This window comes from Aestuariivita sp. (assembly GCF_021404545.1).
Classification (GTDB): domain Bacteria; phylum Pseudomonadota; class Alphaproteobacteria; order Rhodobacterales; family Rhodobacteraceae; genus Aestuariivita.
Window position 1 is genome coordinate 1 of the sequence record NZ_JAAWWD010000036.1, and the last position, 56061, is coordinate 56061.

Annotated in this window: 58 protein-coding genes (1 of these 58 only partly in view); 28 read left to right on the forward strand and 30 right to left on the reverse strand. The window is 60.5% G+C overall.

Annotated elements, in window-relative coordinates:
* Nucleotides 1-298: 298 nt before the first annotated feature.
* From lpdA to mdh, 9 genes are all read right to left on the reverse strand, one after another.
* Complete coding sequence (gene lpdA / locus HEP69_RS11495) at nucleotides 299-1687, reverse strand: dihydrolipoyl dehydrogenase (protein WP_290558673.1); 1389 nt, start codon at nucleotides 1685-1687, stop codon at nucleotides 299-301.
* 78 nt (nucleotides 1688-1765) lie between these two features.
* Entirely contained in the window at nucleotides 1766-2173 is a 408-nt protein-coding gene (locus HEP69_RS11500) for an MAPEG family protein (RefSeq protein WP_290558674.1), read from the reverse strand.
* 531 nt (nucleotides 2174-2704) lie between these two features.
* Nucleotides 2705-4207, reverse strand: coding sequence for a 2-oxoglutarate dehydrogenase complex dihydrolipoyllysine-residue succinyltransferase (odhB, locus tag HEP69_RS11505; RefSeq protein WP_290558675.1), 1503 nt, complete (start codon nucleotides 4205-4207; stop codon nucleotides 2705-2707).
* Nucleotides 4208-4210: 3 nt separating this feature from the next.
* On the reverse strand, nucleotides 4211-7174 hold the full coding sequence (locus HEP69_RS11510; RefSeq protein WP_290558676.1) for a 2-oxoglutarate dehydrogenase E1 component: 2964 nt from the start codon (nucleotides 7172-7174) through the stop codon (nucleotides 4211-4213).
* Entirely contained in the window at nucleotides 7171-7671 is a 501-nt protein-coding gene (locus HEP69_RS11515) for a DUF805 domain-containing protein (protein WP_290558677.1), read from the reverse strand. The genes HEP69_RS11510 and HEP69_RS11515 overlap by 4 nt, the downstream gene beginning before the upstream one ends.
* A gap of 96 nt (nucleotides 7672-7767) precedes the next feature.
* The gene (sucD, locus tag HEP69_RS11520) at nucleotides 7768-8649 is read right to left on the reverse strand and encodes a succinate--CoA ligase subunit alpha (protein WP_290558678.1); all 882 of its coding nucleotides are present in this window, start codon (nucleotides 8647-8649) and stop codon (nucleotides 7768-7770) included.
* 82 nt (nucleotides 8650-8731) lie between these two features.
* Nucleotides 8732-9925, reverse strand: coding sequence for an ADP-forming succinate--CoA ligase subunit beta (sucC, locus tag HEP69_RS11525; RefSeq protein ID WP_290558679.1), 1194 nt, complete (start codon nucleotides 9923-9925; stop codon nucleotides 8732-8734).
* 198 nt (nucleotides 9926-10123) lie between these two features.
* Nucleotides 10124-10879, reverse strand: coding sequence for an adenylate/guanylate cyclase domain-containing protein (locus HEP69_RS11530; RefSeq protein ID WP_290558680.1), 756 nt, complete (start codon nucleotides 10877-10879; stop codon nucleotides 10124-10126).
* Nucleotides 10880-10967: 88 nt separating this feature from the next.
* The gene (gene mdh, locus HEP69_RS11535; RefSeq protein WP_290558681.1) at nucleotides 10968-11930 is read right to left on the reverse strand and encodes a malate dehydrogenase; all 963 of its coding nucleotides are present in this window, start codon (nucleotides 11928-11930) and stop codon (nucleotides 10968-10970) included.
* Between the two features lie 160 nt (nucleotides 11931-12090).
* Between mdh and HEP69_RS11540 the strand changes: the two genes are divergently transcribed.
* Nucleotides 12091-12846 carry a sulfite exporter TauE/SafE family protein gene (locus HEP69_RS11540; protein ID WP_290558682.1) on the forward strand — a complete coding sequence of 252 codons (756 nt, stop codon included), beginning with the start codon at nucleotides 12091-12093 and terminating at the stop codon, nucleotides 12844-12846.
* 354 nt (nucleotides 12847-13200) lie between these two features.
* On the opposite strand, the gene HEP69_RS11545 is transcribed toward HEP69_RS11540, so the two are convergent.
* The gene (locus HEP69_RS11545) at nucleotides 13201-13515 is read right to left on the reverse strand and encodes a hypothetical protein (RefSeq protein ID WP_290558683.1); all 315 of its coding nucleotides are present in this window, start codon (nucleotides 13513-13515) and stop codon (nucleotides 13201-13203) included.
* A gap of 283 nt (nucleotides 13516-13798) precedes the next feature.
* Between HEP69_RS11545 and HEP69_RS11550 the strand changes: the two genes are divergently transcribed.
* From HEP69_RS11550 to HEP69_RS11600, 11 genes are all read left to right on the forward strand, one after another.
* On the forward strand, nucleotides 13799-14656 hold the full coding sequence (locus tag HEP69_RS11550; RefSeq protein ID WP_290558684.1) for a CoA ester lyase: 858 nt from the start codon (nucleotides 13799-13801) through the stop codon (nucleotides 14654-14656).
* 6 nt (nucleotides 14657-14662) lie between these two features.
* The gene (locus tag HEP69_RS11555) at nucleotides 14663-15220 is read left to right on the forward strand and encodes an NnrU family protein (RefSeq protein WP_290558685.1); all 558 of its coding nucleotides are present in this window, start codon (nucleotides 14663-14665) and stop codon (nucleotides 15218-15220) included.
* Nucleotides 15217-15423, forward strand: coding sequence for a DUF1737 domain-containing protein (locus tag HEP69_RS11560; RefSeq protein ID WP_290558686.1), 207 nt, complete (start codon nucleotides 15217-15219; stop codon nucleotides 15421-15423). The genes HEP69_RS11555 and HEP69_RS11560 overlap by 4 nt, the downstream gene beginning before the upstream one ends.
* Nucleotides 15424-16455: a MaoC family dehydratase gene (locus tag HEP69_RS11565; protein WP_290558687.1), complete on the forward strand. Its 1032-nt coding sequence runs from the start codon at nucleotides 15424-15426 to the stop codon at nucleotides 16453-16455.
* 97 nt (nucleotides 16456-16552) lie between these two features.
* Nucleotides 16553-17275 carry a DUF1194 domain-containing protein gene (locus HEP69_RS11570; RefSeq protein WP_290558688.1) on the forward strand — a complete coding sequence of 241 codons (723 nt, stop codon included), beginning with the start codon at nucleotides 16553-16555 and terminating at the stop codon, nucleotides 17273-17275.
* A 150-nt stretch (nucleotides 17276-17425) separates the two neighbouring features.
* A complete protein-coding gene (sdhC, locus tag HEP69_RS11575) occupies nucleotides 17426-17809 on the forward strand; it encodes a succinate dehydrogenase, cytochrome b556 subunit (RefSeq protein WP_290558689.1) in 384 nt (127 codons plus the stop codon).
* A 10-nt stretch (nucleotides 17810-17819) separates the two neighbouring features.
* Nucleotides 17820-18191, forward strand: coding sequence for a succinate dehydrogenase, hydrophobic membrane anchor protein (gene sdhD / locus HEP69_RS11580; RefSeq protein WP_290558690.1), 372 nt, complete (start codon nucleotides 17820-17822; stop codon nucleotides 18189-18191).
* A 22-nt stretch (nucleotides 18192-18213) separates the two neighbouring features.
* The gene (gene sdhA / locus HEP69_RS11585; RefSeq protein ID WP_290558691.1) at nucleotides 18214-20019 is read left to right on the forward strand and encodes a succinate dehydrogenase flavoprotein subunit; all 1806 of its coding nucleotides are present in this window, start codon (nucleotides 18214-18216) and stop codon (nucleotides 20017-20019) included.
* Complete coding sequence (locus tag HEP69_RS11590; RefSeq protein ID WP_290558692.1) at nucleotides 20016-20360, forward strand: hypothetical protein; 345 nt, start codon at nucleotides 20016-20018, stop codon at nucleotides 20358-20360. Before sdhA ends, HEP69_RS11590 begins: the two co-directional genes overlap by 4 nt.
* Nucleotides 20361-20373: 13 nt before the next feature.
* Nucleotides 20374-21153 (forward strand): succinate dehydrogenase iron-sulfur subunit, encoded by a 780-nt coding sequence (locus HEP69_RS11595; RefSeq protein WP_290558693.1) that lies wholly within the window; start codon nucleotides 20374-20376, stop codon nucleotides 21151-21153.
* Between the two features lie 549 nt (nucleotides 21154-21702).
* Entirely contained in the window at nucleotides 21703-22545 is an 843-nt protein-coding gene (locus HEP69_RS11600) for a DUF1989 domain-containing protein (protein WP_290558694.1), read from the forward strand.
* A 69-nt stretch (nucleotides 22546-22614) separates the two neighbouring features.
* Here HEP69_RS11600 and deoD read toward each other — a convergent pair whose 3' ends face one another.
* From deoD to HEP69_RS11620, 4 genes are all read right to left on the reverse strand, one after another.
* Nucleotides 22615-23319, reverse strand: coding sequence for a purine-nucleoside phosphorylase (deoD, locus tag HEP69_RS11605; protein WP_290558695.1), 705 nt, complete (start codon nucleotides 23317-23319; stop codon nucleotides 22615-22617).
* Between the two features lie 70 nt (nucleotides 23320-23389).
* Entirely contained in the window at nucleotides 23390-23740 is a 351-nt protein-coding gene (locus HEP69_RS11610) for an H-NS histone family protein (protein WP_290558696.1), read from the reverse strand.
* A 116-nt stretch (nucleotides 23741-23856) separates the two neighbouring features.
* A complete protein-coding gene (locus HEP69_RS11615) occupies nucleotides 23857-25824 on the reverse strand; it encodes a protein meaA (RefSeq protein ID WP_290558697.1) in 1968 nt (655 codons plus the stop codon).
* Between the two features lie 95 nt (nucleotides 25825-25919).
* A complete protein-coding gene (locus HEP69_RS11620) occupies nucleotides 25920-26510 on the reverse strand; it encodes a GNAT family N-acetyltransferase (RefSeq protein ID WP_290558698.1) in 591 nt (196 codons plus the stop codon).
* A gap of 66 nt (nucleotides 26511-26576) precedes the next feature.
* On the opposite strand from HEP69_RS11620, the gene HEP69_RS11625 reads away from it, so the two are divergent.
* The 7 genes from HEP69_RS11625 (at nucleotide 26577) to HEP69_RS11655 (ending at nucleotide 33650) form a co-directional block, all read left to right on the forward strand.
* Nucleotides 26577-27989: a 1-acyl-sn-glycerol-3-phosphate acyltransferase gene (locus tag HEP69_RS11625; protein WP_290558699.1), complete on the forward strand. Its 1413-nt coding sequence runs from the start codon at nucleotides 26577-26579 to the stop codon at nucleotides 27987-27989.
* Between the two features lie 112 nt (nucleotides 27990-28101).
* Complete coding sequence (gene ccrA / locus HEP69_RS11630) at nucleotides 28102-29382, forward strand: crotonyl-CoA carboxylase/reductase (protein ID WP_290558700.1); 1281 nt, start codon at nucleotides 28102-28104, stop codon at nucleotides 29380-29382.
* Between the two features lie 222 nt (nucleotides 29383-29604).
* Nucleotides 29605-29820, forward strand: coding sequence for a hypothetical protein (locus HEP69_RS11635; RefSeq protein ID WP_290558701.1), 216 nt, complete (start codon nucleotides 29605-29607; stop codon nucleotides 29818-29820).
* Nucleotides 29759-30478, forward strand: a complete 720-nt coding sequence (locus tag HEP69_RS11640; protein WP_290558702.1) for an autoinducer binding domain-containing protein — start codon at nucleotides 29759-29761, stop codon at nucleotides 30476-30478. Before HEP69_RS11635 ends, HEP69_RS11640 begins: the two co-directional genes overlap by 62 nt.
* 232 nt (nucleotides 30479-30710) lie before the next feature.
* Nucleotides 30711-31349 carry an acyl-homoserine-lactone synthase gene (locus tag HEP69_RS11645; RefSeq protein WP_290558703.1) on the forward strand — a complete coding sequence of 213 codons (639 nt, stop codon included), beginning with the start codon at nucleotides 30711-30713 and terminating at the stop codon, nucleotides 31347-31349.
* Between the two features lie 40 nt (nucleotides 31350-31389).
* Nucleotides 31390-32919, forward strand: coding sequence for an AAA family ATPase (locus tag HEP69_RS11650; RefSeq protein WP_290558704.1), 1530 nt, complete (start codon nucleotides 31390-31392; stop codon nucleotides 32917-32919).
* Nucleotides 32913-33650 carry an SDR family oxidoreductase gene (locus HEP69_RS11655; protein WP_290558783.1) on the forward strand — a complete coding sequence of 246 codons (738 nt, stop codon included), beginning with the start codon at nucleotides 32913-32915 and terminating at the stop codon, nucleotides 33648-33650. The genes HEP69_RS11650 and HEP69_RS11655 overlap by 7 nt, the downstream gene beginning before the upstream one ends.
* Before the next feature lie 351 nt (nucleotides 33651-34001).
* Here the strand turns inward: HEP69_RS11655 and HEP69_RS11660 are convergent, their stop codons facing one another.
* The 3 genes from HEP69_RS11660 to paaI form a co-directional block, all read right to left on the reverse strand.
* On the reverse strand, nucleotides 34002-34571 hold the full coding sequence (locus HEP69_RS11660; RefSeq protein WP_290558705.1) for a TetR/AcrR family transcriptional regulator: 570 nt from the start codon (nucleotides 34569-34571) through the stop codon (nucleotides 34002-34004).
* On the reverse strand, nucleotides 34571-35881 hold the full coding sequence (paaK, locus tag HEP69_RS11665; protein WP_290558706.1) for a phenylacetate--CoA ligase PaaK: 1311 nt from the start codon (nucleotides 35879-35881) through the stop codon (nucleotides 34571-34573). The genes HEP69_RS11660 and paaK overlap by 1 nt, the downstream gene beginning before the upstream one ends.
* 73 nt (nucleotides 35882-35954) lie before the next feature.
* Nucleotides 35955-36386 carry a hydroxyphenylacetyl-CoA thioesterase PaaI gene (paaI, locus tag HEP69_RS11670; protein WP_290558707.1) on the reverse strand — a complete coding sequence of 144 codons (432 nt, stop codon included), beginning with the start codon at nucleotides 36384-36386 and terminating at the stop codon, nucleotides 35955-35957.
* Nucleotides 36387-36548: 162 nt separating this feature from the next.
* Between paaI and HEP69_RS11675 the strand changes: the two genes are divergently transcribed.
* Nucleotides 36549-36881: a DUF2794 domain-containing protein gene (locus HEP69_RS11675; protein WP_290558708.1), complete on the forward strand. Its 333-nt coding sequence runs from the start codon at nucleotides 36549-36551 to the stop codon at nucleotides 36879-36881.
* A 478-nt stretch (nucleotides 36882-37359) separates the two neighbouring features.
* Here HEP69_RS11675 and HEP69_RS11680 read toward each other — a convergent pair whose 3' ends face one another.
* The 4 genes from HEP69_RS11680 to HEP69_RS11695 all read right to left on the reverse strand — a co-directional run bounded on the left by HEP69_RS11680 (nucleotide 37360) and on the right by HEP69_RS11695 (nucleotide 40391).
* The gene (locus HEP69_RS11680; RefSeq protein ID WP_290558709.1) at nucleotides 37360-37587 is read right to left on the reverse strand and encodes a hypothetical protein; all 228 of its coding nucleotides are present in this window, start codon (nucleotides 37585-37587) and stop codon (nucleotides 37360-37362) included.
* A 135-nt stretch (nucleotides 37588-37722) separates the two neighbouring features.
* The gene (locus HEP69_RS11685; protein WP_290558710.1) at nucleotides 37723-38511 is read right to left on the reverse strand and encodes an NlpC/P60 family protein; all 789 of its coding nucleotides are present in this window, start codon (nucleotides 38509-38511) and stop codon (nucleotides 37723-37725) included.
* A 35-nt stretch (nucleotides 38512-38546) separates the two neighbouring features.
* The gene (locus tag HEP69_RS11690; RefSeq protein WP_290558711.1) at nucleotides 38547-39932 is read right to left on the reverse strand and encodes a leucyl aminopeptidase family protein; all 1386 of its coding nucleotides are present in this window, start codon (nucleotides 39930-39932) and stop codon (nucleotides 38547-38549) included.
* Between the two features lie 69 nt (nucleotides 39933-40001).
* Nucleotides 40002-40391, reverse strand: a complete 390-nt coding sequence (locus HEP69_RS11695; RefSeq protein WP_290558712.1) for a hypothetical protein — start codon at nucleotides 40389-40391, stop codon at nucleotides 40002-40004.
* Between the two features lie 142 nt (nucleotides 40392-40533).
* On the opposite strand from HEP69_RS11695, the gene HEP69_RS11700 reads away from it, so the two are divergent.
* Entirely contained in the window at nucleotides 40534-41184 is a 651-nt protein-coding gene (locus HEP69_RS11700; RefSeq protein ID WP_290558713.1) for a carbonic anhydrase, read from the forward strand.
* Nucleotides 41185-41187: 3 nt separating this feature from the next.
* Here the strand turns inward: HEP69_RS11700 and HEP69_RS11705 are convergent, their stop codons facing one another.
* On the reverse strand, nucleotides 41188-41505 hold the full coding sequence (locus HEP69_RS11705; RefSeq protein ID WP_290558714.1) for a hypothetical protein: 318 nt from the start codon (nucleotides 41503-41505) through the stop codon (nucleotides 41188-41190).
* 230 nt (nucleotides 41506-41735) lie between these two features.
* Nucleotides 41736-42758: an aspartate-semialdehyde dehydrogenase gene (locus HEP69_RS11710; RefSeq protein ID WP_290558715.1), complete on the reverse strand. Its 1023-nt coding sequence runs from the start codon at nucleotides 42756-42758 to the stop codon at nucleotides 41736-41738.
* A 270-nt stretch (nucleotides 42759-43028) separates the two neighbouring features.
* Here HEP69_RS11710 and HEP69_RS11715 point away from each other — a divergent pair, with 270 nt between their 5' ends.
* Nucleotides 43029-44183, forward strand: a complete 1155-nt coding sequence (locus HEP69_RS11715; protein WP_290558716.1) for a DUF3095 domain-containing protein — start codon at nucleotides 43029-43031, stop codon at nucleotides 44181-44183.
* Nucleotides 44184-44270: 87 nt separating this feature from the next.
* Here the strand turns inward: HEP69_RS11715 and HEP69_RS11720 are convergent, their stop codons facing one another.
* The 7 genes from HEP69_RS11720 to HEP69_RS11750 form a co-directional block, all read right to left on the reverse strand.
* Complete coding sequence (locus tag HEP69_RS11720; RefSeq protein WP_290558717.1) at nucleotides 44271-45038, reverse strand: HpcH/HpaI aldolase/citrate lyase family protein; 768 nt, start codon at nucleotides 45036-45038, stop codon at nucleotides 44271-44273.
* Nucleotides 45039-45048: 10 nt separating this feature from the next.
* Nucleotides 45049-45843, reverse strand: coding sequence for a 2-oxo-hept-4-ene-1,7-dioate hydratase (gene hpaH / locus HEP69_RS11725; RefSeq protein WP_290558718.1), 795 nt, complete (start codon nucleotides 45841-45843; stop codon nucleotides 45049-45051).
* The gene (locus tag HEP69_RS11730) at nucleotides 45840-46694 is read right to left on the reverse strand and encodes a fumarylacetoacetate hydrolase family protein (RefSeq protein WP_290558719.1); all 855 of its coding nucleotides are present in this window, start codon (nucleotides 46692-46694) and stop codon (nucleotides 45840-45842) included. The genes hpaH and HEP69_RS11730 overlap by 4 nt, the downstream gene beginning before the upstream one ends.
* Nucleotides 46691-48088, reverse strand: a complete 1398-nt coding sequence (locus tag HEP69_RS11735; RefSeq protein WP_290558720.1) for a pyridoxal-dependent decarboxylase — start codon at nucleotides 48086-48088, stop codon at nucleotides 46691-46693. The genes HEP69_RS11730 and HEP69_RS11735 overlap by 4 nt, the downstream gene beginning before the upstream one ends.
* A 65-nt stretch (nucleotides 48089-48153) precedes the next feature.
* Nucleotides 48154-49134 (reverse strand): 3,4-dihydroxyphenylacetate 2,3-dioxygenase, encoded by a 981-nt coding sequence (hpaD, locus tag HEP69_RS11740; RefSeq protein ID WP_290558721.1) that lies wholly within the window; start codon nucleotides 49132-49134, stop codon nucleotides 48154-48156.
* Between the two features lie 101 nt (nucleotides 49135-49235).
* Entirely contained in the window at nucleotides 49236-50747 is a 1512-nt protein-coding gene (gene hpaE / locus HEP69_RS11745) for a 5-carboxymethyl-2-hydroxymuconate semialdehyde dehydrogenase (RefSeq protein WP_290558722.1), read from the reverse strand.
* A gap of 1 nt (nucleotide 50748) precedes the next feature.
* Entirely contained in the window at nucleotides 50749-51138 is a 390-nt protein-coding gene (locus HEP69_RS11750; protein WP_290558723.1) for a 5-carboxymethyl-2-hydroxymuconate isomerase, read from the reverse strand.
* A 107-nt stretch (nucleotides 51139-51245) separates the two neighbouring features.
* Here HEP69_RS11750 and hpaR point away from each other — a divergent pair, with 107 nt between their 5' ends.
* The 6 genes from hpaR to HEP69_RS11780 form a co-directional block, all read left to right on the forward strand.
* Nucleotides 51246-51692 (forward strand): homoprotocatechuate degradation operon regulator HpaR, encoded by a 447-nt coding sequence (hpaR, locus tag HEP69_RS11755; RefSeq protein ID WP_290558724.1) that lies wholly within the window; start codon nucleotides 51246-51248, stop codon nucleotides 51690-51692.
* A gap of 151 nt (nucleotides 51693-51843) precedes the next feature.
* Nucleotides 51844-53271 (forward strand): circularly permuted type 2 ATP-grasp protein, encoded by a 1428-nt coding sequence (locus tag HEP69_RS11760; protein WP_290558725.1) that lies wholly within the window; start codon nucleotides 51844-51846, stop codon nucleotides 53269-53271.
* A gap of 4 nt (nucleotides 53272-53275) precedes the next feature.
* Nucleotides 53276-54217, forward strand: a complete 942-nt coding sequence (locus HEP69_RS11765; protein ID WP_290558726.1) for an alpha-E domain-containing protein — start codon at nucleotides 53276-53278, stop codon at nucleotides 54215-54217.
* 3 nt (nucleotides 54218-54220) lie between these two features.
* Nucleotides 54221-55021 carry a transglutaminase family protein gene (locus tag HEP69_RS11770; RefSeq protein WP_290558727.1) on the forward strand — a complete coding sequence of 267 codons (801 nt, stop codon included), beginning with the start codon at nucleotides 54221-54223 and terminating at the stop codon, nucleotides 55019-55021.
* A 79-nt stretch (nucleotides 55022-55100) separates the two neighbouring features.
* Entirely contained in the window at nucleotides 55101-55844 is a 744-nt protein-coding gene (locus HEP69_RS11775; protein ID WP_290558728.1) for a proteasome-type protease, read from the forward strand.
* A gap of 61 nt (nucleotides 55845-55905) precedes the next feature.
* A protein-coding gene (locus HEP69_RS11780) for a malonyl-CoA synthase (protein ID WP_290558729.1) crosses the window boundary here: on the forward strand, nucleotides 55906-56061 show its start. The gene runs 1350 nt beyond the window's last position; only the first 156 of its 1506 coding nucleotides appear in the window; its start codon is at nucleotides 55906-55908; the stop codon falls past the right edge of the window.

Below are 56061 nucleotides of genomic sequence, written 5' to 3' on the forward strand. Positions count from 1 at the left end.
CCCGCCCCCCCCCCCCGGGGCCCCGGGGTGCGCCTTCAAACCCAAGCAATGTGGCTCCATCTTTGCCCCCTGCCGATTTGTGATGATAAACCTGCCCGTGTCCATTCAATCCTCCCTTTTGGAAGTTTGAATCAGAACTCACTGGTTTTGGGAATCCTGAATCTCAACAGACCCTAGAGCGGCTGCGCCGCGCACGATGCTTGGTCTGGCGCGGGTGAGCCTTGTCGCCCGGCTCGGGTCACCGTTTGCGATTGGGTGATCCAGAGCCAAGCAGGCGGAAATGTTCGCGGGATCGGGCCTAGCTGTGGATCGGGCCGTCGCCGCAGGCCAGTGCCGCCTCGCGCACCGCTTCGGAATAGGTGGGGTGCGCGTGACAGGTCAGCGCCAGATCCTCGGCCGAGGCGCCAAACTCCATCGCGACGCAGATCTCGTGGATCAGATCTCCGGCCGCCGGGCCGATGATATGCGCCCCCAGGATACGGTCGGTGTCTTTGTCGGCGAGGATTTTGACAAACCCGTCTGCGGCGAAATTGGCCTTGGCACGACCATTGCCCATGAAGGAGAACTTTCCGACCTTGTAGGCACGCCCCTGATCTTTCAGCGATTGCTCGGTCTCGCCCACATTGGCGACCTCTGGATGTGTATAGATCACACCAGGGATGACGCCATAGTTCACATGGCCATGTTTGCCCGCGACCTGTTCGGCGACGGCCATGCCCTCATCTTCGGCCTTGTGGGCGAGCATCGGTCCGTCGATGCAATCGCCGATCGCGTAGATGCCTTTGACATTGGTTTGCCAATCGGCGCCCACATTGATCTGACCGCGCGGCGACATCTCAATCCCCAGCGCGTCGAGGCCCAGCCCGTCCGTATAGGGTTTGCGACCGGTGGCCAGCAGGACGACATCCGCATCCAGCACGTGCTCGCTGTCATCCTTGCGCAGTTTGTAAGTGACTTTCGCCTTGGTTTTGGTCGCGTCTGTTTTTTGAACCGCAGCACCCATCACAAAGGTCAGACCCTGTTTCTTGAGGATCCGCTGGAAGGTCTTTTGAATCTCGCCGTCCATGCCCGGAGTGATTGCATCGAGGTACTCGATCACCGTGACCTCGGAACCCAGGCGGCTATAGACCGATCCCAGTTCAAGGCCGATCACACCTGCGCCGATCACGACCATCTTCTTGGGTACTTTGCCCAGCTCCAGCGCCCCTGTGGAGGTCACAACTACCTTTTCATCGACCTCGACGCCCGGTAGCGAGGCGGGTTCTGACCCCGACGCGATGATGATGTTCTTGGCTGTGTGGACCTCATCACCGACCTTGACCTGGCCCGCCGCTGGAACTGCGGCCCAGCCCTTGATCCAGTCGATCTTGTTCTTTTTAAAGAGAAACTCGATGCCCTTGGTGTTCTGGCCGATGGTGTCTTCCTTATAGGCCATCATCTGTTTCCAATCGACCGACGGCGTCTTGCCCTTCAGCCCCATCGCGGCGAAGTTATGCTCGGCCTCGTGCAGCATGTGCGATGCGTGCAGGAGCGCCTTGGAGGGGATGCAGCCCACGTTCAGGCAGGTCCCGCCCAGCGTTTCGCGCCCTTCGACACAGGCGACCTTCAGGCCCAATTGCGCGCAGCGGATGGCGCAGACATAGCCGCCGGGGCCCGAGCCGATGATGATCACGTCATAATTTGCCATTGCGTTGGTCCTTTTTGTCTGCGGGAGATGGGGCTCTGCCCTCGGACCCCCGGTAAAATTTATGATCCCAAAGACGGATCAGATCAGGGCTGCGATCAGCATGAGGATCGTGGCGCCAAAGCCGACCATCCAGATCACGCTGCGCCACGGGGCGAGGCCGAAGTAATAGGCCGGAACATAGAGGATGCGCGCGATCAAATAAGCATAGGCGCACGCCACGGTGAGCGGGGTGGACTGATCGGCGAGGGTGACGACCACGCAGGCGATGGTGAAAAGGATCAGCCCTTCGAAGTGGTTGTTGAGCGCGCGGTAGAGGCGGGCGGTCTTGTCCGAGAGCAGATCCTCCATTGACCCGCCTAACTTGGAGCGGTCGCGTGCCGTCATAGTCTTGGCGCCGAGTTCGCGATTGGCCGGCACGGACATCAAGACGAACTGGACGACCTGAAGGAGGGCTGCAAGGGTGAGGGCCGTGAGTTCGGGGGTCATGTGATCAAACAAAACTCGATAGGTCATTTCGCATTGCAGCTTTCAATGCCTTTGTTGCGTTCACTCGTGCATTAGAATCGGGCTCAGTGTCTGCCCAACCATTGAGCGTCGGCAGTACTTCTGGCGGGCAGACAAGTTCGAACCTCAGGAGCCAATGCCCCAAAAGTATAGAGTTCTCGTGGTCAACTCCACATTGTTCTTGGTGCATCCACGCCTCTGCCAAACCTAGATATGCCGCCTTGCGCTCATCGTACATTCGTTGTCTCGCTGAAGACCTAGTCGACAACCAATATTGGGCTACGGCAGTCACTATTGAACCGAGACCAAATGCCGTAACAAGCGCAACCAAGTACAAAACCTATCCACCCGACGCGTTTTTGCATCTGAAAGTCCTAGGACGGGTGTCAGTTTGTCCGCCCGTGGCGCCTGCGACACGGGCAGCGCCCGACCGCCCCCCATGGGCGGGCGCTTTGCGCCCACCCTGCGGTCGGGCGCCGCCCTCTGTAAAGAACGGTACGAGCGACAGCAGCATCACAAATCCATCAACAACCGCCGCGGATCTTCCAGCGCCTCTTTCACGCGGACAAGGAAGGTCACGGCCCCTTTGCCGTCCACGATCCGGTGGTCATAGGACAGCGCCAGATACATCATCGGGCGGATCACGATCTCTCCGCCGACAACCATGGGCCGGTCCTGGATCTTGTGCATACCCAGAATGCCCGATTGCGGCGGGTTGAGGATCGGGGCGCTCATCAGCGAGCCATAGACACCGCCATTTGAGAGCGTGAACGTACCGCCCTGCATTTCGGCCATCGACAACTTGCCATCTCGGGCGCGTTTGCCCTTTTCGGCAATGGCCTTCTCGATCTCGGCAAAGCTCATCCGATCCGCGTCGCGGATCACCGGCACCACGAGGCCTTGCGGAGTGCCCGCCGCCACACCCATATGCACGAAATTCTTGTAGACGATGTCGGTGCCGTCAATCTCGGCATTGACCTCGGGCACCTCCTTCAACGCATGGCAGCAGGCCTTGGTGAAAAAGGACATAAAGCCCAGGCGCACACCGTGCTTTTTCTCGAACGCATCCTTGTAGGTTTTGCGCAGCTCCATGCAGGCGCCCATATCCACCTCGTTAAAGGTGGTCAGGATCGCGGCGGTGTTCTGCGCGTCCTTGAGCCGTTTGGCGATGGTCTGGCGCAGACGGGTCATTTTCACCCGCTCTTCGCGCGCCGCGTCCTCCGCCGCCACGGGGGCCCGTGGGGCGGCGGCAGGGGTGGCGGCCGGCACCGGGGCCGAGGCGGCGGCGATCGCTTTGGCGACATCGTCTTTCATGATGCGGCCATCGCGGCCGGTGCCTGTCACGGCATCGGCCGATAGCCCCGCCTCGGCCATGGCTTTCTGGGCAGAGGGGGCGTTTTCAACATCCTTACCGGAGGCAGCGGCCGGTTCGGGAGCGGGCGCGGCCGCAGGGGCGGTTACGGCGCCTGAGGCCGAGATTACGGCTAGCTTGGCCGACGCCTCCACCGTTGCCCCTTCGGGAGCCGTGATTTCGGCCAGCACACCGGCGGCGGGGGCCGGCACCTCGACCGAGACCTTGTCGGTTTCCAATTCACAAAGCATTTCGTCCTGCGCCACAGCATCGCCCACGGCCTTGAACCAGGTCGACACGGTGGCCTCTGTCACGCTTTCGCCCAAAGTGGGGACCATCACATCAACGCTGTCGCCGCCGGTCTCAGGTGAGGCGGTCGGAGCCGGATCGGGTTTGGCGGCGGGCGGCTCTCCCTGCGGCGCGCCCGCCCCTTCGGCGATCGTGGCCAGGAGCGCGTCGACGCCTACGGTCTCGCCTTCGGCGGCGACGATCTCGCCCATGGTCCCTGCGACGGGGCTGGGAACCTCGACGGTGACCTTGTCGGTTTCCAGCTCGCACAGCATCTCGTCCACGGCAATCGCATCGCCTGGCTTTTTGAACCAGGTCGCAACCGTTGCTTCGGTCACGGATTCGCCCAGGGTGGGCACGCGCACTTCGGTGGTCATGGTTTAGTTTCCTTCGATCGTCAGCGCTTCGTTCACGAGCGCGCTTTGTTGGGCTTTGTGTTGGCTGGCCAATCCGGTGGCGGGAGAGGCCGATGTGGCGCGTCCCACATAGAGCGGGCGTTTGTGTTTGGCGTCGATGCGACCAAGGACCCATTCGATATTGGGTTCGATAAAGCTCCATGCGCCCTGATTCTTGGGTTCCTCCTGACACCAGACCATTTCGGCCCCCTTGAAGCGCTCCAACTCCTTGACCAGCGAGATGGCCGGGAAGGGATAGAACTGTTCGATCCTGAGCAGATAGACATCGTCAATGCCGCGCGCGTCGCGTTCTTCCAGAAGATCGTAATAAACCTTGCCCGAGCACATCACGACACGCTTGATCTTGTCGTCGGATTTCAGTGTGGTGTCCGACAGACCGTGCTGCGCATCGTCCCAGAGCACGCGGTGGAACGAGGAGCCGGTCACGAAGTCTTCGGTCTTCGAGACCGCCAGCTTGTGGCGCAGCAGGGATTTGGGTGTCATCAGGATCAGCGGTTTGCGGAAATCGCGATGCAGCTGGCGGCGCAGGATATGGAAGTAGTTTGCCGGTGTCGTGCAGTTGGCCACGATCCAATTGTCCTGGCCGCATTGCTGGAGGAACCGCTCAAGCCGGGCCGAGGAGTGTTCGGGGCCTTGCCCCTCGAACCCATGCGGCAGAAGGCACACCAAACCCGACATCCGCAGCCATTTGCTTTCGCCGGAGCTGATGAACTGATCGAACATGATCTGCGCACCATTGGCGAAATCGCCGAACTGCGCTTCCCACATGGTCAGCGCGTTGGGTTCGGCCAGCGAATAGCCATATTCAAAGCCCAGCACCGCATATTCCGAGAGCATCGAATCGATAACCTCGTATTGGGCCTGTCCTTCGCGGATGTGGTTGAGGGAATAGTACCGCTCCTCCGTCTCCTGATTGATGATGCCGGAGTGGCGTTGCGAGAACGTCCCACGTGTCGAATCCTGCCCCGCAAGGCGGACCGGATACCCTTCCGTCAGAAGCGAGCCAAAGGCCAGCGCTTCTCCGGTGGCCCAGTCGAACCCTTCACCGGTCTCGAACATCTTGGCCCGTGCATCCAAGAGCCGACCGACGGTCTTGTGCAGGGGGAAGCCATCGGGCACGCGGGTCAGCGCGGCGCCGACCTGTTCCAGCGTTTCGGGCGGAATGGCCGTGTTGCCGCGCACGTAATCGTCCTTGTTGCGGTCCAGATGTGACCAGCGGCCATCCAACCAGTCCGCCTTGTTGGGCTTATAGTTCTTACCGGCCTCGAACTCATCGTTCAGATGGGCCTGAAAGGCGGCCTTCATATCCTCGATCTCGCCTTCGGGGATAAGACCGTCCTTGACCAGCCGCTCGGTATAGAGGGCCAGGGTCGTTTTGTGCGACTTGATCTTTTTGTACATGATCGGGTTGGTGAACATCGGCTCATCGCCTTCGTTATGGCCAAACCGGCGATAGCAGAAGATGTCGATCACCACGTCCTTGTGAAACTTCTGCCGGAACTCGGTGGCGACCTTGGCGGCATGCACCACCGCTTCCGGGTCGTCTCCATTGACGTGGAAAATCGGCGCCTCGACCATCAGCGCGATATCGGTCGGATAAGGCGAAGAGCGTGAGAAATGCGGCGCGGTGGTGAACCCGATCTGGTTATTGACCACGATATGCATGGTGCCACCTGTGCGATGTCCGCGCAGGCCCGAGAGGCCGAACCCTTCGGCCACCACGCCCTGACCGGCAAAAGCCGCGTCGCCGTGCAGCAAAATACCCATGACAGCGGTGCGATTGCTGTCGTTGCGCTGGTCTTGCTTGGCGCGGACCTTGCCCAGAACGACAGGATTGACGGCCTCAAGGTGGCTGGGGTTGGCGGTCAGCGACAAATGCACCGAATTGCTGTCGAACTCCCGATCCGACGACGCGCCCAGATGGTACTTCACATCGCCTGAGCCATCGACATCCTCGGGCTTGAAGCTGCCGCCCTGAAATTCATTGAAGATCGCGCGGTAGGGTTTGCGCATCACATTGGCCAGCACCGACAGACGGCCTCGATGCGGCATGCCGATCACGATCTCTTTGATGCCCAGGGCGCCGCCGCGTTTGATGATCTGTTCCATCGCGGGGATCAGGCTTTCGCCCCCATCGAGGCCGAACCGCTTGGTGCCCATGTATTTGACATGCAGAAATTTCTCGAAACCTTCGGCCTCCACCATCTTGTTGAGGATGGCTTTGCGGCCTTCGCGGGTAAAGGCGATCTCCTTGCCGAACCCTTCGATCCGTTCCTTGAGCCAAGCCGCCTCCTCGGGGTTGGAGATGTGCATGTATTGCAGGGCAAAAGTGCCGCAATAGGTCCGTTTGACGATCTCGACGATCTGGCGCATGGACGCCGTCTGAAGGCCCAGAACATTGTCGATAAAGATGGGGCGGTCGATATCCGCATCGCCAAAGCCATAGGTCTTGGGATCAAGCTCGGGATGCGGGGTCTGATCGTGCATTCCCAAAGGATCGAGATCGGCCACCAGATGGCCCCGGATCCGATAGGCGCGGATGAGCATCAGCGCGCGGATACTGTCGAGCACGGCGCGTTTGATCTGATCATCGCTGACCGGCACATTCTGTTCGGCGGCCTTGGCCTTGATCTTGTCGCCCGCGGCCTTCATCTCCACCGCCGCCTCGGCCCATTCACCGGTCAGCGCAGAAGTGAGGTCGTCCTGCGGCACTGGCGGCCAGTCGGCCCGTGCCCAGGAAGGGCCTGCGGCCTCTTTCTTCACATCGATCTCGGTGTCGCCCAGCTGACGAAAGAACTCCGCCCAGGCCGCATCGACCGCACCCGGATCATTGGCGAACCGCGCATACATCTGTTCGAGATATTCGGCGTTGTGGCCTTGCATGAAGCTGGAGGCCTTGAAGACGTCATTGGGAGACTGGTCGGTCATGTCGTTACCTCTGTTGGGGTTGGACCGTATTGATTTGTGCCCGGTTCGGTCGGCCGGGTCAGCCACCACAGGACAAGCAGCGGTGATATAAGAAAGACAAGGGCGGCAGGGATCAGGATCAGGGCGCTGATCGCACCGACTTCCGGTGCCGCGCCGACAGCGTCGCCAATGCCGAGGCTAATGTTGAGAAACACACCGATCCCGATCGTTACGATCAGCGGGTAGAGCAGATAGAGACCCGATCGTCCGGTATCGTGCATCCGGCGCCAGCCGACGGCAAGCGACGGGACCAGCGTTACGATATTGAACGCATTCGAAAGAATGCGCGGCTCGTCAGGGTCCCGGAACGCAGTGTTGAGGGTGGTTTCGGTAAAGCTCGCAACAAATCCGCCAAGCATACAGAATAAAAAGAACCACCAATACTCGGACCGGGAGGCGCGTCCAGAGAAGGTGGCGAACTTCCGGAAACAGATAATGACGGATTGCGAGAACGTCATGTCATCCACTCACTGGCCCAACAGGTAGCGCTGAGCCGCGCCCGCTCCAAGGCAGGCGCGGCACTCCGCACGTATGTCGGGCGGGAACGCATCTGGTTAACCGATGGCCTCGACCACGGCCTCACCCAGGCTCGCGGGGCTTTCGGCCACCACAATGCCAGCGGCTTTCATCGCCTCGATCTTGTCTTCGGCGCCGCCCTTGCCGCCCGCGACGATGGCACCGGCATGGCCCATACGGCGTCCCGGAGGCGCCGTGCGGCCAGCGATAAAGCCTGCGGTCGGCTTCCAACGGCCCTTTTTTTTCTCGTCGGCGAGGAACTGTGCGGCGTCCTCCTCGGCGGAACCGCCGATCTCACCGATCATGATGATCGCTTCAGTTTCGTCATCGGCCAGGAACCATTCCAGCACGTCGATATGCTCGGTGCCCTTGATCGGATCGCCACCGATGCCGACGCAAGTGGACTGGCCCAGGCCCACATCGGTGGTCTGCTTCACGGCTTCATAGGTCAGCGTTCCCGAGCGCGAGACGACGCCCACTTTACCACGCTTGTGGATATGGCCTGGCATGATGCCGATCTTGCAGGCATCGGGCGTGATCACGCCCGGGCAGTTCGGACCGATCAGGCGGCTGGCGGAGCCTTCGAGCGCCCGCTTGACCTTCATCATGTCCAGAACCGGGATACCTTCGGTGATGCAGACGATCACTTCCATCTCGGCATCAATCGCTTCGAGGATCGAGTCCGCTGCGAAAGGGGGTGGGACATAGATGACAGAGGCGTTGGCGTCAGTCACGTGCTTGGCCTCGTGGACCGAGTTGAAGACGGGCAGATCCAGATGGGTCATGCCGCCTTTGCCGGGGGTGACCCCGCCAACCATCTTGGTGCCATAGGCGATGGCCTGTTCGGAATGGAATGTGCCCTGGCTTCCGGTGAAACCCTGACAGATGACTTTGGTGTTTTCGTCGATGAGGACGGCCATATGAGGCGTCTCCTATATAGGTGTAGGGCGGGGTCCACCGCGCCCGTCTTTTCGGGGAGGCGGGACAAGTCCCGCCCTACGATTATCCTTTGACCGCTTTCACGATTTTCTCGGCGCCGTCCTTGAGGTTGTCGGCGGCGATCACGTCCAGGCCGGAGCTGTTGATGATCTCTTTGCCCTTCTCGACATTGGTGCCTTCCAGACGCACCACCAGCGGCACCTGAAGACCGACCTCTTTCACCGCGGCCACAACGCCTTCGGCGATGACGTCACAGCGCATGATGCCGCCGAAGATATTCACCAGAATGCCTTTGACCTGCGGATCGGAGGTGATGATCTTGAACGCTTCGGTCACTTTTTCCTTGGTGGCACCGCCACCCACGTCGAGGAAATTCGCAGGTTCGGCGCCATAGAGCTTGATGATGTCCATTGTGGCCATCGCCAGACCCGCGCCGTTGACCATGCAGCCGATTTCCCCATCCAGCGCGATATAGTTGAGGTCGTATTTCGAGGCCTCCAACTCCTTGGGGTCCTCCTCGGTCGTGTCGCGCAGCTCGGCGATGTCTGCATGGCGATAAATCGCGTTGCCATCGAAACTGACCTTGGCGTCGAGCACTTTCAGATCGCCGCTGTCGGTCACGATCAGCGGGTTGATCTCCAGCATTTCCATGTCTTTCTCGACGAAGGCCTTATAGAGCGTGCCCATCAACGCGACGCATTGCTTGACCTGCTTGCCTTCCAGACCCAGCGAGAACGCGATGCGGCGGCCGTGGAACGCCTGATAGCCCGAGGCGGGGTCGACGGAGAAGGACAGGATTTTCTCGGGCGTTGCCGCGGCCACCTCTTCGATATCCATGCCGCCTTCGGTCGAGCACACAAATGAGATGCGGCTGGTCTGGCGGTCTACCAGAAGGGCCAGGTACATCTCGGTCTCGATACCTGAACCATCCTCGATATAGATGCGGTTGACCTGCTTGCCCGCGGGGCCGGTCTGATGCGTCACCAGCGTGCGGCCCAGCATCTTCTTGGCTTCCTCTGCGGCTTCCTCGACCGATTTGGTCAGGCGCACGCCGCCCTTTTCGCCGGCATCGACCTCTTTGAATGACCCTTTGCCGCGCCCGCCTGCGTGGATCTGCGCCTTGACGACCCACATGGGCCCGTCAAGCGCGCCGGCCGCGGTTTTTGCATCTTCAGCCTTGAGCACGACGCGCCCGTCCGAAACCGGAGCGCCATAGCTGCGCAAAAGCGCCTTGGCCTGGTATTCATGGATGTTCATGGAAAACTGTCCCGTATTGATGTTGTTGCTTATGCGTATAAGGCCGCCATTTATGGGCCGTTAAACGATATTTTGCCGCAGGTGCAGCTTTTGAAGAAAAAAAGCGACATTTGTGATCACAGGTCAAAAAAGTGTGATCACAAATGTACTGTGCGGGCGGTGTCTCCCGCAGAATAAACGAATCTTTGGACCGGCGGCCTATGTCTCCTGCCGGTCCCAGAGGTGTGACAGTACGTAAATCGCCGCAATCGGCATGACCGGAAAGTAGAACCAGGTCAGCCCTTCGCCCGTGACCAGATCGAGCGCGGCAAAAAGAGCCACCATCACGAGCAGGACCTGCCGAAACTTTCGGCGTTTCCTTCTTGGCTTTGTCTTGGGGGGTTGGGCCGCTTTCGGCGTGATCCTTGGCAGAACGGCGTCCAGATCATCCGGTGCGTTGATACCATGGGCTTCGATGGCATAGACCGAGATGTCGTCCGGCAGGTGCTTGGCCGATGCAGGCCCCATTGGCCGAAAGCGCGCATCCAGGCGGCCTGACGCATGATCGACGATTTGCCGCGAGACAAAGATACCGCCCTCCGGCGCCATCTCCTGTAGACGGGCCGCCAGGTTCACGCCGTCCCCCAACAGATCCTCCCCCTCCACGATCACGTCGCCCAGATGCAGCCCAAGGCGAAACGGAAGACTGTCCGCACTGCCCATAAGATCGCGCTGGATATTCACTGCGGCGGCCGTCGCCTCGACCACGGATGGGAATTCGGCGATCAGCCCGTCGCCGGATGTGTTCGCGATGCGCCCGCCTCGCATGGTGATATGGGCATCGATCACCCGTCGGGCGGCCCGCAGGGCCTGCACGGTTCCGACCTCATCCAGGGCCATACGCCCCGAGTAGTTCGCCGCATCCGCGGACAGGATTGTCGTCAGTTTGCGCGTGATGGAGGGCGTTGGGGTCATGGCATGACTGTGCCGGGATTTGCCGTCTCAGGAAACAAAAAAAGCCGGGTGTGTTGGCACCCGGCTTTGGTCACGATAGCGCCGCGTGTCAGCCGAGTGAGCTGTCGATGCCTTTGCAGGCCTCTACCAGGCCTTTGACCGCACTGACCGAGTTGTCGAACATCGCCTGTTCGTCCTTGGTCATTTTGATGTTGGCGATCTTTTCGATCCCGCCTGCTCCGATCACGGTTGGCACGCCCACATACATGCCTTTGAGCCCGAATTCCCCGTCACAATAGGCTGCACAAGGCAGGAGACGCTTTTGGTCCTTGAGATAGGCTTCGGCCATCTCGATGGCCGAAGTGGCGGGCGCGTAGAACGCGCTGCCGGTCTTCAAAAGGCCCACGATCTCGGCGCCGCCATCGCGGGTGCGCTGGACGATGCTGTCGAGCTTTTCCTGACTGGTCCAGCCCATCTCCACCAGATCGGGCAGCGGAATGCCCGCCACCGTGGAATAACGCACCAGCGGCACCATCGTGTCGCCATGACCGCCCAGCACGAAGGCGGTGACGTCCTTCATCGACACGCCGAATTCCAGGCTGAGGAAATGCCGGAACCGTGCGCTGTCGAGCACACCGGCCATGCCGCAGACCATATTGTGCGGCAGACCGGAGAACTCGCGCAGCGCCCAGACCATCGCATCGAGCGGGTTGGTGATGCAGATCACGAACGCGCCAGGTGCGTTGTCGCGGATCCCTTCGCCCACCGATTTCATGACTTTGAGGTTAATGCCCAGCAAGTCGTCGCGGCTCATCCCCGGTTTGCGTGGAACTCCGGCGGTGACGATGCACACATCCGCACCCGCGATATCCTCGTAGGATTGCGTGCCGCTGAGGGCCGCATCGAACCCTTCGGAGGGGCCCGATTCCGCAATATCGAGCGCTTTGCCTTCGGGTGTGCCTTCGGCGATGTCGAAGAGCACGACATCTCCCAGTTCCTTAAGGGCAGCGAGGTGAGCGAGCGTGCCGCCGATTTGACCTGCGCCGATCAGCGCGATCTTGGGTCTGGCCATTGGATATCTCTCCGATCCGATGAAAATTGGCTGTCGGGTTAGTGCGTTATCCGCCCCCGCGCAAGGCTGGCGCAATGCGGCATGTCGCGCGCGCGCTCTGTTCGGACAGTCGCGGACGCGGTAAGGCGTTGACCGGCAAGGCGGTTGGAGAGCACAAGACATGCTGGAACTGAACGCGGAGTTTTTCGCAATTGCGGGCCCGGCGGTTCTGTTCGCGGGCATTTCCAAGGGAGGATTCGGCTCTGGCGCGGCCTTCGCTGCGGCTGCGATTCTTGCGCTGGTGATCGACCCGCGCATGGCGCTGGGCGTGATGTTACCGCTTTTGATGCTGATCGACGTGGCGACCCTGCGCCCCTATTGGCGACGTTGGAGCATGCCGGATGCGCGGGTTTTGATTCTGGGCGGTGTGCCGGGGGTCGCGCTTGGCGCCGCGCTTTACACGGTGGCGGATGCGGATCTTTTCCGGCTGTTGATCGGGGGCATCTCGGTTGGTTTTGTGATCTGGCAAGTGGCGCAGGCCCGCCGTTGGGTTAGGCCCTTCGCGGAGAGGCTGCCTGCCTGGATCGGTCTCTTGGCGGGGTCGATTGCGGGGTTTACCAGTTTTGTCAGCCATGCGGGCGGCCCCCCTGCGGCTGTATATCTATTGTCTCAAAAGCTGGACAAAACGCAGTTTCAGGCGACAACCGTGCTGCTCTTTTGGGCGATCAATATCGTAAAATTCGTGCCTTATACGTTCTTGGGGATGTTCACGGCACAAACCGCTCAGGCCAATCTGGTGCTGGCGCCCTTTGCCCTGGCCGGTGCCTGGCTGGGGGTCAAGGCGCATCATCTGGTGCCCGAATGGCTGTTCTTCCGGGTGACTTATGTCTTGTTGGTGGTCACCGGTAGCAAACTGATTTGGGATGGGTTGATGTGAAAGGATCGCTATTGGCGGAAGATTCGGGCGTTTGCGAAAAGTAGAGGGTCCGAGGTGTTTCTGCGCCGCCTGCCGCCAGACGCAGACGGTACATGCTACGCCCGCCAGACCAAACCTGCTTTAACGCGGTAGGAGGCAAATGCAGTGCCCGGCCCCTCGGAGTGTGCAGGCGCCCGGACGGTGCGTCTGCGAGGGTGGCTGGCCCTTTGGGCAGGGCCAGCCCGTTGTGACATCCGGCGCCGTCGTCACCTCATGGTGTATTCGAAGAAAACCTGAATCATCAAATGCCGCCTGAAATCAAAGACTTCAACATGCTAGATGCCAAACAACGGCTCAGGTATTCCGGGAAACCCATTAGGCGTCGTTTTCGGGTTTGATGAGCGCCTCGGCCAGCGCCTCATAGGCCTGACCAGAGGCCATCAGACACATCAGCCCGTTTGGCAAGGTCACTGTAATCGTCCAGGTCCCCGACGCGTCAGAGGCAAAAACCTCAACAACCTGGCCGGACGCGCCCAACCCCATGCTTTGCCGGGATTCACCATAAGTTTCAGCCAGCCGGTCGATCACGGCCTGTCGCGGCCCGCAATTGCTGCCCTGTGCCGAGGCCTGGCTTGCTGCCAGCGCCATCAGGCCCAGGCCCATCGTCATCTTGAGAACCATCTGTTTCATCGCAACCACCTTTCCGGGTTAACATGTCCGACGTCCGCCCCTTTTTGGTGCGCCGCAACACCTGCGTTTGAGAAATCTGTAGCCAAACCGGATCTGTCCGCGCTGGGCCATTGGTCTTTCCGATGTTGCAAATCCTGCCCCATGAACGTTGAAAACCAGGTTAACGCCGCGTCCTTAACCCGTATCAGCCCGGTTTCCTGCCGCAGTGCGGCAATTTCTTCTTGAACATTTTGGCAAAAAATGGCCCTGTCCGCGCAATTTTATGTCCCGTTTGGAGAGTCGCATGGATCATCGCGCCCGCCCGTATCGCTCTGTTCTTTATATCCCGGGTTCCAAGGAGCGGGCTCTGGAAAAAGCGCGGACCCTCCCGGTCGACGCGATCATTTTCGATCTGGAGGACGCCGTGGCCGCCGATGAAAAGTCCAATGCGCGCGCTACCTTGGCAGACGCGCTGACCGAGGATGGCTACGGTGCCCGGATGAAGATCGTGCGGATCAACGCATTGGATACCGAATGGGGCGCCGAAGATGCGCAGGCGGTTCGCAAGATGAACGCCGATGCTGTGCTCTTGCCCAAGGTGGATGGCCCCGCGGATCTGGATGCGCTGGCCGCGATCACAGGCGACCTGCCGATCTGGGCGATGATGGAGACGCCGCGCGGTATGCTGAACGCCGATGCCATCGCGGCCCATCCCAAGCTGGCCGGCCTCGTTATGGGCACCAATGATCTGGCCAAGGAACTTCAGTCGCGGTTCCGTCAGGACCGCTTGCCGATGCTGACCGCTCTGGGGCTGTGCCTGCTGGCGGCAAAGGCCAATGGGGTGGTGATCATTGACGGGGTCTATAACGCATTCAAGGATGACGAAGGCCTGCGTGCGGAATGTGAGCAGGGCCGCGATATGGGGTTTGACGGCAAGACCCTGATCCATCCCGCGCAGGTCGAGGTCACGAATGCGGCCTTTGCGCCATCGCCCAGCGAGATAGAGCTGGCACAGCGTCAAATCACCGCCTTTGAAGAGGCGGAAGCCGAAGGGCAGGGTGTGGCGGTGGTCGATGGCAAGATCGTTGAGAACCTTCACGTTGCTACCGCCCGCGAAATCCTGGCAAAAGCCAGGGCAATAGAAACCTTGGCTGCGGGGTAGGCAGATATGAGCTGGCTGTTACTGATCTTGGGGATCGCGATCTGGTGGGGCGCGCATCTCTTTAAACGGGTGGCCCCGGGGGCCCGCGCGGCAATGGGCGATCCGGGCAAGGGCGTGATTGCCGTAGCCTTGGTGGCGTCGATCGTGTTCATGGTGATCGGTTATCGCGGGACCGACTTTACCTATGTCTGGGCGCCGCCCAGCTTTCTGATCCATCTCAACAACCTCTTGATGCTGATTGCGATTTTCCTCTTCAGCCCGGCGCCGAAACGCGGACGGCTGCTTTACGGGATGCGCCATCCGATGCTGATCGGGTTCAAAACCTGGGCATTCGCGCATCTGCTGGTGAATGGCGATCTGGCATCGGTTGTGCTGTTTGGCGCGCTTTTGGCCTGGGCTGTGGTCGAAATGATTGTGATCAACCGCTCCGAGCCCGGCTGGCAGAAGCCGACCGAACCCGGAACCTATGCCAAGGACGGGATGTTCTTTGTGGGTTCGGTGATCCTGTTGGCGGTAATCGGTTACATCCATGCCTGGCTGGGCGTCTGGCCCTTCCCGTCATGACCACGCTCTATCGGCTGCTGACCGAGGAGGACACATCGGCCTTTTGTCACAAGGTCAGTGAGGCCTTGGCCAAGGGTTGGTCGCTTCATGGCGACCCGACCTATGCCTATGACGCGGATTCCGGCGTGATGCGCTGTGGTCAGGCGGTGATCAAAGAGGTGGACGCGCCCTATAGCGCCGACATGAAACTGGGAGAGCAGTGAATGGCCAAGACCAATCCGGGACGGTTCTTTGAGGATTACACCATCGGTCAACGGATCGATCATGCCGTCCCGCGCACGTTGTCAGGCGGGGAGCGGGCGCTCTATCATGCGCTTTATCCGGCGCGGCATGCGCTTTATTCCTCGGATGAGTTCGCGCGGGTCTGCGGGTTGCCACAAAGTCCGGTTGACGATTTGGTGGCGTTTCACATTGTCTTCGGCAAATCGGTGCCGGATATCTCGCTGAATGCGGTGGCCAATCTGGGCTATGCCGAGGCGCGGTGGCTGCGCCCGGTCTATGCGGGCGACACGTTGCGCGCCAGCTCCGAAGTGATCGGGCTCAAGCAGAATTCATCTGGTAAGACCGGCGTCGTATACGTCCGCACCACCGGGTATAACCAGCATGATCTGGCGGTCATGGAGTTCATCCGCTGGGTCATGGTGCGCAAGCGTGATATGGCGGCGCCCGCGCCGGAGGCGGTGGTGCCCAAGACCTTGCCGGTCGTGGCGCCAGGCGATCTGGTGGTGCCTGCGGGTCTGGATTTCAGCAATTACGATTTCACCCTCGCCGGTGAGCCGCATCGTTGGACCGATTACGCGGTTGGGGAGCGGATAGACCATGTCGATGGTGTCACTATCGAAGAAGCCGAGCATATGTTGGCCACAAGGCTGTGGCAGAACACGTCGAAAACCCATTTCGACGTCACCCCACGGGCGGATGGCAAGCGGCTGATCTATGGCGGGCACGTGATCTCAATGGCGCGCAGCCTCAGCTTTAACGGGCTGGCCAATGCGCAAATGGTGGTTGGGCTGAATGCCGGGACCCATGCCAACCCGTGTTTCGCGGGCGACACCGTGCGGGCCTGGTCGGAGGTGCTGGACAAGGCCGAGGTGGACGCGCCCGGTATGGGCGCGCTGCGTCTGCGTCTGGTGGCGACCAAAGGGGGCGATCCGTTTACGTTAAAGGGGGCAGATGACAAGTATCTGCCCGAGGTGCTGCTGGATCTGGATTACTGGGCCCTTTGCCCCAAGTGAGCGATGCGGTCTGCCGCCTGGAACCACACAGGCCCGGGCCAAGCCGCTGGCATCTAAATGATGTGCAAATCGGATTGGCGTTGATAGGCTTTGTCTTATGCGCCTGCCTGTTGCCCTTGCCGGATTCCTGATGGCTGCCGTTCCGGTGCAGGCCTGCGATCTGGCGTTGATCCTGGCCGTGGACGTGTCGGGGTCGGTGGATACGCAGGAGTTTCGCATCCAAATGGACGGGTTGGCCGAGGCGCTGCGCGATCCGGTCATTTCCGAGGCTTTGGTGCGCAGCCAGTCCCAGGTGATGCTCGTGCAATGGACCGGGGCCACCCGGCAAAGGGTGACGTTGCCCTGGACGGCGCTGCATGATTTCGGATCCGTGGACCGATTTGCCGACGCGGTGGAGACCGATCAAAGGGTCTGGCGCAACTATTCCACTGCGGTCGGTGAGGCGCTGAGCTTTTCGGCGGCTCAGTTTGCCGACGTTGTCGGCTGTTCACGGCATCTGATCGACGTGTCGGGCGATGGGCCATCGAACGAGGGCGTGCCGCCCGAGACGCAGCTGTCGCAGCTCAGGGCCGCTGGGATCACGGTGAACGCCATTGCCATCGAAGAGAGCGAGCCGGATCTGACGGCCTATTTCTTTGAGAATGTGATCGTCGGCGAAGGAGCCTTTGTCGAGACGGCCATCGATTTCGAGGATTACCCTGAGAAAATCCGCCGCAAATTGCTGCGCGAGATTACCAAGCAAACCGCGGGCGCAACCTGGCCCGATCCAGACCCTGCAATCCAGACCGCGGCGCGGCCCGCGCCAGAGCGTGAGCGTTAACGTGTGATCACAGCTCTGGATCGTGTGATCACAAGTCATCAGTTTTTAACCACCCGCGCCAAAAAACCGCGCCTTTTTAGGGTTCTCCCGCGTGACAGGCAGGTAAAAAGCGTTAGTAAGAAGCTCAGGGAACCTGAAAGGACTTTCGCCATGGCCGATGTGAATCGGGGAAACAGGCCGCTGTCGCCTCACCTGACCATTTACCGCCCTCAGCTGACCTCTATGACTTCGATTCTGACGCGGATCACCGGCAATGCGCTTTTGCTGGCGGCACTGCTGATTGTGTGGTGGTTTCTTGCCGCCTCGACCTCGGTCGAATCCTTCGCGGTGGCGAATGGTGTATTGACCAGTTGGTTTGGCGATCTGGTCATGGTCCTGTCGCTTTGGGGGTTGTGGTATCACACGCTGGCCGGCGTGCGGCACCTGATCTGGGACAACGCGATCGGACTGGACATCCCCACGGCGGAAAAGCTGGGTTGGGCTGTCATCGGCGGGTCGGTCCTGCTGACGCTGCTCACCGTGGCCGTGATCTGAGGAGCATAAGATGCGTTATCTGACAGACCGCAAACGCGCAGAAGGCATGGGATCGGCAAAAACTGGGACCGCGCATTTCTGGGCCATGAAAGTCAGCTCGGTCGCCCTTTTGGTGCTGATCCCGCTGTTTCTGCTGACATTCGGCCCGATGCTGGGCCAGGATTATGCCACTGTGACCGACTATTTCGCGCGCCCGTTTCCGGCGCTGGTTGCGGCGCTGACCATCGTGGTGGGCTTTCTCCATTTCAAGGATGGTGTGCAGGTCCTGATCGAGGACTATGTTCACGGCACCGCACAAAAAGTTCTGATTATCGCGATGATCTGCCTCAGCTATGGTGCTGCGGCGACCGGGCTTTTCGCCATCGCGCGACTGGCGCTCTGACGCGCCCGAGAGGAGAAGAGATATGGCTGCATATGATTACGAGACGCATGAATATGACGTCGTGGTCGTGGGTGCCGGAGGTGCGGGTTTGCGCGCCACGCTGGGCATGGCCGAACAGGGGCTTAGAACCGCCTGCATTTCCAAGGTGTTCCCAACCCGCTCGCACACCGTTGCCGCCCAGGGCGGCATCGCGGCATCTTTGGGCAATATGGGCCCCGACAGCTGGCAGTGGCATATGTATGACACGGTCAAGGGTTCGGACTGGCTGGGTGACACGGATGCGATGGAGTACCTCGCGCGCGAAGCACCCAAGGCGGTCTATGAGCTGGAGCATTACGGTGTCCCTTTTTCGCGCACCGAAGAAGGCAAGATCTATCAGCGCCCGTTTGGCGGCCACACCACCGAATATGGCGAAGGTCCGCCCGTGCAGCGCACCTGTGCCGCCGCCGACCGGACCGGCCACGCGATCCTGCACACGCTTTATGGTCAAAGCCTCAAGAACAACGCGGAATTCTATATCGAATACTTCGCGATCGACCTGATCATGTCGGATGACGGCGTCTGTCAGGGTGTGCTCTGCTGGAAGCTCGACGATGGCACGATGCATCTTTTCAGCGCCAAGATGGTGGTGTTGGCCACGGGTGGCTATGGCCGAGCCTATTTCAGCGCGACCTCGGCGCATACCTGCACCGGCGACGGCGGCGGGATGACCGCGCGCGCGGGTCTGCCGCTCCAGGATATGGAGTTCGTGCAGTTTCATCCTACCGGCATCTATGGTTCGGGTTGCCTGATTACCGAAGGCGCACGGGGCGAGGGCGGCTACCTCACCAATTCCGAAGGTGAGCGGTTCATGGAACGCTATGCGCCGACCTACAAGGATCTGGCGAGCCGCGACGTGGTCAGCCGCTGCATGACCATGGAGATCCGCGAAGGGCGCGGTGTGGGCGAAACCGGCGATCACATCCATCTGCATCTCAACCACCTGCCCAAGGAAACGCTGGATCTGCGCCTGCCGGGGATTTCGGAAAGCGCGCGTATCTTTGCGGGTGTGGATCTGACCAAAGAGCCGATCCCGGTTCTGCCCACCGTGCATTATAACATGGGTGGTATCCCCACGAATTACTGGGGCGAGGTTCTGGCGCCTACCAAATCGGACAGCGAAGCGGTCGCACCCGGCCTTATGGCGGTGGGCGAGGCGGGCTGCGCGTCAGTGCATGGCGCGAACCGTCTCGGTTCCAACTCGCTGATCGATCTGGTGGTGTTTGGCCGCGCGGCGGCGATCCGGGCGGCGGAAATCGTCGATCCCAAGACGGCTGTGCCCACACCCAGCCAGCGCAGCATCGAAGCGGCATTCAGCCGGTTTGACGGTCTGCGCTATGCCAAGGGCCACGTGCCCACCGCCGAGTTGCGGTTGGAGATGCAAAAGACCATGCAGCAAGACGCAGCCGTCTTCCGAACCGACAAGACGCTGGCCGAGGGTCAGAAGAAGATGGAAGAGGTCTCGGGCAAGATGTCGGATGTCAAAGTCACAGATACCTCGCTGGTGTGGAATTCGGACCTGATGGAAACGCTGGAGCTGACCAATCTGATGCCCAATGCGGTGGCCACCATCACGGCGGCGGCGGCGCGCAAGGAAAGCCGCGGTGCCCATGCGCATGAGGATTATCCCGACCGCGACGACGAGAGCTGGCGCAAGCACAGCCTTGTGTGGTTCAAGGGCAACGAGGCGTCGCTGGGTTATCGCGGTGTGATTACCAAACCGCTGACAAGCCACAACGATGGTGGGATCGACCTGAAAAAGATCGCGCCCAAGGCGCGGGTTTATTGAGCCGCATGACACGCGTGGGTCTGGGTCTTGTGTCGCTGATCTTTCTGGCGGGCTGCGCGCAAACGCAAGCGACCGCCGATGATCTGGCCCGCCGCAGCGCCAAGGCGGCGGTGAGCGAGACGCTCGTGACCCGGTTTCCCACCGTGCCAGAGGCTGCTGTGACCCCCTTCACCGATTGTATCGTCGACAATTCGACTGCGCGCGAGATCGGCGAGTTTGCCAAAGATGCGGTAATCGGTACGTCCGAGACAACCGTTTCCCTGATCCGGGGCGTTCTGTCCCGATCCGAGACCCAAACCTGTGTGGCCCGCGAAGGCCTCGCCGCGCTGACCGCGGCCTGAGAGGAGAACACCGATGGTTCAACTGACCCTGCCCAAAAATTCCCGTATCAAGACGGGCAAGACCTGGCCCAAGCCCGAAGGGGCCACCAATCTGCGGAAATTCAGCATCTATCGCTGGAACCCCGACGATGGGAAGAACCCGCAGGTCGACACCTATTTTGTGGACATGGACACCTGTGGCCCCATGGTTCTGGACGGGCTGATCAAGATCAAGAACGAGATCGATCCGACCCTGACCTTCCGCAGGTCCTGCCGCGAGGGGATTTGCGGATCTTGCGCGATGAATATCGACGGGATCAACACGCTGGCCTGCATTTATGGCATGGACGAGATCAAAGGCGATGTGAAAATCTATCCTCTGCCGCATATGCCGGTGGTCAAGGATCTGATCCCGGACCTGACGCATTTTTATGCGCAGCACGCGTCCACGATGCCGTGGCTGGAAACAAAGACAAATCGTCCTGCCAAGGAATGGCGCCAGTCGATCGAAGATCGCGAGAAACTGGATGGCCTATATGAGTGTGTGATGTGCGCCTGCTGCTCGACCTCGTGCCCATCCTATTGGTGGAATGGCGACCGGTATCTCGGCCCGGCTGCGTTGCTCCATGCCTACCGCTGGATCATCGATTCACGCGATGAGGCAACAGGGGAACGGTTGGATGATCTGGAAGATCCTTTCAAGCTCTACCGGTGCCATACGATCATGAACTGCGCCAAGACTTGCCCGAAAGGTCTGAACCCGGCCAAGGCGATCGCCGAGATCAAGAAGATGATGGTGGAACGGACCGTCTGAGCACGCCTATGCGGGCTGTGCATGGCGTGATTGTGTAAATAGCGGCTGTATCTGGCCAGGAAGGGACTAGGTTGCTCTTGAGGGAGGGTCCACCGAACCCACGAGGTCACCATGATACCGGCAAGCAAAAATACGCCTGCAAGAACCTCCGCTGAAGATGCGCTGAGGATACTTGAGGAGGCGTGGGCCTACTACACACCCGAGCCAACGCCGAGGCCCGCTGAGCAGGAGCCGAGGCTCTTTCAGTATTACGACGCTGCATGAGCGGTGTGACGGCCCATCCGGGCTGGATGTAACAGGCGCGGCACGTTAAGTTCGCGCCTGTGCATATACTCCTTGCCCTCTTGATTGCCTTTGTGATTGTCGTGATCGTTACCCGATCACGCGCAGGCACGCGGCACTGTCGCTGGCGTGAGGAAAGGTCTGGCAACCGTGGCACCCTGCGCAAATACCGGTGTATGACCTGCGGGGCAGATGCCTTTACCTCCAGCGATGGCCCGCCGGAAACCTGCCGCGATCCAAACCGGAAGACCAAGTAAGGAGACGCAGATGGTCAACGTTCCCAGCGACGCCGAGGCCCGCCGTTCCATAAAGCCGGTAATCTGCTACCCGCCCGAGACACTGCCACCGCCCGATCTAGCGCTCTATGTCGCGGCGCGGAAAACCGCGCAAAAGGTTGACGAAGTCATGGTCCCCCCGCGAGAGGCGGCGGTGTTCACTGCGCGCGCGGGCCAGTTCTTTCGCATCAGCTCCGTTGAGGGGCCGCAAGTCGGCGATTTGAACCTGCACAACCTCGATGATCTGAGCGAGAGGTTCTATTCCGGGAAATCGCGGGCCTTGCACGGCACGCACCTGACGACCGGAGAGCGGATGTGGTCCAGTTTTCCGCATTTGCGACCCATGGCGACGATCACCCAGGATACGCTTGGCTGGTACGGGATCGACGCATTTGGCGGGTCGGTGCATGATGTGATTGGCACACGGTGCGACCCATATACAAACACCCTGTTGAATGGCGGACACTATCATCATTGCTGCCATTCCAACCTGACACGGGCCCTGGCGGAATACATGGGCGTTGCGCGCAGTGAGGCCGAGCCGCTGGTGCACGATGTACTCAACGTCTTTATGTGCACGGGCTTTACCCGCGATACTGGCCAGTATTTCATGAAAGCCAGCCCGGTCAGGCCGGGAGATTATCTGGAGTTCTTTGCCGAAATTGATGTGCTGGGGAACCTGTCGGCTTGCCCGGGCGGCGATTGCTCTGCAGAGCATTCCTCGGACGCGGCCCCTTGCCATCCATTGCTTGTCGAGGTTTTTGCACCCCAAGATGGGGCTTTGGCCGGATGGGTTCCCCCAAGCGAAAACGGTTATGATCGCTCTCACGGGTGACGGGCGTAGGTTTCTAAAAGAACGTGTTTGCCTTAAGGGCCGGTATTTCTCTGAAAGTCCTCTTGGCGCTTAAGCGAACGCGGCATTCAAAGCGATCTCGACCATATCGCCAAAGCTCTGCTCGCGGTCTTGGGAGGGCAGAGCCTCACCGGTATCCAGATGGTCGGAAACCGTCAGAATGGCCAGTGCCCGTCGGCCATAGCGTGCCGCCAACGCATAAAGCTCGGCGGCCTCCATTTCCACGCCCAGAATGCCATGGCGGACCATTTCAGCATTCAAGTCCGGACGCTCATCATAAAACACGTCCGAGGAATAGATACCGCCCATATGGGGCACGATCCCCTTGTCCTCACAGGCGGAGTAGGCCGCGCGCAGCAGCCCCCAATCCGCAACGGGGGCGAAATTCAATTCGCGAAAGATACCGGACGAGGGTGTGCTGATGGTCGAAGAGGTCATCGCCAGAATGATGTCCCGCAGCGCCACATGGGGCTGCATGCCCCCGCAAGATCCGATCCGAATCAGTGTCTGGGCATCGTAATCGCGGATCAGTTCGTTCACATAGATCGACAGCGATGGCATACCCATGCCCGATCCCTGAACCGTTACCCGGTTGCCACGCCAAGTGCCGGTATATCCCAACATACCGCGGGTTTCATTCACCAGCTCTGGCGCCTCAAGAAACGTCTCCGCAGCCCATTTCGCGCGATACGGATCGCCGGGCAACAATACCGTGCCCGCGATCTGGCCTTTTTCAGCGCCGATATGAATGGTCATGACATCTCTCCGCGTTTGGAACGCGGACCTTATCCGTCATCCGGGACAGTGGCGCAATCGCCGCGCGACGTCAGATTTCCAAAGCTGCCGGGTCGATACCCTTTTCCATCGCGGATCTGAACCAATTGGGTTGGCGTCCTTTGCCGGTCCAGGTTTGATCCGCGTTCTCAGGGTTACGATATTTCGCAATACCTTTGTCTTTAGCCACCTTGCGTTTCTTGTATTTCCGCTTGGGGGCCGCGCCCGCGTCCGATTCATCTGCAAGTTCTGTCAGCGAAAACCCAAATTGAGCGGCTGCCTTTTCCGCTGCCTTCTTGGCCGCGCGTAAATCGCGCGCCTTGGATGCTGTCAGTGCCTTTTCGACATCGGCCTTGAGCTTTTCAAGCTCTTTTGTAGTCAATCCGCTAAGATCAATGGCCATGTCCTGTCCTCCTGTCACTTCTATAGTCGACGACAAATGGCACCTAAGCCATTAGCAGGACAAGGACTTATCTCCTATCACTATGATCTATTTTGTGTCAGTGGGCGATGCACCGCTCACTCTGCTGCCAATGCCTTGGGGTCGGCCAGCGCCACGATATCCATCATGATCGTATTCAATTCGAAATCCTTGGGCGTATAAACTTTTGCTACACCCATATCCAATAGCCGTTGAGCATCTTCATCGGGAATGATCCCTCCCACAATCAACGGCACAGACCCCAGACCGGCATCTTTCATTTTCTGAACCAGATCTTCGACCAGCGGCATATGGCTGCCAGACAGGATCGACAGGCCAATAACATGGGCCTGGTCCTCAATAGCGGCGGCAATGATCTCATCCGGTGTCAGGCGGATGCCCTCGTAAGATATGTCCATGCCGCAGTCGCGCGCGCGAAAGGCGATTTGTTCCGCGCCGTTCGAATGCCCATCAAGGCCCGGCTTGCCAACCAGGAATTTCAGGCGGCGCCCCAGTTTGTCGCTGACGGCATTCACAGCCTCACGGATGTGATCCAGGCCTTCGGTCTTGTTCGACACACTACCTGAGACGCCGGTGGGGCCACGATAGGTGCCGTGCACACGGCGCATTTCCTCGGCCCATTCGCCGGTGGTGACGCCAGCCTTGGCGGCGGCAACGGACGGACCCATGATGTTCTCGCCCTTCTGCGCAGCCTCACGCAGCGCGGCCAGCGCAGCCTGTACGGCATTGCTGTCGCGGTCGGCCCGCCAGGTATTCAGCCGACCGATCTGTTCCAACTCGACTGCGGGATCCACAACCATGATGCCGCCATCTTCGGTCTGGAGGGGGGAGGGCTCTGTCGTTGTGTATTTGTTTACGCCAACAACCACGGTATCTCCCGCCTCGATCCGGTTCAGCCTGTCGGCATTGGAATCGACGAGTCGTGACTTCATATACTCAATGGATTGTACCGCGCCGCCCATCGTCTCCAGATTGGCCAACTCGGCGCGCGCGCCCTCTTTAAGATCTTCGACCTTGGCATCCACCACCGCGTTGCCATCGAACAGATCGCCATATTCCAGCAAGTCGGTTTCATAGGCCAGGATCTGTTGCATCCGCATCGACCATTGCTGATCCCAGGGGCGTGGCAGGCCCAACGCCTCGTTCCAGGCGGGCAATTGCACCGCCCGTGCCCGCGCCTTTTTCGACAACGTCACCGCCAGCATTTCAATGAGAATACGATAGACGTTGTTCTCGGGCTGCTGTTCGGTCAGGCCCAGTGAGTTGACTTGTACCCCATAGCGGAAGCGGCGGAATTTCGGGTCGGTCACGCCATAGCGCGTCTCGCAAATCTCATCCCAGAGATCGACAAAGGCGCGCATTTTGCACATCTCGGTAATGAAACGGATACCGGCATTCACAAAAAACGAAATCCGCCCCACCAACGCGGGAAAATCTTCGGCCGGGACACGGGGGCGCAGTTCGTCCAGAACCGCCTGACCGGTGGCCAGCGCAAAGGCCAGTTCCTGTTCCGGCGTGGCACCGGCCTCTTGCAGATGATAGGAACACACGTTCATCGGGTTCCATTTCGGCACGTTGGTATAGCAATACTCCGCCACATCCGCGATCATCTTCAGTGACGGTTTGGGCGGGCAGATATACGTGCCACGGCTGAGGTATTCCTTGATCAGGTCGTTTTGCACCGTCCCGGTCAGTTTCGAGATATCGGCGCCCTGCTCCTCGGCCACGGCAATGTAAAGCGACAATAGCCATGGCGCCGTCGCGTTGATTGTCATCGAGGTGTTCATTTGTTCCAGCGGGATCTGATCGAACAGCATCCGCATGTCACCCAGATGGCAGATCGGCACGCCAACCTTGCCCACCTCGCCGCGCGACAGCTGGTGGTCGCTATCATAGCCCGTCTGTGTGGGCAGATCGAAGGCCACCGACAAGCCGGTCTGACCCTTTGCCAGGTTTCCCCGATAAAGCGCGTTTGACGCCGATGCGGTTGAATGTCCGGCATAGGTCCGGATCAGCCACGGGCGGTCTTTTTTCACGTCAGTCATTGTGGAACCTCATGAATCAGGGCGGGCAATTATATTGCGTCATGAGGGTGATACTTGAAAGATTGTGGCAAAGTCAATTCGCTGCATTGCGGCAATCACGGTAGAGGAAAGACCATTGTGGTGCTTTCCGTAAAGCCGAAAACATGCCGCAATGGACCGGTCTGTTCTTGTCCCGTTGCGACAAAGCCCTGCCGTTCATAAAGGGAGCGGGCGCGCGGATTGGTGTCGATCACATCCAACCGCACGCGGGATAACTCCCGCTTGGCGGCCTCGCCCTTGATGGCATCCAAAAGGAGGGTGCCGACACCGCGCCCGCGCGCCTCAGACCCGACGCAGATGCCGTCCATTAAGAGCGTGCCCTGCTCTACCTTACGCTCAAGCGGTGCCAGCAGTGCCGCACGCAGGAGCCCGCCGAGCACGCCATAGGTCGATAGGAGGTCGCGCAGACCACCATCTGCCAAGCTGCCTTCGCCGGTCTTAAAGCCCGCAAGACCCAGCATCCGACCGTCTGCGTCCCGTGCGACCAAAGCGAAATCCGGGTTCATCACCTTGGCAAAGAATGCCTCGCCTCGGGGTGTGGGGCCAAGGGTCCTGGCCAGTTTCTCTCCGAAAGCCTGCCAATAAAGATGCGCTGCCTGAGGTCGTTCGGCATCTGAAAACCCAGGCGTTACGCTGATCTGTCCCATCCCACTCATCTCATTTACGCATTCTCATATATTGTTCTTGCGCCGCTTTGCTGCAAGTGTCGGTTGATGACGTCGACCGTGGAACTCCCGTTGTGGCTTTTTGTGCTGATCCTGCTCTTTGCAGTGGTCACCTTTGCCTCGCATTTTCTGTTCCCGTCGGTTCGGTGGTTTTTTCGGCGCAGGCTGGAGCGTGTGGTCGCGCGGCTGAACGAACGGCTTGAGCGACCGATCCAGCCGTTCAAGCTTGCGCGCCGCTACGATATGATACAGCGCCTGATCTACGATCCCGAAGTCAGCCAGGCAATTGTCGAACACGCCGCCGCCAGTGGGACCCCCGAAAACGTGGCCTTTGAAGAGGCGCGGCGCTATGCGCGCGAGATTGTGCCATCGTTTTCCGCGTCTGCCTATTTTGGATTTGCCATTCGCGCGGCGCGCTTCCTGTCGAATGCGTTTTATCGAGTGCGGCTGGGCCATCACGATGAAGAGGCGCTCAAAGCGATCGACGCCGAGGCGACGGTGGTCTTTGTGATGAATCACCGCAGCAACATGGATTATGTGCTGGTGACCTATCTGGCGGCGCAGCGGTCCGCGCTCTCTTATGCGGTGGGCGAATGGGCGCGGGTGTGGCCGCTCAGCCGTCTGATCCGGGCCATGGGGGCGTATTTCATCAGGCGTAAATCGCGAAACGATCTCTACCGCCGCGTCTTGGCGCGCTATGTGCATCTGGCCACCGAGGCGGGTGTCACGCAGGCCATGTTCCCCGAAGGCGGGCTCAGCCTGACAGGCAAGCTGATGCCGCCCAAACTGGGCCTCTTGAAATACATTGCCGACGGAATGGGGGAGGGGACCCGCGACGTTGTGTTTGTTCCGGTCGCGTTGAACTATGACCGCGTGCTGGAGGACCGCATTCTTCTGGGTGCGGTGCATCGCCCGCATCGCCGCTTTGAGGCGTCGATCAGTATGATCGCGGCCAAGACGCTCAAGCAGCTTTGGCTGCGGGCCACCGGACGGTATCACAAATTCGGCTATGCCGCCGTCAGTTTTGGCCTGCCTTTGTCTTTGCGGGACTTTTCGACCCAGCGCACAGGGGATGTGACGGTGCCCTTGGGGCGGGAGCTGATGAAGCGGATCGGCGAGGTCGTTCCGGTCTTGCCGGTACCGATGGTCGCCTGGATCTGCCAGGATGGTGCCGCGCGCACCCGCGCGGAGGTTGAGCTGGCCCTTAGCACGCTGATTGAGGAGGTGCCGCACGCGCATATCCACTTGCCCCGGAACAACCGTGACTATGCGGCCGAGGTGGGTCTGCGCCAACTCACCGAACGCGGCATCCTGATCCTGACTGGAGACAGCTATTCCTTGAACCCAGAGGAAGAAGAGCTGTGTCGGTTCTATGCCAACTCCATCCGGCATCTGTTGCCGCGCAACAATCCTAAAGATTCTGCACCCGCGAAAGAAATTTCTGCACTCGCAAAGTCATAAAATTACAAAAACGCCGCTTTGACGGTTGCAATGTTGCGTTTGCAGCCATATTCCATCGAATGAACGCCGCGATTCTGCGTCGCGGCACGGTCTTGATATCAAGGAGGGACCCATGGCCCTGGATCAGAATGGCGGCAGCGCGGATTATGAGGCTCCGGAAAAGGATCTGTACGACATGGGAGAGATGCCTCCCATGGGATATGTGCCAGAGAAGATGCATGCCTGGGTTCTGCGTCGGGAACGCCATGGCGACCCGGACAAGGCGATGCAGCTCGAAGTCGTCGATGTGCCAGAAATTGGCGATACCGATGTTCTGATCCTCGTTATGGCGGCAGGTGTGAACTATAACGGCGTTTGGGCCTGTCTGGGTCAGCCGGTGTCGGTGTTTGACGGTCACCGTGCGCCCTATGCGATTGTGGGTTCGGATGCCGCAGGCATCGTCTGGGCCGTGGGGGCCAAGGTCAAACGCTGGAAAGTCGGAGATGAGGTTGTGGTGCACTGCAACCAGGACGATGGCGACGACGAGGAATGCAATGGCGGCGATCCGATGTATTCGCCCAGCCAGCGGATCTGGGGCTATGAGACAGCCGACGGCTCATTCGCTCAGTTTACCCGTGTCCAGAGCCAGCAGCTGATGCCGCGGCCCAAGCATCTGACCTGGGAAGAAAGCGCGTGCTACACACTGACCTTGGCGACCGCCTATCGGATGCTCTTTGGTCATGCGCCGCATGATCTCAAGCCTGGGCAGAATGTGCTGGTCTGGGGCGCATCCGGCGGGCTGGGGTCGTACGCGATCCAGTTGATCAATACCGCAGGCGCCAATGCGATCGGTGTGATCTCGGACGAGAGCAAGCGCGATTTCGTGATGGGTCTGGGTGCAAAAGGCGTCCTCAATCGCAAGGATTTCAAGTGCTGGGGCCAGATGCCCACAGTGAACACGCCCGAATATGCCGAATGGTTCAAAGAGACCCGGAAATTCGGCAAGGCAATCTGGGATATCACTGGCAAGGGTGTGAATGTCGATATGGTGTTCGAGCATCCGGGCGAGGCGACATTCCCGGTCTCGACCTTCGTGTGCAAGAAAGGCGGTATGGTGGTGATCTGTGCAGGCACGACCGGCTTCAACTGCACCTTTGACGTCCGCTACATGTGGATGCATCAGAAGCGTTTGCAAGGCAGCCATTTTGCCCATCTCAAACAAGCCAGCGCGGCCAACCAACTGATGCTGGAGCGGCGCCTTGATCCGTGCATGTCAGAGGTCTTTACCTGGGCTGATCTGCCCCAGGCGCATATGAAAATGCTGCGCAATGAGCACAAGCCAGGGAACATGGCAGTGCTGGTGCAGTCGCCCAAGACCGGTTTGCGCACCTTGGAAGACGTCTTGGATGGCTAATCCCGACTGAGTCTTGCTGATGCAGACGGTGCTAATGGCCCGCGAATCCCCCTTGTGATTCGCGGGCCATTCTCGTTTTTGGAACCAGCTTTGCGAATCCAGAGGGTTAGAAATCCTGCCCTCACCATTTTTGGGGAGGGGAAACCAGCGAATTTCCGACGAAAAACAGTCATGCTATAGTTGAATTAACTATTCATTAATTACTTCGGAGAGATCTTAAGAATGAAGCATACGTGGATAATGGACGTTCTCGAAGACCTCAAATCTTTTGCACGTGCAAATGGTTTGTCCGTATTGGCCGAGCATCTGGACGATGCCAAGTTGATCGCGGCGAGGGAGATGGCGTTGCAAGAAGAGAAGGTTCCGTTGCAGGGCTATGGTGAAACGGGCACGGCTGGAAAACATATTGGAGGACTTGGACAGCACAACCAAGCTTGAGGGTCTTCAGAGCGCGACTGTCGCGCTGCGCGACCTGTATCAGATCCACCACATCGTCTATCACTGGGTTGACTCTGCGGGCGATCAATACGGGTGTGGGACCTATTCCGATGCATGGCGCCAGCGCTATCTGGAACAGAACTACCTTCGAATAGATCCAGTCATTCAGGGCTGTTATCAGCGGTTTCATCCGGTAGATTGGAAACGGCTGGATTGGTCCAGCAAGGCTGCGCGTGCGTTTCTCAGCGAAGCGATCGCGTATGGCGTGGGCAATCAGGGATACTCCGTTCCCATCCGGGGGCCCAATGGCCAATTTGCGCTGTTTACCAGCAATCACGATTGCGACGACGCGTATTGGAACCAGTTCATCGAAACCCATGGCCGCGATCTGATTCTGATCGGACACTACTTTAACCGCAAGGCGCTGGAGTTCGAGCCGGTGCGTCAGCCCGAACCGGCGCAATCGCTTTCACCGCGGGAAGTGGATGCAATGACCCTCATCGCTCTGGGGTATAATCGCGCTCAGGTCGCCAACTCGCTGTCGATATCCGAACATACCCTGCGGGTCTATATCGAGAGTGCGCGGTTCAAGCTGGGTGCGCTCAATACCACACATGCAGTGGCGCGCGCCATGAGCCGGGGTCTGATCGTTGTCTGACCGCGCCATTTTCTGACACAGAAAATGCGCAGATTTTGAGACAAAGTCTTGCCACCCCATTGCTCGGCGAAGCGCCAGAAAAGCGTGGCGTTTCGCGTCCCTCTTTCGGGTCTGAAACCACTGCTCCACAGTTTCGTTAACCAACTATTGGCCCGACCGTTCCCAGGCATGGCAAAGGATTAACCACGTCCGCGATAGCCGTTTGTCCTCATTTCAGGACCCAGGGGCGACCATGCTGCGTTATCTTTACGGACACGATCTTCACCTCTATCCAACACTTGCCACAGGCATGTTCACAGATCGCGCCGATCAGTTCGCCGCCCGATTGGGGTGGGAGGTGCATGTGGATGCCAATGGCGAGGAGCGCGATCAATATGATGCGCTCGATCCGCTATACGTGATTTGGGAACGTCCCGATGGCCGACATGGCGGTTCCATGCGGTTCCTGCCGACCACAGGGTCGGTTATGGTGAACGAAGTTTTCGGTCATCTGACAGGCGGCGCGCCCATTCAGAGCCCGCTGATCTGGGAATGTACCCGGTTTTGCCTCGCGCGGGATGCGGGCCCGCATGTGGCCGCCGCCCTGATGCTGGGCGGTGGAGAAATCATGCGCGGCTTCGGCATTCGTCATTTCACAGGTGTTTTCGATCGCAGGATGGAACGGATCTATCGGGCGATTGGATCCTGGCCCGAGATACTCGGCTCCGAAGGCGATGGGCGAGATCGGATCAGCATCGGTCTTTGGGACTTCACCGCCGAAGCGCAGGCCCGTGTCGCGGCACGCGCAGGCATCTCGCCGGATCTCTCCCGGTTGTGGTTTCAACGCGCTTTCGGCACGGGCCCCGCCATCTGGCACAAACGCAGCGCCTGAACTCTGGCACCTTTGCCGACGCGGCTGTAGGGTCGCGCTCATGTCCGAAACCGCACTCACCTTTTCCGAAGATCAGGCTCAGGCCTATGACAGCGTGGCCGAGATGCTGCGCGGCGCTGGCGTTGACCTGGAAGACAGCCTGCTCAGCGCGCCGCGCGATTCAGGATCGGGTGTGATGGCGGTTGTGGGTAAGGCCGGTTCGGGAAAGACGCTCCTTCTGGCGGCCCTTTACAAGGCGCTTTCAGAAGCGGGTGTCGATGTCATTTCGGGCGACTACGAAGGGCGTCGGCGCAAAGACCGCCGGACGCTCGCCATTCTGGCCCCGACCAACAAGGCCGCCAGTGTCCTGCGGCTGAGGGGGGTACCTGCGACGACCATCCACCGCATCCTCTATACGCCCGTCTACGATCCGGAATACGAACGGATCGCAGAATGGCTGGCCGGCCAGGGCGAGCGGCCTGAGGTTGAGGGCTTGACCGATCTGGCGCTCGACCGTGCCTTTTCGTTCTATGAGACGAACAAATCCATCCCCGGCGCGCTGGCGGCGGCGGGCTTGCGCGGGTCGGATTTCATCACCGGCTGGAAACGGCGGGAGGAACCGCTCGATATCGGGCTGGTCGATGAAGCATCGATGCTGGATGCCAAGCAGTTTGAGGATCTTCAGGACATCTTTCCCAACCTGCTGCTCTTTGGTGATCCCGCGCAGCTTGCCCCGGTGAACCAATCCGGCGCCATGGTGTTCGACAGGCTGGATGACGCCCGCAAGCTGACGCTGAGCCGTATTCATCGCCAAACGCAGGATAATCCGATCCTCGATCTGGCGCATGCGTTGGCCGATCCGCAGCTCGATTTCCAGGATTTCGAGCGCATGGTCGAAGAGAAGGCCCGCGCGGATGAACGTGTTGTCTGGGGTCAGCGGGTCGAGGTTGATCTGATGGCACGCTCTCCGGTTCTGGTCTGGCGCAACGCCACGCGTGTGCGTCTGATCAACGCGTTTCGTTCGGTGCACGGCGCGCCGGAAACCGAACTGGTGGAGGGAGAGCCGCTGATCTGCGATGGCATCGAACTGCCGCTCAAGCACCGCAAGAAAAGACTGGATCTGGAGGCGCGCGGTCTGATTAAGGGCGCGCAGGTCGTTTATCTGGGTCCGGGTCGCAAACCGGGGTTTTCGCGGTTGCATGTGATCGGGGCCGAGGATCCCCAGGTCAGTGCCGCCTCGATCGTGAAGATCGAAAAACCCCATGAGGAAGAGCCGTTCATCCCCTTTGCCGCGCGTATGGGGGCCACCTTTCTACACGGGGCCGCGGTGACGATCCACAAGGCGCAGGGCAGTCAGTGGGACACGGTACAGGTGTTCGCCCCGGATATCTTTGTCGCCGCGCGCATGGGCCGGACCGAGGCGGGGCAGCCCTTGTGGAAACGTCTGGCCTATGTGGCCATCACGCGTGCGCAGGAACGGCTGATCTGGGTGGTGCGCAACCGGTTGGCGAAGCCGACCTATAAGCTGCGGGTCGACGATCTGCGCAGCGCTGCCATGGCCCCTCTGGCGTTGGAGGAGGAACTATCGTGAAATCCATCCTGATCACCGGCGCCAGTTCTGGCATTGGCCGCGCCACGGCAGAGCTTTTTCTGCAAAGCGGCTGGTGCGTGGGTGTTCTGGCACGCAGCCCCGGCCCGCTGCGCGAGATTGCGGAGGCGTATGATCACGCCATCCCGCTGATTGCAGATGTGACTGAGCCAGAGGCTATTGAAGCGGCCGTTGAACGGTTCGCAGGCGAGGCGGGACATCTCGACGTGCTCTTTAACAATGCGGGGATCTTCACCCCCGCAGGATCTATCGATGAGATCCCGCTGGAGGATTGGACCCGGGCGGTCAACGTAAACCTGACCGGGATGTTCCTGGCCGCACGCGCCGCGTTTCGGGTCATGCGGCAGCAGAGCCCTCAGGGGGGTCGGATCATCAATAACGGCTCGATCTCGGCCCATGTGCCGCGGCCTGGATCAGTGACGTATACGGCAACGAAACATGGGGTGACGGGGCTGACGCGGACCCTGTCACTGGACGGGCGGCCCTTTGATATCGCGTGTGGCCAGATAGATATCGGAAATGCGCTGACGCCCATGGTGCAGGCGCTGAACGACAACGCGCGTGCGCAAGACCCACAGGCCGAGGTGCAGCCGACCATGGATGTGGCGGATGCGGCCGCCTCGGTTCTGCATATGGCGCAGCTCCCGCTCGGCGCGAATGTGCAGTTCATGACCGTCATGGCAACCAAGATGCCCTATATCGGGCGTGGCTAGAACGGCTCCGGGTCTGCTGCAATCGGACTGCGCCGCCCAATCCGTGTCATTTCTGGCCTGGAAGCCGGACCGGTGAAGGCGCTCATAATCGAGGACGGGATCTTGTTCAGCCCCTTGGAGGGCGCGACTTAGACGCGCTGCAACCTAGGGCAAGCCGCCGCGGGGTTGCACAGTGTCTGACTGCTGAAGCCGGTGCAGACCTGTTGGCATATTGCGCTATCGGTGTTTCAGGAGAGGCTGTTCCTGCGTGAGATCGAGGTCAGCCAATGTGCGGCCTGACGTTTTTCGCAAGGCTGCGGGTTCAGGATCAAGCAAGATGCGGGTCGCCGACGCGCGCGCCCGCGATCCTGCTCAGGTCGCTGCGATGCCACCATGGACGAACTGTGCCGCCAATTCGGCATAGGCCTCGCGGCTTAACCCCTTGCCGGGCCGATGCCACATATAAAACCAGTTGAGAATACCGAACACCGTCATGGTCACCGCCCTGAGGCGCACAGGGTCCAGGTCGGACCGTTCGCGCGCGATGGCATCCGACATGATCTCGACCAGCCTGCGTTGTAACGCGATCAACGGCGTTTGTTGTTGCACCGGCAAGGTCGCCAACGCATCCAACTGGAGTTTGTGCTCGGCATCGGCATCCTCATAGGCCTCAAGGATTGCCCGGATCAAACCGGGCAGCCCGTCAGGGGCCGCCGCGTCAACCACTGTCACCAGATCTGACAGATGCGTATCGAGAATATCGAAGAGCAGCGCCTCTTTGCTGTCGTAGTAATGATAGATCAGCGCCTTGGAGACCCCGCATTCCCGCGCGGCCCCGGTCATCGAGGCGCGGTCATAGCCCTGGGCCGCGAAATAGGCCGCAGCCCCTTTGCGCAGAGCGGCGCGTTTGGCGTCGTGATCCTTGGCGATCCCCCGTGGCATCAGGTTTTGGGGCGCTTGTCCAGGATGCGTACGGCCTTGCCCTGGCTGCGCTCGACACCGCCGGGATCGGACACGTCCACCTTTACCGAGATCCCCACAGTCGACTTGATCTTGTGGGCCAGTTCGGCGGCGGCGTGCACGCGGTCATCGTTCCCCGAAAACCCTTCGGCCGCTTCGGTGAGGATGCGCATCTTGTCCATGCGGCCCGGGCGCGACAGCTCGATCTGGAAATGCGCGGCAAGGCCCTTGACGGTCATCAACTGTTCCTCGATCTGGGTCGGAAACACGTTCACGCCGCGCAGAATGATCATGTCATCCGACCGGCCGGTGATCTTTTCCATGCGCCGCATCGACCGGGCGGTGCCGGGCAGGAGGCGGGTCAGATCCCGGGTGCGATACCGAATGATCGGGAATGCTTCCTTGGAGAGGGAGGTGAAGACCAGCTCCCCCTGTTCGCCATCCGCGACCGGCTCACCGGTTTCGGGGTTGATGATCTCGGGATAGAAATGATCTTCCCAGATGTGCAGCCCGTCCTTGGTTTCCACACATTCATTGGCAACACCTGGGCCCATAACCTCGCTCAGGCCGTAGATATCGACGGCGTGCATGTCGAACGCCTCTTCGATTTCCAGGCGCATGGCGTTGGTCCAGGGTTCGGCACCGAAGATGCCCACTTCCAGCGGGCTTTGCCGGGGATCGAGCCCCTGAGCCGCATATTCATCCAGGATCGAGAGCGCATAAGACGGCGTGACAGTGATACCCTTGGGCTGGAAATCCTCGATCAGCCTGACCTGGCGCTGGGTCATGCCGCCCGAAATCGGAACCGTGGTCAGCCCCAGCGAATCGGCGCCCAGATGAATGCCCAACCCACCGGTAAAGAGCCCGTACCCATAAGCGTTGTGCAACAGATCCCCCGGGCGCAGACCCGACGCGCGCAGGCTGCGCGCCACCACCTCACCCCAGACATTCAGATCGGTCTGGGTATAACCAACGACCGTCGGCTGACCGGTGGTGCCGGAGGACGCATGAATACGCGCGATCTGGTCGCGTGGAACCGCGAACATGCCAAACGGGTAATTGTCGCGCAGATCCTGTTTGACGGTGAAGGGAAACTTGGCCAGATCCGAAAGTGTGGTCAGATCGTCCGGATGCACACCCGCCGCGTCAAAGCTGGCTTTGTAGAACGGCACATTGTCATAGGCGTGTTTCAGGGACCATTTCAGACGTTTGAGCTGCAGCGCACCGATCTCATCGCGCGATGCGATTTCAATCGGGTTGAGGTCTTCTTTGCGGGGGGTGAGGTCCTTCATGCGGTCGTCTCCAATTGCGGGTCCGTTGCGCCAGAGCAATGGCCCGGCAGATTCCTGTGATCGCGGTTCGAGGTCACGATGCTTCGTCGAAATGCTGTCCCTTGACCTCACGCGAGAGGCCGCGGAACACGGCCACCTTGCGCCCGTCCTGGCCGGTGACAGTGACATCATAGACACCCGATCGCCCTGTGCGCGCGGTTTCGGTGGCCATAGCCGTCAGGCGTTCATTCAGCTTGCCTGGGGACAGGAAGGTAATCTGGTTTTCCTGTGCGACTGCGAGTTGGTTATAGCTGTTGCAGGCGAAAGCAAACGCGCTGTCGGCGAGGGTGAAAATGTATCCGCCATGGCAGATCGCATGGCCGTTGAGATGGTGATCCTGGACTTGAAAGGACAGCGTTGCCGAACCCGGCCCAACCGCGTCGAGGGTCATGCCCAGCCATTTGCTGGCCGCATCGCCCGCCCACATCGCAGCGGCGCTCTTTTCGGCGCGGTCCTGAGGTGTCATGCCCTCTCCTCCCTGTCGTGCTGCAAATCTGCACAAAACCGACCACGTGGTCAATAGTGTTCTTGGGCAACCTGGCCTTGGCTATGGCCATACAGGGGGCGGCACGCCAGGGCTTGTGCAGACTGGCCTTGATTTCGGTGCGGATCGCGGCAACTCTGCGGCATGACCTTTCAGACCTCTACCGGCGTGGCGTCGCCTCAGGTCGCGTTCGACCGGCGCGAGCTTAACGTCATTCTGGGCCTTTACGGGCGTATGGTCGCCGCCGGGGAATGGCGTGACTACGGTATCTCCTGTTTGCGCGACTGTGCCGTGTTCTCGGTCTTTCGCCGCACCGCAGAGCATCCGCTCTACCGGATCGAAAAGCATCCTAAGCTGCGTAACCGTCAGGGGCTTTATGCCGTTGTGGGCATGGACGGGCAGATCCTGAAACGCGGGCATGATCTGAAATCTGTCCTGCGCATTCTGGAACGCAAGCTGATCCGGTCGGTTGAGTAGTCCGATTGTCCGCTGGCGCGCATCCTGTGCAATCGGACTTCAGCGCCCGGTACTTGTGGGCTATGCAACTTTGGGCATTCCGGGCGGGGTCAGAATAGGTGCGCCAGGTGTGCCGCATCTCTTTCCAGCCCGGGCAGGTGAAGCGATTGTTTTCTTCATCCCAACTGAAATCGGATCGTGAGAAGGGTCCATATGTTCGCTCGCCCTTGTCGAAGACTGGGATAAAGGGAAGTATCTGGCGTTTCAATGCGGGCCAGATGAGGTTGTCGGACAATCCATAGGCCGTATCTGCATGGCCCTTGGTTCGAACCTGACGCGCCCACCTTGCACCTGTGGTCGGCGAAGCTTTCAGACCCAATGCCGCCGCACGCCCGCTTAACCCTTCATCAATGTACGTCTGAAACCGTGCCCGGAGCGATGATGGAAAAGGTGATGACATGATTCATCCTCCCAATAAGGATGACTTGCATCTCAACCCTCATGGGAATCCCCCGCGACTCAGGTTCAAGCCGAAACGATTTAACTCAGTCGGTTGGTGAGCCAGTTCGGCTTCTCCTGATGGACATGTATCGCTTTCTACCAGTGCATCGTCCTTGGAAAACAGGGCGCCTGAATATGTCTTCTTGTGAACATCGAGACCAAACACGACAGGCTGATCTTCCACAGCGGCTAGAAACCGCGACAGGTGTATTGCTTTCTTAACCATGCTGGAAACTCCTTCAATTGGCGTGTTCCGGCATTGCAGCCAATAGCCTCGCCACCGTCTAGCATGGTATTTTTTCAATGAGGGGGCGTTGCCCCCTCATACTCCCCCACTCGTATTTGGAGCGAGAAGAAGGGGTTAGAGGCGCTTGTGGCTCGTGATCGGCCCTTCTCCGGCATGCCGGATCCGGTCGATGGCGCAAAGGCGGCTTTCGCGTGCCACAGACATCGTATGGGCGTTGGCGTGCAGGATCTCGGTGTCGTTCAGGACCCAGGCAACATGGCCTTTCCAGAAGAGCAGATCGCCGCGTTCCGGCCGTGTGTCACCTGGCAGGGCCTTTCCAAGCGCCTGTTCTTGCTGGTCGCTGTCGCCGGGGCAGGGGATCGCACAGGCCAGACATGCGGTTTGGATCAATCCGGAACAGTCGATCCCCGCGCGGCTGTTACCTCCCCAGAGATAGGGAGTGCCGAGAAAAAGCTCGGCCACGGCGACCGGGTCCGGGAGCGGCTGTTCGAGCGGCGTGAGATGCGGCTTTGGAACAAACCCTTGGGGTGTGGCGAAAAAGGCGCTGTCTTCGCCGGTGACGGTGAGGCGGGCGCCAAAGCTGAGGGTGAGGCTTTCGCGGCATTTGATGTCAGGGTGAGGGTAGGTGTGTGTTGCAGGGGCGGTCACGCTGTGCGTGGCTGGTCGCGACGCTTCGGAGAGGCTGCCGACCGGGAGGTAGCCGACATAGGCGTCTTTCCGGGCCTGGACAAAGGCGGTATCCCCGATCGCTTGCAGGACTGTCACGTCTTCTCCCAGAAGGAGTTGTCGGTCGCGCGGGCCATCCGGCCTTCGGGCGAGGTCAACGATCGGCATGCCGATCACCATCGGAATGCCGGTCACACGCCGACGCCCCGACCCGTCCTGAGGCAGGTGGTCCGCCATCACATGGTCATTGGCCGGGATGAGGCGTGGGTCAGTCACAGGTTCAGAAGGTTCGGTAGCGCGCCTAGAACGGCGCGGGCGCCCTGGCCGAGACCGCCTTTCGGTCGGGCCGGGGCGGTATTGGGTTGCCATCCATAGATGTCGAAATGCACATAGTCGGGTGTATCGGTGACAAAGCGGCGCAAAAACAGAGCGGCGGTGATTGATCCCGCGAATCCCCCCTTGGGCGCATTGTCGAGATCGGCGATCCCCGGTTCGATCATGGCCTCGTAAGGCGCGTGGAACGGCATCCGCCAGAGCGGATCGGCCATGCGGTTGCCAGCCTCGGCGAGGGTTTGGGCATAACCGTTATTGTCCGTATAGAACGGGGTAAGGTCGGGACCCACCGCGACCCGTGCGGCGCCGGTCAGAGTTGCCATGGAGATAATCAGATCGGGCTTTGCCTCATCCGCCAGCGCTAGCGCGTCGGCCAGCACCAGGCGACCTTCGGCGTCGGTATTGTTGATCTCGACCGTCAGACCCTTGCGGGAGGTCAGGATGTCCTGAGGGCGAAACGCGTTGCCAGCGACCGCGTTTTCCACCGCCGGGATCAGAACGCGCAGGCGCAGGGGCAGGTTCAGCGCCATGATGATATGGGCAAGACCCAGAACTGTGGCGGCGCCGCCCATGTCCTTTTTCATCAGCGCCATGGACGCGCCGGGTTTGAGGTTCAGACCGCCCGTGTCGAAACAGACCCCTTTGCCGACCAGCGCCAGATCGGGGCCGCTATCCCCCCAACGCAGATCTATCAGACGGGGGGCGATGGCCGAGGCGCGACCGACAGCATGGATCATCGGGAAACTGGCATCCAGCAACGCGTCGCCGGTGGTGACCTCAAGTGTCGCGTTGAACTTGTCTGCCAAGGTCCGCGCGGCCTCTTCTATCCCATCGGGCGTCATGTCGGAGGCGGGCGTGTTAATCAGATCGCGGGTCAGCGCTTCGCCCGCAGCCATCGCCTCGACCCGCGTCGCATCAATGCCGGTTGGCGCAACGAGCGATGGGAACGATCCGCTCTGCGATGTGTACCGGTCGAACCGGTACTGCCCCAGCAACCAGCCGAGGCATTCCGTTTCGGCCAGATCAGCGGGCAGCCCGGAGGTGATACGATAGGCTGCCTTGGGTAATTTGGCGGCACTGGCGGCCAGGGCAAATCGACCGCGTGCGCGTGTTGAGGCAGAGCCAAGCCCGGCGACGGCGATCGAGATCCCGCCTTCGGTGTCGGGCACCGAGACCGCACTTCCCAGCTTGGCCTTAAAGCCCTGGCCTTCGATCCAGCGACGCACCGGTTCTGGCTGACCCTCGAACCAGCTGTCGAAATCGCCGCTGTCCAGCAGGACAAGCGGGGTTGCGGGGCTGTCGGCGGGGGCGAAGGTCAAACTCATCCGGGAAGGGCCTTGTGATCAGGGACATCGACCCATAACCTGACCCGGACTGCGCGCGCCTGCAAGCGTTCAGATCGACAGGTCCTGCAAATCCCAAACCGCCGTCAAAGACCGTTCACCGACCCGGATCAACCGGGTGAGTGTCGCCGCTGCGGCAACCCCGTCCTGGGTATCGATCGCATCGCTGACATCTCCGGCCACGCGGGAGAGTTTGGCCATGCCGACCTGATCGGAAATCGCCACCAGCGACCGCACACATTTGCGCAGGTTGTCCCAATCCCCATCGCGCCACAGCCGTTCGCAATGGGCCAGCCTGACGGCCAGTTCCTCTACCGCGCGGCAGATCACATCCTCGGCGTTGGCTTCGCCCAGTTGTCGATACAATGCGCCCAGCCTGTCTTGGTCCAGACGAACCCCTTCCGTCTGTGCAAGCGTCGTTACGTCTTCCACCTTACTCACCCCTAAGTCATGCCCCCACGGCATCGGTGACCATGCTGTATGGAGGTTTGCAAAAGGTTAGGTCCGGGCTGACTTATCTCTCGAATTTTGTGACAAATCGGAGTATCGCGCAGGTCAACACCAAGAAAAGACGGACTGCGACATGCAATTTGCCAAACCGTTGCCTCACTACCTGTTACAGCGGTATCAGGGGTGGAAGGCGACCTCTTATACCGAAAACCGGGCGTGGTACCGGCGGCTTGCGACCGAAGGGCAGCGCCCGCGCGCCATGGTGATCTCATGTTGTGACAGCCGCGTGCATGTCACGTCAATCTTTGGCGCCGATCAGGGGGAGTTCTTTATTCACCGCAATATCGCCAATCTGGTGCCACCCTATGAACCCGACGGGGATCACCATGGCACCAGCGCGGCGGTGGAATACGCGGTATGCCACCTCAATGTCGCCCATCTGATCGTATTGGGGCATTCCGGCTGCGGCGGCGTTCAGGGCTGCATCGACATGTGTGAAGGTCGCGCGCCCGAGTTGGAGGAAAAGACCAGCTTCATCGGCCGCTGGATGGATATCCTGAAACCGAAATACGCCGAAGTTTCAGAGATTTCGGACAAGGATGCTCAAAGCCGCGAGCTGGAACACCTGTCGGTGCTCACCTCGCTCGACAACCTGATGAGCTTTCCTTTTGTCGCGGATGCGGTGACCGACGGTACGCTGTCGCTTCACGGTCTTTGGACCGATATCGGCGATGGCGGACTTGATTACATTGACCCCAACACAGGCCAGTTCAAGCCCGTCTGACCGTCAGATCCTCAGCGATCCGGTATGCCCATCGATGTGCGCCCGGACCGAGGGGCGGCCCAGCTTACGCACCAGATCACGCAGCGGCGCACCCAAGAACCGCCCTGAGCAGATCTCTTCATCGGTTTCCAGGCGTTTAAAGACCAGTTGCCCGTCGCGAAATGCGATTGCAAAGCCCTTGGTCTGAAGGCTGCGATTGAGGTCGGCCCAATCGCGCGCCGCGTTGATCGTCGGCAGCATCACACCGCGCAAAAAACACGCAGTTTCGCTGTCCATCCCGTCTGATGCCGGGACGATATCCATGCGTCCATCCTGTGACATGGTCGTACTCCTTACCCGTAAAAAAGCCTGCCTTAGGTTTTTGTTATGGTCCAAATAAAAATCGAGATTGTGTTCAAAATCAGGACAGTGCAGGCCAGTTCATTAAAACTGTTGCTAAATTTTCACAGGTTTTGACCTGTCAGGCAAGCTTCAAGGATCGCACAACGTCGGCATGCATGACGCAAAAGGGCGCCCGAAGGCACCCTCTGCCGTGGCAAACCAGCGGGTAATCAGCCCTTTTTCAGCACTTCACGTCCCAAAAGCTCGGCGATTTGCACAGCGTTCAGCGCGGCCCCCTTGCGAAGGTTGTCGCTGACACACCAAAGGTTGAGGCCATTGTCGATTGTCGAATCCTGGCGGATGCGGCTGATGAACGTGGCGAAATCGCCCACGCACTCGATCGGCGTGACATATCCACCGTCTTCGCGTTTGTCGATCACCATCACGCCCGGCGCTTCGCGCAGGATGTCGCGGGCCTCGTCCTCGTCGAGAAACTCCTCGAACTCGATATTGATCGCCTCGGAATGGCCGACAAAGACCGGGACCCGCACGCAGGTCGCGGTGACCTTGATCGACGGATCCACGATTTTCTTGGTTTCGGCAACCATCTTCCATTCTTCCTTGGTCGATCCATCCTCCATGAAGACATCGATATGCGGGATCACGTTGAAGGCGATCTGCTTGGTGAATTTCCTGGCCGGTTTGTCATCGGTGGGGTTGTAGATCGATTTGGTTTGGTCCCACAGCTCGTCGATCCCCTCTTTCCCGGCACCTGACACCGACTGGTATGTCGACACCACGACCCGCTTGATCGCCGAACGGTCATGGAGCGGTTTGAGCGCCACCACCATCTGTGCGGTCGAGCAGTTGGGGTTGGCGATGATGTTCTTCTTGGCATAGCCATGCACCGCCTGCGGGTTCACTTCCGGAACGATGAGCGGCACCTCGGGATCGTAGCGATAAAGCGAGGAGTTATCGATCACGACGCATCCGGCCCTGGCGGCCTTGGGGGCGTGGATCTTCGTGGCCTCGGATCCAATGGCAAAAAGCGCCATATCCCAACCCGTCCAGTCGAATTGTTCGATATCCTGGGTCTTGAGGGTCCGGTCGCCAAACGAAACTTCGGTGCCCAAGCTGCGGCGCGAGGCCAGCACGGCAAGCTCATCCACGGGGAACTGGCGCTCGGCCAGGATGTTCAGCATTTCGCGGCCCACATTTCCGGTGGCGCCAGCGATGACGACTTTGTAACCCATCTTCAGTCTCCAATGCGGCAGAACAGACTCCGCCATGTGCGCGGGCCTGATACCCCGATGTGGCGCGCGGGGAAAGAGGAGTGTGTCACGCGGCCCCGTTCGGGGTGCAGGAATACATCGCCGGCCGGGGATTGCCGTCTGTACAAGACACCGTAAGGTGAGTGACCTTGTGCAGGTGACATGTCGGCGGATCGTGCGCGGCCTTCACAGTTGGGTGAGCTGACCGGAAAGGATCATGGTATGCAAAGACATGCGCCCTAGGTCCGGCTGATGAATACGCAAAGCCTCTCTGACACGTTCTATGCGGATCTGCCTGTGACCACTGCGTTTGACGCATTGGCCGATCCCTCGGGTTTTACCGAGCTTCCCGATGACTGGATCGTGGGCACCGCGGATATCGTCGATTCCACCGGTCTAATCGAAGCGGGCCAGTACAAAACCGTGAACATGGTGGGGGCTGCCGTCATCTCTGCGGTGATGAATGCGCTGGAAGGCGAGGCTTTTCCGTTCATCTTTGGTGGGGATGGGGCCGGGTTTGCCGTTTGGCCCGGTGCGGCAGAGACGGTGCGCGCGGCGCTGGGCCGGACGCGGCGCTGGGCCGAGGAAGAGTTCGGCATCACATTGCGCGCGGCGCTGGTGCCTGCCCATGACTGCGCGGCGGCGGGTCGTACCGTACGCGTGGCGCGCTATGCCGCGTCGGACCATGCCGATTATGCGATGTTCGCGGGCGGCGGGCTCAGCTGGGCTGAGGCCCGGATGAAGGCGGGGGCATATGCGGTGGCGCTTGCGCCACCAGGCGCCTCGCCCGATCTGACCGGCCTTGCCTGCCGCTGGGCCCATATGAGTGCGCGCAACGGATCGATTCTGTCGCTGGTGATGCTGCCGCAGGAGGGGGTGGATTCAGCCGGTTTCACCGCGACTGTGGCGCAAATCACAGGCATCACCCGGCGGTTGGAGCGGGAGGGGCACCCGGCACCTGTCGCCGGGCCGGGCGCGCATTGGCCGCCCGAGGGCGCCGTGCTGGAGGCCAAGGCGCGGAGGCGGGAAGGCCCCCTGCGATCGGTCCGGCGCAAGGTGCTTTTTGAGGCGCTGATCGCGCTGTTCTTTTTGCGCGGACGGTTTCGGCTGGGCGGCTTCGATGCGCGCCATTACGTCAAGACGGTGGTCGAGAACGCCGATTTCCGCAAATTCGACGATGGGCTGAAGATGACGATAGATTGCGATGCCGACACGCGCGCAGCCTTGGTCGACGTGCTGGACAGGGCCGAGGCACGCGGAATCATCCGGTATGGTCTGTCGGACCAGTCCGAAGCGATGATGACATGCATCGTGCCCTCGGCCACGCGCGACGATCATGTACATTTCATCGACGGCGCGGCGGGCGGTTACACGCTGGCCGCGTCGCAGATGAAGGCGCAAGGGTAGGATGCCGGTTGTTTCGGATGGGCTGCGCCCATCCGACCGGCGCGAGGTGCTGCGCACCTCGCGCGGCTCAATTCCGATGGCGCTCCATCAAGGTTTCCATTTTTTCGCGGCCTCCCGCGCGGTGCGCGCGAGCATCAGCACGTCGATGCCCACGGCCAGGAACTGCGCCCCGGCATCGCGATAGATCTCGGTCACGGCATCGTTGATCGACAGGATCCCCGGCGCCTTGCCCGCCGCAGCGATCCGGGCAAGCGCGCCAAGGATAACCTCCTGCACCTCGCGCGCGCCTGGATTGCCGGTGTAACCCATATCCGCTGAGAGATCGGCAGGTCCGATAAAGACGCCGTCCACGCCCTCCACCGTGAGGATGTCGTCCAGCGCGGCGATCCCGGCGCGGCTTTCCACCTGCACCAGCAGGCAGATCTGCGCATCCGCCGTGGTCGCGTAGTCGGGGATGGCGGAAAAGCGAGAGGCGCGGGCCAGCGCCGCACCCACACCGCGTGTGCCCTCGGGCGGGTAGCGGCAGGCACGAACCAGTTCCTCGGCCTGTGCCTTGCTTTCGACGACGGGTACCAGAACGGTCTGCGCTCCGATATCGAGCACCTGTTTGATCATCCAGGTTTCGCCAATCGGCAGGCGGACCACCGGGTGGCTGTCTGACGCTTCGAGCGCGATGAGCTGATCGCGCATCGACCGGATATCGTTTGGGGCGTGCTCGCCATCCACCACGATCCAGTCGAACCCGGCAGTGCCCAGAATCTCGGCGGCATAGAGATCCGACAGCCCCATCCAGCAGCCGATCAGACGTTCGCCATTTTGCAGGCGTTTTTTGAAGGTGTTTACAGGGGCGGGCATCAGAGCTTCCTCAGTCAAAAGCGATGGAGACGTGACCGAACTGGCCGAAATCGGCCTCGATCCGGGTGCCCGGCGGGCATTCGACGGGGCGGATGAACGAGCCGGAAAGGACAATATCGCCCGCCTCGATCCGTTGACCATACTGCTCCATCCGCCGGGCGAGCCAGAGGACGGATGTGACCGGATCGTTCAGCACGCCCGCGCCCAGACCGGTTTCCTCGACCGTGCCGTTGCGTGACACGATGGCTCCGGTCCAGCGCAGGTCGGTGTCGGGCCCGTGACGCGCCGCACCCAGCACCAGGCCCGCATTCGCGGCATTGTCGGAGATCGTGTCGACAATTGTGCGCGCCTGCCCCGTTTCGGGATCGGCGCGCAGGATGCGGGTGTCGAGGATTTCGAGGCTGGGACAGACATACTCCGTCGCCGCGAGGATGTCGTCACGTGTCACATCGCCTGTCAGCGATGCTTTCATGACAAAGGCGATCTCCGCCTCGATCCTTGGTTGGATGAAGCGGCTGTTGGGCACTGTCGATCCGGTCTCGAACGCCATATCGTCCAGCAACACGCCGCTGTCGGGGGTGTCGATCCCCAGCGCGTCCTGCATCGCGCGGCTGGTCAGGCCGATCTTCCAGCCAATGCGTTGGCGGCCCGCAGCCAGCTTTCGCTCGATCAGCCCGGACTGAACGGCATAGGCGTCATCCATCGTCATCTCGGCGTGACGGCGCGACAAAAGGCCCATCTGCTGGCCCAGGTGATCGGCGGCAAAGAGATCTTCGGCCGCGCGGGTGATGTCGTCGGGGGTCATTCGTCTTCAACCGTGTTGCGCAGGATGCCGATGCCTTCGGCCGCCACCTCGATCACGTCACCGGGTTCGAGGAACTGCGGCGGATCCAGCCGCGCGCCCGCCCCGGTGGGTGTGCCCGAGACGATGATATCACCAGGCACCAGCGTCGTGAAGGTGGAGATGTAAGCGATCTGTCGCGCCACCGGAAAGATCATGCGCCCGGTGCGATCATCCTGCCGGATCTCGCCATTCACGCGGGTGGTCAGGCGCACATCCTCGATCTGGGCGGGATGGGTGAAGGGCACGATCCAGGGGCCCATCGCGCCCGAACGGTCGAAATTCTTGCCTTGGGTGACGTTGAATTTCGCGTGCCGGACCCAGTCGCGCAGGGTGCCTTCGTTGGTGAGGCTGAGTGCCGCAATGTGATTGAGAGCCTCCTCTTGCGCGATATGCCGTCCGCCCTTGCCAATGATCACCGCGATCTCGCCCTCGTAATCGAGCTGGTCCGAGGCTCTGGGCCGGATCAGCGGCTGGTTGTGGCCGGTAAAGCTGCGCGGGAAGCGGATAAAGAGCGAGGGGTTCGGCGGCGCCTCCACCCCGTCTTTGTATTCTGCGTTGCGGTCGGGGTAGTTCACGCCGACGCAGATGATCTTTTCGGGGCTCGGGATGGGGATCTGGTAGGTGAAGCTATCTGGCGGATGGGTCGGTGCATGGCCTTGGGCGGCGCGGGCCAGATCGTGCAGGCCGCCCGCGGCGATGACATCGCGCAGGCTTGGCCAATGCGCGAATTGTGGGGAGAGGGCGGTGAAGCCTGCGTCGGTGATAGCGCCGTAAAGAGTCTCCCTTTCGGCGGTGATCGTGGCGAATTTCATGATGCTCTCGCAATCTGGGTAATCGTGTCAAAGGCGGTGTCGAAATCGGCCTGGATGCAGTCGAATTGCCCGGCCTGAAACCGGATCACCTTCGTTCCGTCGACCAGTGTCTGAGTGATATAGATGCGCCCATCGTCATTGATTGCATCCACCAGCGCCTGGGTCGCGGCATCGTCGGCGCCTTTGACGCGAAAGGTCCAGAGCGACAGGATCGGATCTGTGACAATTTCGAAATCCGGCTCGGCGCGCAGGCGGTCGCACAGGGCCTGCGACCAGACCACATGGTTACGGATGCGGGCGCGTAACCCTTCCAGCCCGTAGGTGCGGATCAAAAACCACAGTTTCAGCGCGCGAAAGCGGCGGCCCAGAGGGATCGACCATTCGGAGTAATCGGTGACCTCGGCGGCGCCGTGGGTCTTCAGGTATTCCGGCCGGATCGCCAGCGTTTGGCGCAAAAGATCCGGGTCGCGCAGGAAATGCGCGGCGCAGTCGAACTGCGCGCCCAGCCATTTATGCGGGTTAAAAACGATGCTGTCGAACCGCTCGGCCCCTGCCCAGAGGGGGCGAAACTCCGGGCAGATCATCGCGGCGCCCGCCCAGGCGGCGTCGAGATGGGTGTAGAGGCTCTCGCGCTCGGCCACATCGGCCACGGCGGCCATGTCATCGCAGGCGCCCATGCCGGTGGCGCCGGTGGCGGCGATGATGCCAGCGGGCAGGTACCCTGCGGCGCGGTCGGCGGTGATGGCGGCTTGCAGCGCCTCGGTGTCCATGGCGCGCATCGGGCCTTTGGTCGGGATCTTGATCAGGTTCTCCTGCCCGATGCCCGCCACCCAGATCGCCCGGTCGATGGAGGAATGCACCTGATCCGAGCAATAGATGCGCAGCGTCTTTTGCCCCGGCAGGCCTTTCTGGTTACCGGCCCAGCTCAGGGCACGTTCGCGCATGGTCAGCACCGCCGCCAGCGTGGCCGAGGAGGCGCTGTCCTGGATGACGCCACTATAGGTGGATGGCAGTCCCAGAGCCTGGATCAGCCAGTCCATCATCCGCGTCTCCATCTCCGTCGCGGACGGAGAGGTCTGCCAGAGCATGCATTGCGGCGCTACGATGGAGGCGAGGAACTCGGCCAACACACTGGCGGGCGCGGCATTGGAGTTGAAATACGCAAAAAAGCGCGGGTGCTGCCAATGAGTGATGCCGGGCATCACGATGTCCTGGAAATCGGTCCAGATGTCTTCGAGCGGCTGCCCCTTTTCGGGTGGCGCATCGGGCAGTTGCGCCAGCGTGTCGCCTGGCCCCACCTGCGCGCGCACGGGGCGGTCGCGCAAAGTCTTGTGATACTCCGCACCCCATCTGGCGGCTTTCTGGCTCCAGTCGGCGAAGTCGTCCCAGTTCATTCAAGCATCTCCGGTAGAGGGTATCGTCGGTATCGCGCCGCAACCGCATGCCGCGGGATGAGACATTACGGGGCGATGATCGGCTGCGCTTTGAGCGCGCTTTTCCTGGGTGTGACACCCTTGAAAAGCGAGCCTTCCTCGAACCAGCTGCGCGGGGCGGGTGCCCCCCATAGGGTCTGGCGCTGCGGGTCGGTGAGGCTCCACCGGATCGGTTCGAGATCGGGGTCGACCGTTTGATAGTCGGAACAGTAGATCTCGATCCGGTGGCCATCGGGGTCGCGGACATAAAGGAAAAACGCGTTCGAGATGCCGTGCCTGCCGGGTCCGCGTTCGATGTTGTCGACATAGCCGGTGGTGCTCATCAGATCGAGAAGGTCGATGATGTTGAGCGGTGTGGGCACCCAGAACGCGGTATGATGCAGCCGGGGACCGAGCCCATTGGTGAATGCCACGTCATGCACGCCGCCCTTGCGGTGCATCCAGGCGGCCCAGATCTTGCCGCTCTCATCATCCTCGGTGTATTCGGTCACCCGAAAGCCGATGTCGTTGTAAAAGGCGACCGAGGCGTCCACATCCGCCGAGAACATGTTGAAATGATCGATGCGCAGCGGTTTGACGCCCTTATAGAGCTTGTAGTGCTGGTGGATCGTCGGCAGCCGGTCCATCCTGACATAAAACTCCAGCGGAATGCCCCAGGGATCCTGCGTGCGCAGGACACGGTCCATATGCGGACGCTCCACCCATTCTGTTGGCAGCCCCCGATCCTTGAAATACGCCTCGGCCTTGTCGAGATCCGGCGTGTCGAAGAGCTTGAAGGCCAGTGCGCGCACATCGGCCGTGTCGGATTTCACGAGGCTGATGCAATGGTGGCCGCGTTCCTCCATCGCGCGGAAGGTGATACGGGTCGCGTCCTCATGCGTGATCTGGAGGCCCAGCGTATCGGCATAGAAGGCGCGGGAGGCAGCGAGGTCTGTCACGCCGTAATCCACATGGCTGAGCCGCAGGATGTTGAAGGGCGGGTAGAGGTTGATGGCGGGGACGGGCATGATGTGCTCCTGTCAAGATGTGCGCCTGCGGCGCGTTTTTTGTCTGTCGTCTTGGGGGCGCTGCCCCCAAACCCCCGGGAATATTTGAGGCCAGAAGAAGCTCAGGTCCCGAGTTGAGGGATGCGGTGGTGCCCGGTGGCAAAGCCGATATGTTTTTGCTCCATGTAGAACTCAAAGGACCAGTCCCCGCCGTCGCGCCCGATGCCAGAGGCCTTGACGCCGCCGAAGGGGGTGGGCAGGTGGCGGACGTTTTCGCTGTTGACCCAGATCATGCCTGCTTCGAGCTTGTCGGTGAAGCGCAATGCGCGGGTCAGGTCGTTGGTCCAGACATAGCCCGTCAGGCCGTAGGGGACGTCATTGGCGATGCGGAGCGCCTCGTCCTCGGTATCGAACGGGATCGCGGTGAGCACGGGGCCGAAAATTTCTTCCTGGGCGATGCGCATGTCGTTGCTTGCCCCCTCGAAGAGGGTGGGTTGGACATAATGCCCGGGTTGGTCGAGGGCCGCGCCTCCGGCGGTGATCCGGGCGCCCTCGTTCCTTGCGATGTCGAAATAGGAGGTGACCTTGTCGAGATGGACCTTGTGGATCAGCGGGCCGATCTCGGTCTGCGGGTCGAGCGGGTGGCCGACGCGGATGTTCTTGACCCGTGCGCGCAGCTTTTCGAGGAATGCCTCGGCGATGGAGGACTGGATCAGCAGCCGGGAAGAGGATGTGCAGCGTTCTCCGTTGAGCGAGTAGATCATGAAGATCGCAGCATCCAGCGCGCGGTCCAGATCGGCGTCGTCGAAGACGATCACAGGGTTCTTGCCGCCCAGTTCGAAATGCACGCGTTTGAGGGTTGGCGCGCCCTGTGCCATGATCGTCGAGCCGGTGCGGCTTTCACCCACAAAGGCGATTGCGCGGATCAGGGGATGTTCGGTCAGCGCCTTGCCAGCCTCCTCTCCCAGCCCGTTGACGAGGTTCCAGACACCCGGGGGCAGGCCCGCCTCTTCGGCGATCTCCACCAGCAGGCTTGCGGTCAGCGGTGAGAATTCCGCCGGTTTGTGGACGACCGTGCAGCCCGCGGCCAGGGCCGGGGCGATCTTCCAGGTGGAGAGCATGAAAGGCGTGTTCCAGGGTGTGATCACGCCTACCGGACCGATGGGCACGCGGGTGGTGACATTCATCAGCGTCGGTGAGGGCAGCGCCTGTCCATCGCGGGCGCCGGGGGCGCGGTCGGCGAAAAAGCGGAAATTGGCGGCCCCACGCAGGGCGGCCTTGGACATAAACCGGATCGCTTGGCCGGTGTCCCAGCATTCGCAAAGGGCGATTTCGTCCGCACGCGCCTCGATGGCGTCCGCGATGCGATGCAGGATCTTTTTGCGCTCTGCCCCCGATGTATCGCGCCAGTCGGCAAAGGCAGCCTGGGCGGCGCGGGCAGCGGCATCCACATCCGGTGCATCGCCGCGTGCAACCTGGCAGATATGCGTCTCGTCCACGGGGGAGGCATTGTCGAAGGTTTGGCCGGATGCGGCCGGGAGCCTGCGCCCTGCGATGCGGTTTTGCACGCCTTGAGCCGCGAGCCGATCCAGATGCGGGAGCAGAGTGGCGAGATTAGTGGTCAGATCGGACATCTCAGCCCTCCTCCTTGAGATGGTCGCGTGTGGTGCCGGATTTCGGCGAGAGGGCTGCGTCGATGTCGCGCATCTCCAGCGACAGCGCGATGGAATGCTGGGCCATGGCGGGTTTCAGGAAGCTCTTGGCGGCCTCGAATATCGCTTGCGTCGCGGCTTTGCGGGTGTCCAGATCGCGCCTCTCGCGCAGCCGGATGGAAATGTCGATGAACCCGTGCGCATCGTCCCCATTCGCGATCGAGACGTAATCGGCGCGAAACGCCCGCACCCGGATGCCCGGCATCGGGAAAACACCGGTCGAGATTGCGGCCTTGCGCAGATGATCGCAAAGTGCTGCTATATCCGTGCGCCGTTCCATGTTGGCTGAATACTCCAGCGCGATATGCGGCATCGGCGCTTCTCCTTCATTTTATTAACATGTTTACTAAAAAGAACGCCGCCCGTCAAGGTTGATTGTCCCCATTGCCTAAGCGGCCTGGGCAGGTCAAACTGAAGTGCATGTCAGAAACGCTTCCTCTGCCGTCGACCGCGCGGTCACTGCCAATCGCCCTTTTGCGCGCGCGCGAACGTGTAATGGGGCCGATCCGGGCGATGTTGGCCGATGTCGGGATCACCGAACAGCAATGGCGGGTATTGAGGGTCTTGCATGAAGCCGGGCCGTTGGATCCGACGCGGATTGCCGATCGCGCCTGTCTGCTTTTGCCCAGCCTGACACGCATTCTGCAAAAGCTGACCGACAAAGGGCTGATCGTGCGGGCGCCCGATCGGATCGACCGGCGCAAACAGGTGATTTCGATTACCCAAGAAGGCGTGGCGCTGATCGAGGATAACCTCGCCACAAGCCTCGAAATCATGGATCGGCTCAAACAGCAGATGGGTGAGGATCGGTTCGAGGCACTTCTCGATTTGCTCAACGAGCTGGACGAAACGAGCGTTTCAAGCTGAGCGCGGCGTTCAAACGCCTAAAAATTAGGCGTATTGTGGATTGCTGCCAGATGTTTGCCCGCGATCCGGGAGCGATCACGCGTTAGGTTTGAGTTTTGTACCTGATCATCGCAGCTTGGAGGCCGAAGACGACCAAGGCCAAGGGGAGACTATGGCGAATACGCCGCGATTTTATGACGAGATGTTTGGCACCGGCGACGGGCCGCGCGCGCCTTACCGCGATTACGATGCCTGGTTTTCCGGCGAAGAGGTGAACAACCTGCGTCGCAAATCCATGCAGGCCGAGGCGCTGTTCCGCCTGACAGGGATCACGTTCAACGTCTATGGCATGGGTGAGGAGACCGAGCGTCTGATCCCCTTTGACATCGTACCGCGCATCATCACGGCCAAGGAATGGTCGACGTTGGAACGGGGCATCGATCAGCGGGTACGCGCGATCAATTCGTTTCTGCATGACATCTATCACCGGCAGGAGATTATCCGCGCGGGTCGCGTTCCGGCCGAGATGATCGCGCGCAATGACGCGTTCCTGCCGCAAATGATCGGCGTGGCCCCGCCGGGCAATATCTATACGCATATCGTGGGCACGGATCTGGTGCGCACCGGAGAGAACGACTTCTACGTTCTGGAGGATAATGCGCGCACCCCTTCTGGGGTCTCCTATATGCTGGAGAATCGCGAGACGATGTTGCACATGTTCCCTGAGCTTTTCAGCCAGGTGAAGGTGCGCCGGGTCAGCCAGTATCCCAGATCCCTGCGCCGCTCATTGGCGGCTTGCCAACCGCCCGCTTGTTCCGATTACCCCACGGTCGCGGTGCTGACGCCGGGGATTCACAACTCGGCCTATTACGAGCACGCGTTTCTGGCCGACCAGATGGGCGTCGAACTGGTCGAGGGGGCGGACCTGCGGGTGGTCGATGGCCGGGTGGCGATGCGCACGACCCGAGGCTACACCCCCATCGACGTGCTTTATCGCCGCGTGGACGACGATTTTCTCGACCCGATGAATTTCAACGCCGATTCAATGCTGGGCGTGCCTGGCATTCTGGATGTCTACCGCGCGGGAGGGATTACCATTGCCAATGCGCCCGGAACCGGTATCGCCGATGACAAGGCGATCTATTCCTACATGCCTGAAATCGTCGAATTCTACACCGGTGAAAAGGCGATCCTGAAGAACGTGCCGACCTATCGCTGTTCCGAGCCGGAGGCGCTGAAATACGTCCTCGACAACCTGGCAGAGCTGGTGGTCAAGGAGGTTCATGGATCGGGCGGATACGGTATGCTGGTGGGCCCCGCGGCCAGCAAGAAGGAAATCGCAGGTTTCAGGGCCAAACTGATGGCCAAACCGGGCAACTACATCGCGCAGCCCACGCTGTCCTTAAGCACTGTGCCGATCCTGACCAAGGCGGGATTGGCGCCGCGCCATGTGGATCTGCGGCCCTTTGCGCTGGCCTCCCCCAAGGGGGTTGAGATCATTCCCGGTGGCCTCACCCGCGTGGCGCTGAAGAAAGGTTCGCTTGTCGTGAATTCCAGTCAGGGCGGAGGCACCAAAGACACCTGGGTGCTGGAGGACTGACGCGATGCTTGGCAAGACAGCAGGCGGTGTGTTCTGGTTGATGCGCTATATGGAGCGCACCGAAAACATGGCGCGGATGATCGATGCGGGCCTGCGGATATCGCTCACCCGGTCGAGTGCGGCGGAAAGCGAGTGGACCTCGATTCTGAACGCCAACGGGCTCCTTGCGGCCTATCTGGACAAGCATCAGGAGGTCGAGGGCGCAAAGGTTATCAACTTTCTGCTGCGCGACCGCGCCAACCCCTCCAGCGTGATGTCGGCGGTGGAAGCCGCGCGCACCAATGCCCGTCTGGTGCGCACCGCGCTGACCCGCGAGGTTTGGGAGGCGGTGAATGAATGCTGGATGGAGCTGTGCGCGCTCTTGGACCGGCCCGCCAAGGCGCAGGACCTGCCCGCGATCCTTCAGATCATTCGCCAGCGCAGCGCCTATGTGCGCGGCTCGCTCGCGGGAACGATGGTACGCAACGATGTCTACGATTTTGCGCGGATTGGCACGTTTTTCGAACGTGCCGACAATGCTGCGCGAGTGCTGGATGTGAAGTACTACATCCTCCTGCCCTCGATCATGCATGTGGGCAGCGCCAGCGACAATGTGCAATGGGAAACGATCCTGCGCGCGACATCCTCGGCGCGGGCCTATCAGACCCTGCATGAGGGAGAATACGATCCGCGCATGATCGCGCAGTTTCTGATCCTTGACAAACGCCTGCCCCGCTCCTTGGCATTTTGTTACCGCAAGATTTCCGACAATCTGGACTATGTCGCCAAGGATTACGGGGACCGCCGCCCCTGCCACGGGTTGGTAGAGCAGATCTGTCACCGGTTCGAGACAATGACCATCGACAAGATCTTTGAATACGGGTTGCATGAATTCGTGACGGAATTTCTGGCGGACAGTCAGGCTCTGGGCCGCCAGATCGAACAGGATTACAGGTTCTATGAGTAAGCCATGCAGCTGAAAATCTCGCATACCACGTCCTATCATTACGACGCGCCGGTGCCTTACGCGCTGCAACAGCTGCGCCTGCGGCCCAAATCGCGGCCCGATCAGATTGTGCGCTCCTGGGAGGTGAAGATTGACGGTGGGCAACGCCAGGTCTCGTTTGAGGATGAGCATGCCAATACCGTCGAACTGATCAGTTTCGATCCCGGCGTGTCCGAAATCACCGTGCATTGCGCGGGCGAGGTGCATGTGACCGATACCGCCGGAGTGATTGGCAAACATACCGGGTTTGTGCCGCTCTGGCTTTTTGAACGGTCCACCTCGCTGACGGCCATCGGCCCACAGGTGCGCAGCCTTGTGGCCGGGTTCGACAAACCGGCCGAACCCTTGGATCAACTACACGCACTCTCCGCTCACGTGCTTGAGATGGTGCCCTATTCCACCGACCAAACCAGCTCGGAGTTGAGCGCTGAGCAGGTGCTGAGCGCGCGGCATGGCGTTTGCCAGGATCACGCCCATGTCTTTATCGCTGCCGCACGGTGGCTGGGATTTCCGGCCCGTTACGTCAGCGGATATCTGATGATGAATGACCGGGTCGATCAGGATGCCAGCCATGCCTGGGCCGAGGCTTATGTGGCGGGCCTGGGGTGGGTGGGCTTCGATATTTCGAACGCGATGTCGCCGGATGCGCGATATGTCCGGGTGGCCACCGGCCTGGATTATCTGGGCGCCGCCCCGATATCTGGTATGCGTTACGGAAAGGGAGCCGAGAATATGCTGGTAAAATTGCAGGTAGAACAGCAATAGTAGCGACGGTGGGTTAACCGATCTCTATGAGTCTTGCGCTCATACCGGTCGAGCGGGACAGCAGGCAGGCACGAAAATCATGACCTATTGTGTGGGGATGCGTCTGAAAAAGGGGCTGGTGTTCATGTCCGACACCCGCACCAATGCCGGTCTCGATAACATCGCCACGGCGCAGAAGATGCACACCTGGGAGGTGCCGGGGGAACGGGTGATTACCCTGATGACCGCCGGGAACCTCGCCACGACACAGGCCGTTGTCGGGCTAATCGACGAGCGACTCAAGGCGCCTCTGGATCGCAATCCGTCGATCCTCGACGCGCCGTCGATGTTTCAGATCGCGCGCGAGGTCGGGCAGACCCTGAAAGACGTGATCGCCGATAACCTCAGCGGTCAGCAGGAGGCCTCTGTCACCGCAGCCGCTTTTGGCGCCACGATGATTGTCGGCGGCCAGATCAAGGGCAGCGAACCGCGTCTGTTTCTGATCTATCCCGAAGGGAATTTCATCGAAGCCTCTGATGACAACCCGTTCTTTCAGATCGGAGAGACGAAGTACGGCAAACCCATTCTGGTGCGCGCCTATGAGCCGGACATGTCCTTTGAGGATGCGGTCAAGCTGCTGCTGGTCAGTTTCGACAGCACGATCAAGTCGAATCTGTCGGTCGGTCTGCCCATCGACTATGTCATCTATCGCGCTGACGAGATGAAGATCGGGCATCAGGCCCGGGTCGAAGAGGGGGATGCATATTACACGACCATCTCCAACGGCTGGGGGGAGGCGCTGAAAACCGCCTTTGGCCAATTGCCTGAATTCACCTTCGGCTGACTTGCAGGCCCTGCGCATTGCTCCTAACCCTATGCGGTGTTTTGCGCCCAAGGACCTGCCGATGACCAACCCGCTTTACGATACGCTCTTTGGCCGCCATGCGGGCAACGGGGAGGTGTTCCTCTATCTGCCAGAGGGCGGCACAATCACATATGCCGGGTTCGTGGAGCAGGCAGGGCAGATGGCCCAGGCGTTGACTTCACTTGATCTGGTGCCG

Coding starts and splice junctions, on each gene's coding strand:
- HEP69_RS11625 (WP_290558699.1), top strand. CDS start 26,577: ATGACGTCGACCGTGGAACTCCCGTTGTGGCTTTTTGTGCTGATCCTG.
- HEP69_RS11550 (WP_290558684.1), top strand. CDS start 13,799: ATGGATCATCGCGCCCGCCCGTATCGCTCTGTTCTTTATATCCCGGGT.
- HEP69_RS11540 (WP_290558682.1), top strand. CDS start 12,091: ATGCTGGAACTGAACGCGGAGTTTTTCGCAATTGCGGGCCCGGCGGTT.
- sdhA (WP_290558691.1), top strand. CDS start 18,214: ATGGCTGCATATGATTACGAGACGCATGAATATGACGTCGTGGTCGTG.
- sucC (WP_290558679.1), bottom strand. CDS start 9,925: ATGAACATCCATGAATACCAGGCCAAGGCGCTTTTGCGCAGCTATGGC.
- HEP69_RS11500 (WP_290558674.1), bottom strand. CDS start 2,173: ATGACCCCCGAACTCACGGCCCTCACCCTTGCAGCCCTCCTTCAGGTC.
- HEP69_RS11690 (WP_290558711.1), bottom strand. CDS start 39,932: ATGAGTTTGACCTTCGCCCCCGCCGACAGCCCCGCAACCCCGCTTGTC.
- hpaR (WP_290558724.1), top strand. CDS start 51,246: ATGTCAGAAACGCTTCCTCTGCCGTCGACCGCGCGGTCACTGCCAATC.
- HEP69_RS11715 (WP_290558716.1), top strand. CDS start 43,029: ATGAATACGCAAAGCCTCTCTGACACGTTCTATGCGGATCTGCCTGTG.
- HEP69_RS11775 (WP_290558728.1), top strand. CDS start 55,101: ATGACCTATTGTGTGGGGATGCGTCTGAAAAAGGGGCTGGTGTTCATG.
- HEP69_RS11765 (WP_290558726.1), top strand. CDS start 53,276: ATGCTTGGCAAGACAGCAGGCGGTGTGTTCTGGTTGATGCGCTATATG.
- HEP69_RS11570 (WP_290558688.1), top strand. CDS start 16,553: ATGCGCCTGCCTGTTGCCCTTGCCGGATTCCTGATGGCTGCCGTTCCG.
- HEP69_RS11610 (WP_290558696.1), bottom strand. CDS start 23,740: ATGGCCATTGATCTTAGCGGATTGACTACAAAAGAGCTTGAAAAGCTC.
- HEP69_RS11700 (WP_290558713.1), top strand. CDS start 40,534: ATGCAATTTGCCAAACCGTTGCCTCACTACCTGTTACAGCGGTATCAG.
- HEP69_RS11770 (WP_290558727.1), top strand. CDS start 54,221: ATGCAGCTGAAAATCTCGCATACCACGTCCTATCATTACGACGCGCCG.
- HEP69_RS11750 (WP_290558723.1), bottom strand. CDS start 51,138: ATGCCGCATATCGCGCTGGAGTATTCAGCCAACATGGAACGGCGCACG.
- HEP69_RS11565 (WP_290558687.1), top strand. CDS start 15,424: ATGGCCAAGACCAATCCGGGACGGTTCTTTGAGGATTACACCATCGGT.
- HEP69_RS11680 (WP_290558709.1), bottom strand. CDS start 37,587: ATGGTTAAGAAAGCAATACACCTGTCGCGGTTTCTAGCCGCTGTGGAA.
- HEP69_RS11640 (WP_290558702.1), top strand. CDS start 29,759: ATGGTGAAACGGGCACGGCTGGAAAACATATTGGAGGACTTGGACAGC.
- HEP69_RS11675 (WP_290558708.1), top strand. CDS start 36,549: ATGACCTTTCAGACCTCTACCGGCGTGGCGTCGCCTCAGGTCGCGTTC.
- sdhC (WP_290558689.1), top strand. CDS start 17,426: ATGGCCGATGTGAATCGGGGAAACAGGCCGCTGTCGCCTCACCTGACC.
- HEP69_RS11515 (WP_290558677.1), bottom strand. CDS start 7,671: ATGACGTTCTCGCAATCCGTCATTATCTGTTTCCGGAAGTTCGCCACC.
- HEP69_RS11660 (WP_290558705.1), bottom strand. CDS start 34,571: ATGCCACGGGGGATCGCCAAGGATCACGACGCCAAACGCGCCGCTCTG.
- sdhD (WP_290558690.1), top strand. CDS start 17,820: ATGCGTTATCTGACAGACCGCAAACGCGCAGAAGGCATGGGATCGGCA.
- HEP69_RS11620 (WP_290558698.1), bottom strand. CDS start 26,510: ATGGGACAGATCAGCGTAACGCCTGGGTTTTCAGATGCCGAACGACCT.
- HEP69_RS11645 (WP_290558703.1), top strand. CDS start 30,711: ATGCTGCGTTATCTTTACGGACACGATCTTCACCTCTATCCAACACTT.
- hpaH (WP_290558718.1), bottom strand. CDS start 45,843: ATGACCCCCGACGACATCACCCGCGCGGCCGAAGATCTCTTTGCCGCC.
- deoD (WP_290558695.1), bottom strand. CDS start 23,319: ATGACCATTCATATCGGCGCTGAAAAAGGCCAGATCGCGGGCACGGTA.
- HEP69_RS11510 (WP_290558676.1), bottom strand. CDS start 7,174: ATGACCGACCAGTCTCCCAATGACGTCTTCAAGGCCTCCAGCTTCATG.
- HEP69_RS11760 (WP_290558725.1), top strand. CDS start 51,844: ATGGCGAATACGCCGCGATTTTATGACGAGATGTTTGGCACCGGCGAC.
- HEP69_RS11720 (WP_290558717.1), bottom strand. CDS start 45,038: ATGCCCGCCCCTGTAAACACCTTCAAAAAACGCCTGCAAAATGGCGAA.
- mdh (WP_290558681.1), bottom strand. CDS start 11,930: ATGGCCAGACCCAAGATCGCGCTGATCGGCGCAGGTCAAATCGGCGGC.
- paaI (WP_290558707.1), bottom strand. CDS start 36,386: ATGACACCTCAGGACCGCGCCGAAAAGAGCGCCGCTGCGATGTGGGCG.
- sucD (WP_290558678.1), bottom strand. CDS start 8,649: ATGGCCGTCCTCATCGACGAAAACACCAAAGTCATCTGTCAGGGTTTC.
- HEP69_RS11595 (WP_290558693.1), top strand. CDS start 20,374: ATGGTTCAACTGACCCTGCCCAAAAATTCCCGTATCAAGACGGGCAAG.
- HEP69_RS11650 (WP_290558704.1), top strand. CDS start 31,390: ATGTCCGAAACCGCACTCACCTTTTCCGAAGATCAGGCTCAGGCCTAT.
- HEP69_RS11530 (WP_290558680.1), bottom strand. CDS start 10,879: ATGACCCCAACGCCCTCCATCACGCGCAAACTGACGACAATCCTGTCC.
- HEP69_RS11685 (WP_290558710.1), bottom strand. CDS start 38,511: ATGGCGGACCACCTGCCTCAGGACGGGTCGGGGCGTCGGCGTGTGACC.
- HEP69_RS11615 (WP_290558697.1), bottom strand. CDS start 25,824: ATGACTGACGTGAAAAAAGACCGCCCGTGGCTGATCCGGACCTATGCC.
- HEP69_RS11705 (WP_290558714.1), bottom strand. CDS start 41,505: ATGTCACAGGATGGACGCATGGATATCGTCCCGGCATCAGACGGGATG.
- odhB (WP_290558675.1), bottom strand. CDS start 4,207: ATGACCACCGAAGTGCGCGTGCCCACCCTGGGCGAATCCGTGACCGAA.
- hpaE (WP_290558722.1), bottom strand. CDS start 50,747: ATGTCCGATCTGACCACTAATCTCGCCACTCTGCTCCCGCATCTGGAT.
- HEP69_RS11710 (WP_290558715.1), bottom strand. CDS start 42,758: ATGGGTTACAAAGTCGTCATCGCTGGCGCCACCGGAAATGTGGGCCGC.
- HEP69_RS11635 (WP_290558701.1), top strand. CDS start 29,605: ATGAAGCATACGTGGATAATGGACGTTCTCGAAGACCTCAAATCTTTT.
- HEP69_RS11560 (WP_290558686.1), top strand. CDS start 15,217: ATGACCACGCTCTATCGGCTGCTGACCGAGGAGGACACATCGGCCTTT.
- paaK (WP_290558706.1), bottom strand. CDS start 35,881: ATGAAGGACCTCACCCCCCGCAAAGAAGACCTCAACCCGATTGAAATC.
- ccrA (WP_290558700.1), top strand. CDS start 28,102: ATGGCCCTGGATCAGAATGGCGGCAGCGCGGATTATGAGGCTCCGGAA.
- hpaD (WP_290558721.1), bottom strand. CDS start 49,134: ATGCCCGTCCCCGCCATCAACCTCTACCCGCCCTTCAACATCCTGCGG.
- lpdA (WP_290558673.1), bottom strand. CDS start 1,687: ATGGCAAATTATGACGTGATCATCATCGGCTCGGGCCCCGGCGGCTAT.
- HEP69_RS11555 (WP_290558685.1), top strand. CDS start 14,663: ATGAGCTGGCTGTTACTGATCTTGGGGATCGCGATCTGGTGGGGCGCG.
- HEP69_RS11545 (WP_290558683.1), bottom strand. CDS start 13,515: ATGAAACAGATGGTTCTCAAGATGACGATGGGCCTGGGCCTGATGGCG.
- HEP69_RS11735 (WP_290558720.1), bottom strand. CDS start 48,088: ATGAACTGGGACGACTTCGCCGACTGGAGCCAGAAAGCCGCCAGATGG.
- HEP69_RS11600 (WP_290558694.1), top strand. CDS start 21,703: ATGGTCAACGTTCCCAGCGACGCCGAGGCCCGCCGTTCCATAAAGCCG.
- HEP69_RS11730 (WP_290558719.1), bottom strand. CDS start 46,694: ATGAAATTCGCCACGATCACCGCCGAAAGGGAGACTCTTTACGGCGCT.